Raw genomic sequence first — 57,671 nt, forward strand, 5'->3', positions numbered from 1 at the left:
CGGATGTTGAACTTCGCCCCCAGTGCGTCCTGCGCCTTCTTGCGCGCCGCCTGGAACGCCATCTGCCCCATATAATAGGACAGCGCCTGACCCGGCCACGCGATGTAGCGATCCACCTCGGTCTCGATCTCATGATCCGACAGCGCGGTGTTGTCGTGCAGATAATTCTGCGCTTGTTTCCGGCTCCAGCCCTTGGCGTGGATGCCGGTATCGACCACCAGCCGCGCCGCGCGCCACGCCTGGTAGCTCAGCATCCCGAACAGGTCGTACGGCGTCTCGTACATCCCCATGTCCTCGCCCAGCGTCTCGCAATACAGCGCCCAGCCCTCGCCATAGACCGACAGGTAGGTGTCGCGCCGGAACGCCGGCAGCGTCTTGTTCTCGGCAGCCAGCGGCATCTGGAACGCGTGGCCCGGCGCGCTTTCGTGCAGCGTCAGCGCGACCTGCGAGTAAAATGGCCGCGACGGCAGCGCATAGGTGTTGACCAGGTAGATCCCCGGCCCGCCGCGCCCCCCGGTGTAGAACGGCGCGATATCGGCCGGCACCGGCTTGATCGCGAACCGGCTGCGCGGCAGGTGGCCGAACCACTGCGACGCCTTGCCGTCGAACGTCTTGGCAATCCACGCCGCGCGGTACAGCAGCTCGTTCGGCGTCTTGGGGTAGAATATCGGATCGGTGCGCAGGTGGTTGAAGAACGCCTGCAGATCGCCCTGGAACTTCACGCTCCGCATCACGCCGTCCATCCGCGCGCGGATCTTGGCGACCTCGGCAAGCCCCAGCGCGTGAACCTGGTCGGGCGTCAGGTCCTCCGTCGTATATTCGCGGATCTTCGACTGATAATAGGCCTTCCCGTCGGGCAGGTCGTACGCGGCCAGCGTCTGGCGCGCATGCGGGATATAGTCGGTGCGCAGGAACGCGAGCAGCGCCGTATAGGCCGGGACGACAGCCTGCGAAATCGCCGCCGTCCCCTCCGCCCTGAGCGCCGCCTGATCCGCCGCGGAGATGGTCGATGGGAACGTCTTGAACGGTTCGTAGAACGGCGAATCCTGCGGCGTCTTCGCCTCCGCCACCTGCGCGACGCCCGTGTCGCGCCCGGTCAACGTCACGCGCGCCGGCGTGAAGCCCCGCGCCAGCCCGGCGCGCATGTTCCCGGTTTGCTGCGCGAAGTAACGCGGGATCTGGCGCATCACGGCGATATAGTCGCGATACTCCTTTACCGACTTGAAGTTGCCGCGCGCGCCCTCCGCCACGTCGCCCCAGAAACTCGTGTCCGCGGTCAGCGGCTTTTCATAGTCGCGGTAACGTTGCTCGGCGAGCAGCGCATCGATCTGCTGCGCATAGACCGCATAGTTGACGCGGTTCGCAGGCGACAGGCTGGCCGGCGCGATCGCCGCCAGTTGCCGCGAAACGTCCGTCCAGCGCGCAAGCCGCTCCGCCTGTGCCGCCGGCCCGACATCGGGCAGCTGCGGCGGCGCGTTCGGCGTGTCCTCGCCTTGCGCCATCTGGCGTTGCCGCCACGCATATTCCGCGGTGTAGAGCGCCTCGAACCGCGCATCGGCGGACGTCGCCGCCGCCGCTCGTGGCGGTGCAGCAGCCACCGCACCGACCGCGGCCGAACCCAGCGCCAGCGACAGGATCAGGGCCTTCATCATACTTCTCCCGGTATCAGCGCCAGAATCTCGCGGTGCAGCGCGCCCGGTACGACCACGCCCTCGGCCAGACTCCGCTCCCGCGCCGCGTAACGCCGCTGCGACGGCAGCCGCGCGCCCTGCGCCTCGATCGCCGCGAACATCGCCTCGGCGCGTCCCAGATGCTCGGCCGCCGCATCGCCCAGGAACCCGGCCGGATCGATCGCGATGATCAGCTCACCGCCGATCGGCGATCCGCCGCGACCCGCATCGGCGTCGATCGACTCCCGGCTGGTCATGTCGCCGATCAACGGCCCGGCGAGCAGTTCGACCATCGCCGCCAGCGCGGAGCCCTTGTGCCCGCCGAACGTCCGCATCGCGCCGTCCAGCACCGCCGCCGCATCGGTCGTCGGTTGCCCTTCGGCGTCGTACCCCCAGTCGTCCGGCACCGGCTTGCCCGCCCGCCGGTGCAGCTCGATCTCACCGCGCGCCACCGCACTCGTCGCGAAGTCGAACACGAACGGATGACCGCCCGGCCGCGGCCAGCCGAACGCGATCGGGTTGGTCCCGAACACCGGCTGCGTGCCCCCGGCCGGCGCGACCCAGGCATGGCTCGGCGTCACCGCGATCGCGACCAGCCCGTCCTCCGCCAGCGCCTCCACCTCGGGCCACAACGCCGCGAAATGGACCACGTTGTTCAGCGCCAGTGCCGCGATCCCATACTCCCGCGCCTTCCGCGCCAGCACCGGCCGCCCGCGTTCGAACGCCAGCTGCGCGAACCCGCCGCCGCCCTCGACGCGGACCAGCGCGCGCGCCGGCTCGCTCAACACCGGCTTCGCATCGACCACAACGACACCCCTGGCGATGCTGTTCGCCGCAACGAGCAGCCGGTAGACGCCGTGGCTCCTGCACCCGTCGCGCTCGCCCGCGACCATCGTCTCGGCCACCGCATCGGCATGGTCGGGCGCCAGACCCGCCCCGCGCAGCACCGTCCGCGCCAGCGTCCGCACGTCGTCGAGCGTCATCCGTACGTCGTCGCTCACGCCGTCGCGCCCGGCTTGACGGTGATCATCCGCGCACCGAACACCGGCCCGGCGGACGACCGGTCATGCGGCACGAACCGCACCTTCACGCTCGCCTTCCCCTTCGTCAGCCCGATCGGCAGCGGGTAGTCGACGTCGAAGAACTTGCCTGGCCGGTCCGCCTCCAGATGCTGCGTCGCCACCTTCACATTGTCGACCAGGATATCGAAATCCCGCGCCCGCTCGTCGCCCCAATAGGTCGCCTGCAACGCCAGCGGACCGGGCCGCGTCTTCATCGTGAATTCGAAGAAACCACCCGACCGCGCATCGCGCCCGTTCCGCCCGCGATAGCTGACCGGGTAGGAGATTTCAGACGTCAGCGCATGGTCGCGCTCCGGCTGCATCTCGCCTAGATGCATCACGTCGACCGACCGCGCGGCAATGTCCTTCAAACGCGCCTGCTCGGTCCGGAACGCCGCCTCCTCGGTCTTCCACGCCGCCTCGCTGAACCGCTTGAAATACACCGCGCTGCGCCGCTCATACTGGCTGTAGAACGGCACGAAGTTCAGGTCCCCCGGCCGGATGATCCCGCGCGTGGCGTAGGTCGCGCGATCGGCCGCGGTGGGCGTAAAGGCCGCAAGCAGGTCCGCCCCCACCATCGCCGGGTCCGCCTGCTCCCATTTCGCTTCGTTCGGGCCAAGGTCCGCCGCCAGCACCATCGGCCCGCGCAGCACCGCGACCGTGTCCGCATCGCCCGGCGCACTTTCCAGCCGCAGGTCGAGCGGCACGGTCAGCGCCACGACATCGCCCGCCTTCCACCGCCGATCGACGATCGCATAGCCCTTCGCCATCGTCGGCTCGACCGCCGCACCGTTGACCGTCACCGTCGCGCCATCCCCCGCCCAGCCCGGCACGCGCAGCGCGATCGCGAAACGCCCCGGCTTGCCCAGCTTCGTCAGCGTCAGCCGCGACTCCGGCTCGAACGGATAGCGCGTCTCCAGCGTCAGCACTGCGGCCCGCGCCTTCCACCGCGCTTCGGCGGGAATGTACAGGTTGACCAGCAACGTCGTGCCGCCCTCCCAGAAGATCGCCTCGCCATGCTTGGCGTGGCTCTCCATCCCCGATCCGACGCAGCACCAGAAGACGTCGTCCGCCGGCGTCGAATAGCTGCGCGGCGCCCCGGTCATCAGCGGGGTCATATAGCTGAAACCGGCATTCTTCGGATCCTGCGCGGCCATCACATGGTTCAGGTGCGCGCGTTCGTAATAGTCGAACAGCGCACCGTCCGGCTCCCAACCATACAGATGCTGCGTCAGCTTCAGCATGTTGTACGTGTTGCAATGCTCGCACGTCTGCTCGGTGATGTGCGTGGCGATGCTGTCCGGTTCGGTGAAATATTCCCGGTCGGCATTGCCGCCGATGACGTAGCTGTGATGCTGCGTCACCGTCTTCCAGAAGAACCGCGCGGCGTCGGCTGGCGGCTGCTTTCCGTTCAGTTCGTGGATCCGCGCCAGCCCGACCACCTTCGGCACCTGCGTATTGGCGTGGAAATTGGCCAGCTTGTCCTGCCCCGCCACCATCGGATCGAGCATCTTCCGGTCGTACAGCCGCTCCGCCACGACGAGCCACCGCCGGTCGCCGGTGCGCGCCGACAGTTCGGCATAGCTCTCGTTCAAACCGCCATATTCGCAACCCAGCAACGTCTGCATCTGCGCATCGTCAAGCGCCGCGAACACCTTCTCGAAATACGTTGCCAGCCCCGTCGCGACGGTCAGCGCCTGCGTGTTCCCCCACGCGCCGTGGACGTCGAGCAACCCGGCGAACACCTTGTGGACGGTATAGAGCGGCGACCAGGAGCCGTTCAGATCGAACCCGCCCCACTTGATCTCGCCGCGCATCACTTCGGGGAAGATCTCCTCCCCGTCGACGATCGTCCCGTCCTTTCGCTTGCGGCCGAGCGCCCCGACATAACCGGTGCCGCGCTTGGCCTGCGCCCGCGCCAGTTCGGCGACGATATAGTCGGCACGCCGGCGGCACTCCTGATCGCCGGTCTGCGCATGCATCAGCACCAGCGCGGTCAGGTAATGGCCCAGCGTATGTCCGGCGATCGTGTCGCTTTCCCACCCGCCATAGATCGGTGCCTTGGCCGGCAGCCCGGCATAGACCATGAAGTTGTGCAGCAACCGATCCGCACTCAGCCGCAGCAGGTAGGTCCGGTTGACCTCCACCGCCGTCGCGTAGGGGGACGGCCGCAACCGCACCGCCGACAGCGGCAGCGGCGTCGGCCGCGCGGGCAACGCCGTCGCCGGCGCGCGTCCGATCGCCTGTTCGCTTGCCGACAACAGCGCCACCGCCGTCGTCCCCATCAATACGTCCCGGCGGTTTGCGAACATCTTCCCCTCCATTCGGATATCGTATACTATACTTTGAGAAGAGTGGCGCAAGTGTCATCTCGCATCCCCCGTCGAGCCGAGCGAGCCCCATCATGAACGCATGCCGCCCCCTCCTCGTCCTCCTCCTGCTCGGTACTGCGACGCTCCAGATTCATGCCCAACCGCCGGTCGCCAAGCCAATCTACCGCCCGATTGCCCGGACGACGATCGCCACGCCGACGTTTCGCCTGGCACTCCGCACCGACACCCAGACATTGGCACGGCTGTCCCCCATCAGCGACCCGGCGTTCGATTTCGTCCCTGGTGCCCGCGAAGCCGAGCGCGCCGGCGACGGCTACGTCCATATCGGCGACATCCACCTCCGCCTCCGCAAGCCCGGCGGCCCCTGGACGGACTTTGCGTCCGCCCAGCACCGCGCTGCAATCCGCCGGCTGCCAACGAACGGCGCGACGATCGCCGCCGCCGACATCACCGCCTCACTCGGCACCGCTAGCCCACTTCGCGTCGAACGCCGCTGGGTCGACGACCGCGGCGTCCTCGCGCTGCGCTTCACGTTGACCAACATCACCGACGTGCCCGTCGAAGTGGGCGGGCTGGGCCTGCCGATGGTGTTCGACAACATCATCACCGATCGCACCCTCGAACAGGCGCACGCGCAGGCCAGCTTCGTCGACCCCTATATCGGCCGCGACGCCGGCTATCTCCAGGTGACGCGGCTCAACGGCGCGGGCCCCGCCCTGCTCGTCCTGCCCGAGAAAGGCACGCCGCTCGAGGCGTATCGCCCGATCCTGGAAGCCGCCAAGGCCCCCACCGGCGACATCTTCACCGACCGCAGCAAGCGTGGCCAGACCTCGGAGGGGTTCTACGACTGGACCATCGCCAGCAAGGGGTTCGCTGAGCGCGAATGGGCGAAGGCCGGCGAACAATGGAACGTCCCGACCAGTTTCACGCTCGCCCCCGGCGCGACCCGCACGATCGGCGTCCGCTTCGTCACCGCACCCTCGATCGCCGCGATCGAAGATACGCTCATCGCCAACCACCGCCCCGTCGCGGTCGGCATCCCCGGCTACGTCGTCCCGACCGATCAGGACGCGTCGCTGTTCCTGAAGACCCCGCAACCGATCACCAGGGTCGAGAGCTTCCCCGCCGGCGCGCTCACCGCCACCCCGACGACAAGCGCCAAAGGCTGGGCACGCTACACCGTCCGCAGCAAGGGCTGGGGCCGCGCCACGCTCGCCATCACCTACGCCGACGGCAGCGTCCAGACGGTCAGCTATTTCATCACCAAGCCGCTCGACCAGACCATGGCCGACCTCGGCCATTTCTCGACCACGCAGCAATGGTATGAGGACAAGGCCGACCCATTCGGCCGCAACCCCGCGATCCTGACCTACGACCGCGAGGCCGGGAAGGTCGTCACGCAGGACCCGCGCGTCTGGATCTCGGGCATGAGCGACGAAGGCGGCGCCGGCAGCTGGGTCGCGGCGATCGCCAAGCAGCTCGACAACCCCGATCCGGTCGAGATCGCCAAGCTGCAACGCCTCGTCGACGAAACCATTCAGGGCGGGCTGCAAATCCCCGACGGCCCGCACGCCGGCGCCGTCCGCAAGAGCCTGTTCTACTACGATCCCGCCGCACATCCCGGCTATTACGACCCGACCGTCGACTGGACGACCTGGACGTCCTGGTCGAAAAAGGCCGCCGGCGACCTCGGCCGCGCATACAATTACCCCCATGTCGCGGTCGGCCACTGGGTCCTGTACCGCGTCGCGCGCAACCACCCTGGCCTCGTCACCGCGCATCCCTGGCGCTGGTATCTCGATCACGCCTACCAGACGACCACCGCGATGATGCGCGACGCGCCGCACTACACGCAGTTCGGACTGATGGAGGGCGACGTCTTCGTCGACATCCTGAAGGACCTGAAGCGCGAGGGCCTGACCGCCGAGGCGACCGAAATGGAGCGCCTCATGAAGACCCGCGCCGACCACTGGCGCACGCTCGCTTTTCCGTTCGGCAGCGAAATGGCCTGGGACTCCACGGGCCAGCCCGAAGTCTATGCCTGGATGCGCTATTTCGGTTACCAGCCGCAGGCCGACGTCACGCGCCGCGTGGTCCTCGCCTATGATCCGACGATCCCGAGCTGGGGCTACAACGGCAACGCGCGACGCTATTGGGACTTCCTCTACGGCGGCAAATATCCGCGGATCGAACGGCAGATCCACCATTACGGCTCCACCCTGAACGCCGTCCCGCTGTTCGACGCCTACCGCGCCGACCCGAGCGACCTGCGGATGCTGCGGATCGCTTACGGCGGCATGATGGGCGGCATCACCAACATCGACCGCGACGGCTTTTCGTCCGCGGCGTTCCATTCCGCACCCGACATGATGAAGTGGGACCCGTATAGCGGTGACTACGGCATGGGCTTCTACGGCCACGCGATCACCGCCGCGACCTATCTGGTCAACGACCCGACCTTCGGCTGGCTCGGTTTCGGCGGCAATCTGAACCAGGCGGCGGGGACTATCGGCATCGCCCCGAAGGACGGCGCGCGCACCCGCCTGTTCATCGCACCCGCCGGGCTGTGGATCACGCTGGAGGCCGGCAGGATCGCACGGGCAAGCTATGCGCCCACAACAGGCGCGGTCACCCTGACGCTCGATCCGGCAACGGCGATCAGTCCGAGCGCCCGTGTCTTTCTGGAGACGACGACCAAAGCGGGTCGAGTCTATATCCCGGCGGGCGGATCGTTCGAACGCGGCGGCTATACCGTCCCGCTCAAGTCGACACCGACCCACCTGACCCTGTCACCGCGTTAGCCCGAATTCACCGGACGGCGTTCGCGTCCGGCACCGCCTCCCCCGCCAGGTTCCGGACGAAGAACCCGAACTGCCGCTGCGCGACATAATCGATCGGCCCGGTCGATCGCCCGACGCTATGCTCGCCGCCGGGCACGACCAGCAGGTCGAAATCCTTGCCCGCACGGATCAGCGCGTCGGCGACCTGCATCGTCGATGCCGGGTCGACATTGCTGTCCTGCTCGCCGACGATCATCAGCAGCTTGCCCGTCAGCCGTGCGGCATGATCGACGCCCGACGCGGCGGCATAGCTCGCATCGACCGGCCAACCGAGCCACTGTTCGTTCCAGCTGATCTTGTCCATCCGATTGTCGTAGCACCCGGCATAGGCGACCCCGACCTTGTAGAAATCGCCGTGGAACAGCAGCGCGTTGAGCGTGCTCTGCCCGCCCGCCGACGCGCCGTAGATGCCGACCCGGCCGATATCGTAGGACGGGTCCCGCGCCGCCAGCGCGCGGTGCCACGCGATCCGATCCGGGAAGCCGGAGTCCGCCAGGTTCTTCCACGCGACGTCCTGGAACGCCTTTGACCGGTTGGCCGTGCCCATCCCGTCGATCTGCACGACGATGAAGCCGAGATCGGCCTGCGCCTGCATCCCGATCACCTTGTCGCCGCCGGAATGATAGCCGAACGGCCAATATTGCTTGGGCACGAAGCTGTCGTGCGGCCCGGCATAGATGTTCTCGATCACCGGATAGCGTTTCCGCGGATCATAGTCGCGCGGCCGGACGACGACGCCCCAGATGTCGGTCTTCCCGTCGCGCCCCTTAGCCACGAACACCTCTGGCGGCCGGAACCCCGCAGCGCGCAATGCACTGTCGTCGCCCTTGGTGATCGTCGCCACCAGGGCACCGTCGCTCGACCGGTGTAGCTCGCTCACCGTCGGCAGGTCGACCCGTGAATAGGTATCGACATATAGCGATCCATCCGGCGAGAACCGCACGTCATGATCCGCCTTCGCCGGCGTCAACGCGGTCAGGCGCCGCCCGTCGAACCCGATCCGGTAGACGTGCCGGAAATACGGGTCCTCCCCCGCATTCATCCCGCTCGCCGAAAACACGATCTGGCGCTTCACATCGTCGACCGCGATCACGTCGCGCACCACCCAATCCCCGCTCGTGATCCGCGTCTTCACCCTCCCCGTCCGGCCGTCGACCAGGTAGAGATGGTTCCAGCCATCGCGCTCGGATGCCCAGATGATCTCGTCCCCGCGCCCGTCGACCTCATGCTGGTAACGCCGATCGGCGAACACGAAAGTCTTGGCATCCTCGGTCACCGCGGCATGCGCGACGCCAGTCTCCGCATCGACCGCGACGATCCGCGCCTGCCCGAACCCGCGCCGGACATAGTCGAACGCCACGCTCCGCCCGTCGCTCCGCCAGCGCGGCGCGGAGAGCTGATACGGATTGGGAAACAGCGCGTCGTCGATCACCGTCTGCCGCCGCGTCGCGACATCGAACAGCACCGGCCGCTCCTGATCGATCGCATCCCCGGGCTTCGGATAAAGCTGGCTCTGCAACTTCGGCTGAACCTGGTCGCGCGGCGACGATTCCACGCGCAGCACGCGCCGCTGATAGCCCGGCCGAACCCGGTAGATCATGATGTGCCGACTGTCCGGCGACCAGCGCAGCGTCTCCGGATCGTAGAAATCGCCCGCCGTCCCGTCGACGCTCAGCGGCACGATCGCCGCATCGCCGGCCTTCCGCACGACGAGATTGTCGCCCTGCACGAACGCGGTCCACGTCCCGTCCGGCGAAACCTTCGGCGCGTTGTCCGCCAGCACCGACAGATTGCGCACCACGCCGAACCCCCGCGGTCGGCTGTTGTCGACGATCGCCTCGCACCGATAGACGACGATCCCGCAGCGCCACCGCGTCTCGTCCAGCCCGAACGTGATCGCCTTGCCATCGTCGGCATAGTCGAACTCGGCGAACGGCAGATGCAGCGCATCGACCGCTTCGTGCCGCGCTTCGCCCAACGCGGCCGCCAGCCTGGCCGTATCGAACGCGGCCGACTTGGCGAGCGTCTCGGCATCCACCGTCTCGAACGCGAACCCGCCCGCCACCGTCTTACGATATGAAAAGCGCCGCCCGTCCGGCGTCCACTGCACCGGCCACGCCACCTCGCGCGTCAGGTCCTGCCACGCCCTGCGCAACCCGATCGACCGCCGGAACGCCGCCTCGTCGGGCGCAGCCTGCCCAGCCGCCGAGGCACCCAGCAACAGGATCGCCAGGACCCGCGACGAACGACGTAAGATCATCAGCTGTCCTTGCCCAGACCGATCAACGGCAACATCGCGGGCGCCAAGCCGTCCCCCCGCGCTTCCAGCCGGATCGGCCCGCCCCGCTCGCCCGCCTGGACCAGCGCCATGCACAACCCGTTGAACGCGGACCGCGCCGTCGCATGGTCCGGCTCCAGGCTCCGCGGATCGCCATTGCCGACCCCCAGCAGCTTCGCGTCACCCGACAGGCTAAACGACACCCGATCCGACGCGGTCGGCACCTCGCGGCGTTTCGCGTCGAGGATCGCAACGCGCACCACCGCCACCTCTCCCGCCGCCAACCGCCGCCGATCGCTCGACATCCCGATCCGCGCCGCCGCCCCCGTCGTCTCGCGCACCGCGTGCATCACCCGCTTGCCGCCGCGATAGCCGTGTGCCTCGATCCGCCCCGGCGCATAGGGCACCTGCCACTCCAAATGCTCGTTGCGCACCACCGCCTGCCGCCCGACGCTCCGCCCGTTCACGAACAGCTCGACCGCCTCGGCATTGCTGTGAACCCACACCGAAACCGGCTGCCCCTCGCGCCCCGCCCAGTTCCAGTGCGGAAACAGGTGCAGCACCGGCTCCCCGCTCCACCAGGCGCGGTAGTAATGATAATTGTCCTTCGGAAACCCGCACAGGTCCATCTGGCCGAAGTTCGAGACGTTCTCCGGCCAGCGTTCGAACGGCGTCGGCTCCCCGCGATAATCGAACCCCGTCCACACGAACCCACCGCTCAGAAACGGCCGCGCGTCGTAGAAACTCCACCAGGTCTCCGCGGTCGTCGCCCATTTCGGGAAATCGCGATCATAGGCCGGGACGAAACCCTGTTTGTCGTCGCGCGCATATTCGCCGCGCGTCATCACCGTGCTGCCCGTCTCGGTCCCGATCATCGGCATGTCAGGATGCGCGGCGTGATACGGGTCGATCGCGTCGAGGTAATAATTGCACCCCATCACGTCGAGCACGCGCGACGCCCCCTCACCGAACTTGCCGTTGAACGCCTCCGTCACCGGCCGCGTCCCGTCGAGTTCGTAGACCCTGCGCTTCATCGTCTCGGCGATCCGCGCGCCGGTTTCGGTGCCGCGGTGGATCTCCTCGTTGCCGATGCTCCACAGGATGATGCTCGGATGGTTGCGCCCTTGCCGCACCATCCGTTCCAGCTGCCCCAGCCCCTCGGCATTGCTCGACATCTGCCGCGTCTCGTCGATCATCAGGATGCCCATCCGGTCGCACGCATCCAGGATCGCGGGCGCCGGCGAATGATGCGTTGACCGATAGGCGTTGCTCCCCATCGCCTTCAGCTGCTCCAGCCGCCAGACATGCAGGCTGTCCGGCACCGCAAAGCCGACCCCGGCATGGTCCTGATGGTTGCAGGTGCCCTTGATCTTGACGGGCTTGCCGTTGAGGAAAAACCCGCGCGCCGCGTCGAACCGGATCGTCCGGATCCCGAACCGACACGTCTCGCGATCGACCACGACACCGTCGACCAGTATCTCGCTCACCAGCGTATAGAGCTGCGGCGTCTCAAGCGACCACAGCGCCGGCGCCGCGACACGGGTCTCCTGCGTCGCGGTCGTCCCGCCCCAGGCCGCCAGGCTCAGCGGGTCCGCGAACAACACCGCAACCGGCTTCCCGTCCGGCCCGATCACCGTCGATCGTACCCGCGCCGCACAGGCGGGCCCATCATTGTCGATCTCGGTCGCGACCCGAACCGTCGCCCCACCGGCATCGACCGAGCACCGCACCGTCGCGCCCCATCGCCGGACATGCGCCGGCGCTACCTTCACCAGCCGCACGTCGCGGTACAGCCCCGCCCCCTCGTACGACCACGCCCCGCCCAGGCTCACGTCGCACCGGATGACGAGCACATTGTCCTCGCCCGGCCGGACGAAGTCGGTCACGTCGATTTCGAACGGCGCATAGGCGCTCTCGTTCGATCCCACGACGAAGCCGTTCAGGATCACGATGCAGTCGCGCGCCACCCCGTCGAACTGCAGCAGCAACCGCCGCCCCGCGTCGCCCTTCGCCAGCGGGATCACCCGCCGATACCAGCCGACACTCGTCGCCGGCCACATCCGCCCGACCGGCTTGAACCCCTGATACGCGCCCGTCCGGTCGGCATCGCTGCCCGCCGGCCCGAACTGCCTGAACGGCAGGTCCACCGCCCAGTCGTGCGGCAGCGTCACCGCCTCCCAGGCACCGTCATCGAACGCGCGCTCGGCAACCGGCGTCCCGACATCTCCCGACTTCGCATAGGTGTCGTGCGAACGCCCGAAGCCGAAATCCTTCGCCGGATCGCTCGCATGTCCCAGATGAAACCGCCACCCGCCCGCGAGCGGCACGACCTCGCGCGGCCCCGGCGAGACCGCTCCCGCCGCCGCGAGCGGCAACTCGGGCACGACCGCGGCAAGCGCCGTCAGGCCACCGGTCTGCAAGATGTGGCGGCGGCCATATCCAGTCATGCTGTCACCCCCCACCGCGTCAGAGTTTCACGGTCGCCCCGACGAACAGGATCCGCCCCAGCGTATCATACACCCCGGGATAGGTGTTGCCGTTCCCGAACGACGACAGGATCCCGGCGGCGATCGCGGGCGGGTCCTTGTCGAACAGGTTGTTGATGCCCGCGCGCAGCTGGAGTCCCTCACCGAACGCCACGGTGCCCGCCAGATCGATATAGTTATACGCCGGAATCTTGCGGTTGATGACGCTCGGCGTGCCGGCCAGGAACGCATTGTCGGACAGCGACGACAGGCTGACCGAGTCCGTGTGGCGCCACGAAACCGACAGCGACCGGCCCTGCGGCATCATCCACGTCGTCCGCATCACGTGCCGCCACGTCGGGTTCGGCTGCCCGCAGGTATAGCCGTACAGCCCCTTGCAGTCATAGCTGCCCAGCCCCGCCAGCGGTTCGGCCGCCTGCTTGATCAGCCGCGTGCCGACCAGATTGAGGTTCAGCTTGCCGAGCGCGCCCAGGCCCAACGTATAGTCGGTGGTGACGTCGATCCCCGACGTCGTCAGCGATCCGGTGTTGTACGTCGTCGACACGAGATAACCGTTGGTCCCGAACAGCGCGCCCGACCGCGGATCGCGCGTAAACAGGCCGCAGTAGAACGGATCGCCCCCCGTTACGCACTGGCTGATCGCCAGCGAGGGATCGACCGAGCTGATATAGTCCTTCACCTTGATGTGAAAATAATCGACCGACAGTGTGAAGTTCCGCATCATCCGCGGCGTCAGGACCAGGCCGATGGTGTAGGTATCGGCCTTCTCGGGCTTCAGGTCGGAATTACCGCCGAACTGCGCCGAACAGGTATCGGACGGGCATTCGATGATGCTGCCATATTGCGCCTGCGTCACGCCGGTCAGCTGGCAGACATCGAACGAGGCGGCCGGCGTCTCCCCCGAACACGGGTCCTGCGCGGCGACGTTGCCGATCGATCGCGACCCGAACAGCTCGGCGATATTGGGCGCCCGGATCGCGCGGTTGTAGCTGAAGCGCAGCCGCGCATCCTGCGACGGCGCCCAGCTCGCCTCGCCCTTGTATGTCCAGACATTGTACTTCGATTTCAGCCCGGTCGACTGCTGCTCGTTGCGATAGGCGGAGTAGCGCAGACCGCCGTTGATGGTCAGCGCGTGCGCGAACGGCAGGTTCTGCAGGATCGGAATCTCCAGCTCGCCATACGCCTCGTTCACCGTGATGCGCCCGTCGGTATCGGTCGCGCCGCCCTGCTCGGCCACCGCATCGGCGGTGTAGTTCAGCGTCTCGCGGCGCCGCTCGGCACCCAGCGCGATGTTCACGCCGCGCTCCGCCCAGGGGCTGGCGATGCCGAACGTGCCCAGATCGCCGTTGATGTTCGCCGAAAACACCGTCAGCGCGTTGCGCGACGCGGTGTTGCTCTCCGAATAGAGATAGGCCGCCTGCGTGTCGGTGATCGCGTTGGCCTGGAACACGTTGACCGGCACACAGCTCGGATCGCTGCCGTCGATGACCGATCGGCACGTCGGCACCCCATTCACGCTGACCACGTCGAGCGCGCGCTGCGCCTTCACATTGTCGACGTTGTTTAGATACGTCTCGTTGAACTTCACCAGCGAATGAAGATAGCTGACGTCGTATTGGAACCCGTGGCCCAGGTCACCGCGGACGCCGGCGTTGTAACGGTAATCCTCGTGCCGCAAATCGTCGCGACGCGACTGCGCGTCACCCAGCCGGTATCCGATCAGCGTGTCCTGCGTCGCCCCCGTCCCGGCGGCCGCCCCGCACAGCGACTGCTGTTGCGCGGCACTCATCAGCGGATTGTTGCACGGCACGGTAAAGCTCGTCCCCAGGAACAGTGCGGAGGGCGCCACCTGAGAAAATGTATGGTCGTTCATGTACATGAAACTGCCATAGACTTCGGCCACCGGCGCGATCTCGAACTTGGCGAACGCGCCGCCGATGTAGCGATTGTCCGATCGCTGCAGGTAATTGGTCGGCGAATAGTTGTAGGCGTAGGCCGACGTGTAGGGGACCCAGGTCTGCGTTCCGTTGATGTTGTTGGTCAGCGTCTTGCCGGCATTGGGCCCGCCGAGCGGCGCGAACGTGCCGTATGGCGAGTTGCTCGATCCGCCGCAGATCAGGTTGCTGCCCGCATCGTCCACCTGGTTCAGCGCGCACGCCGATACGTCGCGGTTCGCCTGCAACACCGGATCGGTATGGCGATACCCGCCATAGACGGTGATGTTGCCGCGCCCGTCGGCGAAGTTCTTGCCGTAGGCAGCGTTGATGTCCTGCTTGCCACCGTCGGCGACGTTGCGCGGCGCGTTGGCATAGCCCTGCGCCGTCACGAGATCGCGCACCGCGCCATTGTCGTTGGTGTGGATGCCGAGCGAGGACTGCCCGTCGATCCGCAACCCGTCGAGATGGTCCTTCAGCACGAAGTTGACGACGCCCGCAACCGCGTCCGACCCATAAACCGCGGACGCCCCGCCCGTCGCCACGTCGACCCGGTCGATCAGGCTGGACGGCACGAAATTGAGGTCCATCGCCTGCTGCGGTAGCAATCGCTGGCCGTTGAGCAGGATCAGCGTCCGGTTGGACCCGAGGTTGCGCAGGTTGATGTTGGCCGTGCCGTCCGAACCGTTCGAAACATTCTCGTTCGCGTCGGCGGTGAACTGCGGCAGGCGGTTCAGCACGCTCTCGACGTTCACCGCCCCCTGGTACCGGATCTCCTGATCGGTCACCGACGTGACCGGGCTGTTGCTCGCCAGGTCGGACCGCCGGATGCGCGTGCCCGTCACGACGATCGCCTCGTCACCGGCGGCGGACGACGCCGCATCCGCCCCCTCCGGACCAGGCACCACCTGCGCATGCGCGCCTGAGGCGAGAAGCATCGCCAGCACCGTGACGGTGCTCGCGCGAAGACGATGTGTGCCGACCAGATTTCCCATGATGACCCCGCCCAGAGTGTGTCCGGGCAATCCATCACGTCATCAAACTGAAGTCAAATATAATATACGATATCCGGTATATCTGCGTTACATGTGTCTTTACGGCCGGTATGAAATGAACCGCGCCTCTCGAAACGCCTGTATTCCGGCAACGGCCGGCCTATGACGACCGCCACGGCGTTGCGTGGACCGCAGCGCGAACCACGAGGCGGAAGCAGAGTCATGAGCAAGAGCAAGGGCCGCACAGGCGCCGCCGGTCGGGCCAACATCGCACCGCCCCCTACCGATGCGCAGATCGCCGCGGCGCAGTCGGAGATCGTCAAATGTCAGTCGTGGCTCGACGAGCTGGCGACCGGCCACCCCTCGACAAAGGTCTGGCGGACGCGGCTGAAGGCGGCGCAGGCCATCGTGGCACGCGCACCGCGCGCGCCCTGAGCGCGGCTCAGTCCGCCACGCCCAGATACAACAGCCACAGGAAGAACAACGTCGACGTCACCGTCACCACCCCGAGCAGCACCACCGTCCGCCAGGCGGCACTGAGCCGTGACAGCAGATACCCATAGCGCAACTGCTTATACATATGGACGGGCGGGATCAGCAGCAGCGCGAACCACATGATCGCCGGCTTGCCAAGCCAAGCCGCTGCCAACGTCGAAACAACGACCAGCAGCGACATGAACGCGATCGAATAGGTCGCGAACACCGCATGATCGTACAGCCCGAACCGCCGGCGCCACGCGAACATGACCCACAGGAACGGCAAGGACAGCGGGATCAGCGCCCAGCTATACTTATACCCCGCGGTCTTCATCTTGTAGAATGCCAGCTTCGGGTTCTCGCGGAAATGCTCGACCCGCTGCTCGAACCATCCTTTGATCTCCGCCTGCGACGGTTTCGGTCGCCCGGCCGCCGCCGCCTCAACCTTCGGGCTGCCCTCGCCCGGGATGGCCGCCGCCGCGATGCTCAGACCGCGAAGATCCTCGCGCAGCTTCGCCAGGCGCTGGTCGGCCGCCGCCACGTCCTGCCCCGCCGCCACCCGCCGCGCCCGTGCGGCTTCCAGTTCGGCGATCTCCGTCCGCGTCCGAACCGTCTCGTCCACCACTTGCCGGCGCGCGGTCGCCAGATCCTTCGTCACCCCGGCCAGCGCGCCGGACTTGCCCCCGACGCCGCTCATGAAACCGATGTTCGAAACGATCGCGAACATCAGGAACACGGAGAACAGGAACATCGCCATCGGCGTCACGAACTTCTGCCGCTCGCCGTCGATGTAACGCCGGGTCAACTGTCCCGGCCGAAGCGCGAGCATCGGCAGCGTCGTCCAGAACTTCCCGTCGAAATGGAACACGCCGTGGACCACGTCATGCGCGAACCCCATCATGTCGCGGTGAATATGCGCCGCCTGCCCGCAATTCTGGCAGAACGCGCCGGCCCGCGTCGCCCCGCAGTTCGGGCACGTCCCGCCCGCCCCGTGATCGCCATGTCCATGCTGCCCGACGGACGAAGCGGCGTGTCGCGCCCCGTGTCCATCCACCGCCTGCGCCGCCAGCCCCCCGGTCACCACCGCGCCCGCGTCGTCCAGTCCGTCCATCGCCGCCGCCCCCGCCGCCATTTCCCCCGACTGCTATCCCCCATCCCGCACGGTCCGTCGAGATGACTTCGCATCCCCCCGCCTTCGCGGCTTCGGCTACGCCCGCCCGTGAAAGGTCCGAACGAAGTCACGTCGACAACAGGCCGATGTACGATGGCGCGAGGATCGCAGGCCGTCCCAATGTCGATTTTGACGGCCTAGCTTCATAATCCGCTGCGAAGCTGCGATACCGCATTTGAGCGACACAGAGCGCATAACGACAGGACAGGATCGCCCCCGTGACCCCACCCCGCCTGACCATCGGTGATCCCGCGCCGTGGTTCACCGCGTCCATGCTGGGGCAGGCGACGGAGGCCGATTTCGACAAGGCCGGCGGGCGGCATGTGCTGCTGCTGTTCTTCGGCACCGCGGGCCACCCCGCCTGCCAGGCGGCGTTGCGGCAGATGGAGGCGAACGCCGCGCTGCTGGCCGACGGGCGCGCCGCGTTCCTCGGCGTCACGGCCGATCCGCGCGACGTCACCGACGGGCGGCTGTCGGCGCTGCAGCGCATCGGCGTGCACATCATCGTCGACGACGATCGGCGGGTCAGCACGCTCTACGGCGCCGTCCGGCCCGGTGCGCAGGGCGACAGCTTCACGCCCTACTGGCTGCTGCTCGATCCGCTGCTGCGCGTCGCGGGCGTGTTCGCGTTGCAGGACGGTGAGGCGGCGATCGACGCGCTGCGCGGCCTGCTGTCCACCCCGCCGGTCGATGTCGCCGCCCCGGCGCTCATCCTCGAAAACATCCTCGATCCGGACTTCGCCGCCGAACTGATCGCGCTCCACACCCGTCACGGTGGCACGGAATCCGGCACCATGCGGCGGATCGGCGACCGGACGGTCGAGGTCCACAACCACGCCGTCAAGCGCCGCCGCGACCATATCGTCCAGGATCCCGCGGTCCAGGCGCAGCTCCACGACGCCGTCATGCTGCGCCTCGTGCCGATGATCGCGCGCTGCTTCCAGTATCGCCCGGCCGAGATCGAGCGCTACATCGTCTCCTGCTACGACAGCCGCGACGGCGCACACTTCGCCCCGCACCGCGACAACACCACCCCCGCCACGGCGCATCGCCGGTTCGCCGTCACGATCAACCTCAACGACGACTATGACGGCGGCGACCTGCGCTTCCCGGAATTCGGCACGCGCTGCTACCGCGCGCCACGCGGGGGCGCGATCGTCTTCTCCTGCTCGCTGCTGCACGAGGTGACGCGCATGACCGCCGGGCGACGCTACGCCACCCTGCCGTTCCTCCACGGCGGCGCGCCCGCCTGAGGCCGCGCCCCGCCCGCCAAATCGGTCGCAAGGGGCGGTGCCATGCGGTATGCCGACGCGATGAGCCAGTCCCCGCCCGCATCGCGCATGCGCTCCGCCTCGTCCACGATCGGCACCGAGCAGGCGCCGCTCCTGCTGGTCGACAACATGCTCTCGAACCCGGAAGATCTGCTGCGGATCGCCCACGACGCTCCGTTCACGCCGGCCTTCACCCCGGCCGGCGGTTATCCCGGACTGCGCGCCGCGGCACCGCGTGCCTACACCGACGCGATGATCCGGACGCTGATCGGTCCCGTGCGGGAGGCATTCGGCCTCGGCCCGGTCGCAGTCACCAAGGCGGAATGCGCCTTCTCGATCGTCACGCTCCCGCCGGACCGGCTCACCCCGCCGCAACGCGCGCCGCACGTCGATTCCACCGACGGGCACCAGTTCGCGATCCTGCATTATCTGTCGCGGGCGGACCACGGCGGCACCGCCTTCTACCGCCACCGCGCGACCGGCTTCGAAACGATCACCGACGACCGCAAGGATGCCTTCCTGGCAATCCGCGCGCAGGAAGGCTGGGCGGCGGGCTACGTCGCGGACGGCGAACCCTGGTTCGAACAGACCGCCGAGATCGACGCCGCGTTCAACCGCGTCATCGTCTACCGCAGCAACGTGCTCCATTCCGGACGCATCCTGGCACCGCAGCGCCTTTCGCCCGATCCGCGGCTCGGCCGGCTGACCGCCAACATCTTCGTGACGTTCAGCCCCGTCGGTGACCCGGCCTGAATCGGCCGTCACACGGTTTAACCGTCGCCTGTAAAACTTCCCGGAGCCCCGCATGACGTTCAGGCGATCCACGCCGTCGGCCGTGTCGCTGTTCGTCTTCACGACCGGGGATTTCGCGTTCAACCTCTATTGGCAGGGTGTGACGCTCTACCTGCTGTACTTCTACATCGACGTCCTCGCCCTTCCGCCCGCCATCGCCGGGACGGTGTTCATGGTCGGCGCGCTCTGGGATGGGGTGGCCGATCTTGCGGTCGCGGCGATCATCGAACGGACGCGGGTCTCGTATCGGCGGATGATCGGCTGGGGCGCGGTTCCGCTGGGCGGTGCGTTCGTCCTGATGTTCGCGCACACCGCGCGGTCGGCGGTCGCGCTGCTGCTGTTGCAGATCGTCTTCCGCACGCTCTACGCCGCCACCAACACGCCCTATGCCGCCTGGACGGCGCGGTTGAGCGACCGCAGTTCGGTCCGCACGATGCTGACCGGCATCCGGATGATGTTCGGTGCGGCCGCCGCGATGCTCGTCGCCCTCGGCCTGCCCTGGCTCGCGGAACGCAGCGCGTCGCCGGCTGCCGTAGGCTGGTCCCACGCCGCGGCCCTGTTCGTCCTGGCGGCAACGCCGTTGCTGCTGATCGTCGTCTGGATCGTGCCAGAGCCGGTCCGGCCCGCGACCCTGCAGCAGACCGCCCTGCGTCCGCAATTCGCCGCGCTCGTCCGCAATCGCGCCTTCGTCCTGCTCAACGTCGCGGCCGCGGCGGGCAGCGCGGCGACGATGCTGCTCAGCCAGTCGATCCCCTATTATTTCCGCTACGTGGTGCAAGACACCGCGCGCGGCCCGCAGGTTCTGGCCGCGATGGCCGTTGCCGGCGCCGTCGCGTTGCCCGCCTGGACCGTGCTCGCACAGCGGACCGGAGCACGCACCGCATGGCTCTGCGCGATCCTGCTCGCGATCCTGTGCCTCGGCGCGGTCGCCGTGTCGGGACGCGACGGTGCGCTGCCGATCACGGCGCTTGCGGTCGCTTTCGCATGCTTCGGCCTGGCCGGTTGGTCACTGGTGCCGGACAGCGTCGACTGGGGCGAGGCGCATGACGGCATCCGGGCCGAAACGCTGGCGTTCGGCGCCTTTGCCTTCGTGCAGAAGGCGGCGCTTGCAGGCACCGGCTTGCTTATCGGTGCCACCTACCAGGCGAACGGCTTCGTGGCGGGCGCCGCGCAGACCGCGGCGACGATCCACGCGATCCACTGGCTGATGCTTGGCGGCCCGGCGCTGTTGATCGCGGTCTGCGCGCTCGCCGTTCTCCGGCTTCCGCTTCGCCGCGGCACGATCGCCGCCCTGCGCGGTCGGCGGGAACCGCCCGCGCCGATCAAGCGAGCATGAACTCGCCTGCCACCCCCTCCGCCTGAGCCGACGGCGCGATCCACAGCCGGAACCGCCCGGGCTCCACCGTCGGCTTCAGGTCGCCCCCGACGAACAGCAGGTCCGTCCGCCGGATCGGGAACGACACCACCCGCGACTCGCCGGGCTTCAACGTCACGCGCCGAAACGCCTTCAGCTCGCGCACCGGCCGCGTGATGCTCGCCGTCACGTCCTGCACATAGAGCTGCACGACCTCGTCCGCCGCGCGCGTCCCGCTGTTCGTCACCGTCGCCGACACGGTCAGCGTGCTGCCCGCCGACAACCGCCCGCCGCCCAGATCCAGCCCCGCATAACCGATCCGCCCGTAGGTCAGCCCATGCCCGAACGGGAACGCCGCATCGTTCGCATACTCGCGGTAATGCGCCTTGTACGGCGCCAGCGGCCCCGGCCCGTTCGGCCGCCCGGTGCTCTTGTGCCCATAATGATAGGGCTCCTGCCCCGTCGCATGCGGGAAACTGACCGGCAGCCGCGCCGACGGCCCGACGATCCCGAACAGCACGTCGGCGATCGACCGCCCCGCCTCCGACCCCAGGAACCACGTCACCAGCACCGCCGGCGCAGTCAGCACCCCGCCCGACAACGCCAGCCCGCGCCCGGTGGACAGCAGCACAACAACCGGCTTGCCCACCGCGATCACCGCCTCGGCCAGCGCCATCTGGGCGGCGGGCACCACGATGTCGGTCCGGCTCTGCGCCTCGCCCGACATCGCCTGGCTCTCGCCGATCGCCAGCACCACCACGTCGGCCGCACGCGCCGCCGCCACCGCGGCATCGATCCCGCCTGCGATCGGCGCGTCGATCCCGCTGCCGTCCGCCACGGTCACGCTGCCGGCGTCGGCCACCGCCTCGCGCACGCCGGTCGCCAGGTCGATCGCCTCGGCATCCGTTCCGTACACGTTCCACGGCCCGATCAGGTCGTGCTTCCCTTGCGCGAACGGCCCGATCAGCGCGATCCGCTTGCCCGCACGCGGCAACGGCAGGATCTCCCCCTCGTTGCGCAGCATCACGATCGACTTCGCGCCCGCCTCGCGGGCCAGCGCCAGTGTCGCCTTGGTCCGCACGCGCGTCTTCTCGCGCCGCGGATCGATCCGCCGGAACGGATCGTCGAACAGCCCCAGCGCGACCTTCAGCGCTAGCACCCGCCGCACCGCCTCGTCCAGCCGCGCCATCGGCACCTCGCCGTTCGCGACCAGATCGGGCAAATGCAGCCGGTAAAAGGCCGACTGCATGCTCATGTCGACACCCGCCATGAACGCCAGCTTCGTCGCCTCCCGCGCGTCCGCGGCGAACCCATGCGCGATCAGCTCCTCGTCGCCGGTATAGTCGGACACGACCAGCCCACCGAACCCCCATTCGCGACGCAGCACCTGCGTCAGCAGCCAGGGATTGGCGGTCGCCGGCACCCCCGAAATTTCGTTGAACGACGCCATCACGGTCGGCGCACCCGCCGCCAGCGCCGCCTGGAACGGCGGGAAATACACGTCGCGCAGCGTCCGTTCAGAGATATCGACGCTGTTGTAGTCCAGCCCCGCCTCGCCCGCGCCATAAGCCGCGAAATGCTTGGCACAGGACGCGACCGCATCAGGCGCGGCCAGCCCACGCTCGCCCTGGAACCCGCGGACCCGCGCGTCCGCCATCATCCGGCCGAGCAGCACATCCTCACCCGCGCCTTCGACGCCGCGACCCCAGCGCTGGTCGCGCGCGATGTCCACCATCGGCGCGAACGTCCAGTCGATGCCCGATGCGGCCGCCTCCGCTCCCGCCGCCCGCGCGGTCCGGCGGGCCAGCTCCGGATCGAAACTGCCCGCCTCGGCCAGCGGCACCGGGAACACCGTGCGGAACCCGTGAATGATATCCGCTGCGAACAGCAACGGGATCTTGAGCCGCGCCTCGCGCATCGCGACGCCCTGCATCCGCCGCGCCATCGTCGCGCCATTGCCGTTGAACACGCCGCCCAGGCTGCCGGCGCGCACCTCGCCCAGCTGCGTCTCGAACGTCGACGTGCCCGCTGCCGGATTGAGCGCCGTCGCCGCACCGCCCGCCCAGGTCGCGGCCATCAGCGTCAGCTGCCCCGCCTTCTCCGCCACCGTCATCTGCGCGACCAGCGCCTCGACCTTCGCGGGCAGCGCACGCCCCCCGGCCTCCGCCAGCATCGCGCGCACCGGGGACGCCGCCCAGGCCGCCGTCGCCGCCGCGCCGATCATCAATCCGCGCCGTGAAACCTGCCGTTCGTTCATCGGATCCCCCTCCCGACCACCGTATCGGTGGAAAGTATTGAAACCCTCTCTAAGTTTCTGTAACCGGTTACAGCAAGCCTTATGATCCGGCATCGACCGGTTTCGGCGACAAAGATCGCGGGCGAGGGGAGCGAACGAAACTGATGCCGCATGCCACGATCCGTGATGTCGCCCGCGAAGCCGATGTGTCGGTCGCGTCGGTGTCGCGCGTCCTGAACGGTCACACCAATGTCCGCCCCGCCGTCCGGCTGCGCGTGGAACAGGCGGCCGCGCTGCTCGGCTACGTCCCCCACGCGGGCGCACGCAATCTCAGCCTCGCCCGCGCCGGGGCGATCGGCATCGTCCTGCCTGATCTGCACGGCGAATATTATTCCGAACTGCTGCGCGGGATGGACCGCGAAGCCTCGTCGCGCGACCTCCAGCTCCTGCTGACCGTCATGCACGACCGCCCCGGCCGCCACATCACCGCGCTCCAGACGATGCGCGGGCGCGTCGACGGACTCTGCGTGATGGCGCCGCACATTCCCGCGGACGAACTGGCCGCCAACCTGCCCGCCGGGGTGCCCGCCGTCCTGATCAACTGCACGGTCGGGGGGAGCCCACACCTCACGCTCCATGTCGACAATGTCGCCGGTGCCGCCGCGATGACCGATCACCTGATCGCCACCGGCCGCCGCCGCATCGTCCACATCGCCGGTCCCGCGACCAACCTCGACGCGGTCGAGCGTCGCCGCGGGGTCGAGCAGGCCGCCGCGCGCGCCGGCCTGTCCGTCCTCGTCCTGCCTGGCGACTTCCACCAGGAAGCCGGCATCGCCGCCGCCACGACATTGCTCCAGGACCTGGATCAGGTCGACGCGATCTTCGCGGCAAACGACATGATGGCGGTCGGCGCGCTCATGACGCTGAAACGCGCCGGCGTTGCGGTGCCGGACCGTGTCGCGGTGGCCGGGTTCGACGACATCCCGCTCGCCCGGCTGCTCACGCCGGCGCTCAGCACGGTCCGCATCGACATCGCCGGCATGGGCGCCCGCGCCGTCGCCGGCCTCGCCGCGCTGATCGACGGCGACTCGGACGGGTCCGACGGCATCCAACCCATCCTCCCGACGCTCGTCGTCCGGGAAAGCACAGATCAACCAGGCCTCGAAACGGGGCATTCAAAAGGGGAGCGCAGACCATGAGCAGGAACTTCAGACTGGCACTCGCCGGGGCCACCATGCTGGCCAGCGGCGGCATCGCATTCGTGCCGGCCGCGGCGCAGACGTCGACCGCGTCGATCCGCGGTCAGGTCAGCGGTAGCACCGGCACGCCCGTCGTCGGCGCCACCGTCGCGGCGGTCAGTACCGCGACCAACCAGACCTATCGCGCGGTCAGCGATCCGTCCGGCCGCTACATCCTGAACGGCCTGCGCCCCGGCGAATACCGCATCACGATCACGGGTCAGGGCGCCGCCACGTTCGAACGGCTGATCGTCGTCGCGATCGGCCAGTCCGCGTCGCTTGACGCCACGCTTGCCGCGCCCGCCGCGGCCGCCGCACCCGGCACCCCGGACACCCCCGGTGCCGCCGCCCCCGCATCCGGCGACGGGGCGGAGATCGTCGTCACCGGCACCCGCCTGAGCGAAACGCGCACCAGCGAGATCGCGACGAACATCACGCAGGAACAGATCCGCACGCTGCCGCAGACCGATCGCAACTTCCTGTCGTTCGCCGCCCTCGCGCCCGGCGTCCGCTACAACGACAGCGAAACGGACAAGAGCTTCACGTCCGGCGCGTCCACCGCCAGCCAGGTCAACGTCTTCATCGACGGCGTCAGTCTGAAGAACAAGATCCGCGAAGGCGGCGTCGCGGGGCAGCAGAACAGCCGCGGCAACCCGTTCGGCCAGCTCGCCGTCCAGGAATTCCGCGTCCTGACGCAGAACTACAAGGCCGAATATGAACAGGCCGGCGCCGCGATCATCACCGCCGTCACCAAATCGGGCACCAACGAATTCCACGGCGAAGCATTCGGCCAGTACACCGACCGCAGCCTCAGCTCGACCAGCTTCCTCGATAAGCGCGACGGCAACGCCAAGCCCGCGTTCGAACGCAAGCAGTACGGCGTCTCGCTCGGCGGCCCGATCATCAAGGACAAGCTGTTCTTCTTCCTCACCTACGAAGGCAATGACCAGAACCGCGCGTTCAACGTCAACTCGACCGGTTCGGCCGCCGCCGTCGCGCAGTTCGAACAATTCTCTGGCCGCCGCCTCGCGGACTTCGAAGGCGCCTATGTCAGCCCGTTCCGCGGCGACTTCTACTTCGGCAAGCTGACCATGACGCCCGACGACCGCCAGGTCTTCGACTTTTCGTTCAGCCGCCGCACCGAAACCGACATCCAGGGGTTCGGCGGCAACGTCTCGTATGAAAATGCCGAGAACAAGCGCAACAAGGTTGATACCTACCTGCTGAAATGGACCTATTCGGGCGACAATTTCGTCAACGAGGTCAACCTTAACTATCTGAACTACTCGTTCCGCCCGACGTCGATCAATCCGGATTTGGCGACCTTCGACTATGACTCCGTCCTGGTCTTCGGCGGTAAGGACTCGACGCGGCGCGAGGTGCAACAGGGTTACACGATCCGCGACGACTTCACCTATACCGGGATCGACAACCACGCGATCAAGTTCGGCCTGCGTGCCGAGGTGACCGACATCGAATTCAACAACAACGCGTATGTCCAGCCGCGCTACACCTACCGCATCGATCAGGCGGGCACGCCGGACAACACCGCCGACGATACCAGCTTCGCCTTCCCGGCAGAGGCGCGGCTGGGCCTCGGCAACGGCCGCATCTACGGATCGAACACCCAGTACGGCGTCTATCTGCAGGACGACTGGGACGTCACCGGCCGGCTCCAGCTCAACCTCGGCGTGCGCTGGGATTACGAAACCAACGGCAACAACAACCAGTATATCACGTCGCCCGCCGCCGCCGCGACGCTGCGCGCACTGCCGCAAACCTATTACTTCAACGCCGAAGACTATATCTCCACCGGCAAGAACCGCGATCCGTACGAAAAGGCGATCGCCCCGCGCGTCGGCTTCTCGTGGGACGTCAACGACAACCAGTCGACCGTCATTTTCGGCGGGTTCGGGCGTTATTACGATCGCAACAACTTCAACAACACGGTCGATGAACAGTCGCGCACGATCAACCCGGTCGGCGTCTTCCGCTTCTCGTCGGACGGCGCACCGCGGTCCGGTCTGCCGACCATCAGGTGGGACGCGTCCTACCTGACGCGGGAGGGGCTGCTGGCGCTGGCCGCCAGCTCGACGCAGGGCCTGCCCGAACTCTATGCGGTCAAGAACGACACTCGCCCGCCCGTCAACGACCAGGCCAGCTTCGGCGTGCGTCAGAAGATCGGCATCTTCCAGGCGTCGGTCACCGGCTCCTACCAGCGCGGCCGCCACGGCTACACGAACATCTACGCGACGCGTCAGAATAACGGCCTCGGCAACTGCTGCGACACCGCGGTCGCGGTCGCCAACGGCTATTCGAACGTCATCATCGGCCTCGACGGGCTCGATACGCGGTACAAGGCGGTCTACTTCACGCTCGACAAGAACTATTCGAAATCGTCGGGCTGGGGCTTCAACATCGCCTACACGCTGTCCGAATCCGAACAGAATGGCGGCGATCTGTTCAGCCTCGATGCGGTGACGCCCGATGCCTACGGTTGGCGGCGCCGCTCGGGCGACGAACGTCACCGGCTCGTCCTGTCCGGCATCGTCGATCTGCCCTACAATTTCCAGCTGTCGACGCTCACCACGCTGGGCAGCGGACAGGCCTATCAAGTCACCGATGCGCGCAACGGATCGGACACCGGGCAACTGGTGTACACCGCGGCCTACCCGGAAAAGAACTGCATCGGCGGCGTGTTCGCCTTCTGCGAAGTCAACGTGACGCTGGCGAACAAATTCAACCTGTTCGGGTCGAAGGACCAGGTCGAACTCGCGGTCGACGTGCTGAACGCGTTCAACACCAAGAACCCGAGCGGCTTCGACGGGTTCTTCAGCAACACCGACCCACTCGAAGCGGCGAACGCCCGCACCGGGTCCAGCGCACTCACCCTGCCGCGGCGCATCCAGTTCCGGATGGGCTACCGCTTTTGATCCGCTTGGGCCGGGGCGGCGGTGTCGCCCCGGCATAGTCCGGGAACCTCATCTTGATCGATCGCCGTCAGTTCATCGGGTCCGCCGGCCTCGCGGCCGCGGGCCTCGCGCTTCCTGCCCACGCCGCTCCGCTCACGCCCGAACGGCTCATCGACGATATCCAGCACCGCACCTTCCGCTTCTTCTGGGACACCACCGATCCGCGCACCGGCCTTGCGCCAGATCGCTGGCCGACACCCTCCTTCGCCTCGATCGCCGCGGTCGGCTTCGCGCTCACCGCCTACCCGATCGGTGTCGCCCGCGGCTGGATCAGCCGCGCCGCCGCGCGCAAGCGCACGCTCGCCACGCTCCGCTTCTTCGCCGCCGCGCCGCAAGGTCCCGACCCGCACAGCAATGCCGGCTACAAGGGCTTCTTCTACCACTTCCTCGACAGCCAGACCGGCCTCCGCTTCGGCCGCACCGAACTGTCCACCGTGGACACCGCGCTATTGATGGGCGGCGTGCTGTTCGCCGCCGGCTGGTACGACGGCGACCATCCGGACGAGGTCGCGATCCGCACGCTCGCCGACCAGCTCTACGGCGCGGTCGACTGGGCCTGGGCGGTCCGCAACGCGCCATTCCTCTCGATGGGCTGGCACCCCGAAACCGGGTTCATCAAGAGCGACTGGGACATCTACAACGAGGGCATGCTGCTCTACGTGCTGGCGATGGGCTCGCCGACGCACCCGCTGCCCGACGGCACGTGGGAGGGTTGGTCCGCGCGCTTCGAACCGAGCTGGACGACCGGATCGGACAACCCGCACCTCCACTTCCCACCGCTGTTCGGCCACCAGTACAGCCATCTCTGGATCGATTTCCGCGGGATCCGTGACGGCTATATCGCCGGCAAGGGCATCGATTATTTCGAGAACAGCCGCCGCGCCACCTACGGCCAACAGACCTACGCCATCAGGAACACCGGCCGTTGGACCGGATACGGCCCGGATTGCTGGGGCCTCACCGCCTGCGACGGACCCGGCGACTTCCTCGTCACCACCGGCGACCGCCAGCGTGCCTATTTCTCCTACTCCGCCCGCGGCCCCGCGGACCGCGACGACGGCACCATCGCCCCCACCGCCGCGCTCGGCTCGATCGCGTTCGCGCCGGAGATCGTGCTGCCCACCGTCACCGCCATGCACGCGCGCTACGGCCGCGGCATCTACGGCCGCTACGGCTTCCTCGACTCGTTCAACCCGACGCTGACTGACACGTCCGCGCCGCTCTATCACGGCCGCATCGTCCCCGGCATCGGCTGGGTCGACGGTGACTATCTCGGCATCGATCAGGGGCCGATCGTCGGCATGATCGAAAACCACCGCTCCGGCCTCGTCTGGCAAACGATGCGCCGCAGCCCCGCCATCCGCCGCGGCCTGACCCGCGCGGGCTTCACCGGTGGCTGGCTGGCATGATGCTGCCCATCCTCCTCGCCGCGCTCGCGGCCCAGCCCGCCCCGCGCGACCTGATCCGGGGCGGTGCCGCCTGGACGTCCGCCGCCTCGGACGGCGTCTCGTCGCAGGTCGGCATCACCGGCGGCGCGCTCGACCTCGACTACGACTTCGCAAAGGTCTCCGGCTACGCGGTCGCCCGCCGCGCACTCCCGCTCGACTGGCCCGCGAACTTCGCGCTGCGCCTCCGCATCCACGGCACCGGCGGCGTCAACGATCTCCAGATCAAGTTCAGCGATGCCGCCGGGACGAACGTCTGGTGGGTCCAGCGCCGCAATTTCCGCCCGTCCCCCGACGGCCAGACCATCACCATCCGCCCGCGCGACCTGGAATTCGCCTGGGGTCCTACCACCGACAAGACGCTCCGCAAGACCGCGTCGCTGGAGATCGTCGTCGTCCGCGGCCGCGACGGTGGAGCCGGCCGCATCACGATCGACGAACTCACCTTCGAACCGCTTCCGCCCCCCGTCCCGCTCCCCCCACCGCGCGCCAGCGACCCACGCGCGATCGACGGCCGCCGCGACACGCTCGCTCCTTTAAGCCGCCCGCTCACGATCGACTTCGGCGGCCGCAAGGAACTCGGCGGCCTCACCCTCCACTGGAGCCGCAACCCCGCCACCAGCTACCGGATCGACGCCTCCGACGACGGCCGCCGCTGGCACGCCCTGCGCACCGTCACGAACGGCGACGGCGGCACCGATCCCGTCCGCCTCCCCGACACCGAGACACGCTGGCTGCGCATCACCGCCCCCGGCGCCCCCGACCTCGCCGAACTGGACGTCATGACCCCCGCCTGGGGCGCCACCCCCAACGCCATGATTGCCGCCCTCGCCAAGGCCGCCCCGCGCGGCACCTACCCGCGCGGCTTCACCGAACAATTCTACTGGACGCTCGTCGCGACCGACGGCGGCGGCGGGTCCGGCCTGATCGGGGAGGACGGCACGATCGAGGTCGCGCGCGGCGGCTTTTCGCTCGAACCCGCCGTCCTTGCCGACGGCAAGCGCTTCGGTTGGGCCGACGTTACCGCGACGCAGCGCCTGCGCGACGGCTCGCTCCCGATGCCCGCGGTCGACTGGCGCGCCGACGGCTGGTCGCTCACCACCACCCTCGTCGCCGACCAGGCCACCGCGCGGCTGCTCGCCCGCTGGCGCCTGACCAACACCGCCAACCGCCCGCGCACGCTCCGCCTGCGCATCGCCGTCCGCCCGTTCCAGGTGAACCCGCCCGCCCAGTTCCTCAGCCAGCAGGGCGGCGTCAGCCCGATTTCGCACATCGCCTGGGCCGCCGGCCACCTCGCCGTCACGACCCCCGCCGCGATCACCGGCGACCCCGTCCCCGTCCGGACGCTCTACCCGCTCGCCAAACCCAACTCGGTCGGGCTCCGCCCCTTCACCCAGGGCGCACTCACCGACGACGCAACCGTGTCGACAGCAACGACGGTCGAGGACCCAGACCAGCTCGCCTCGGCCACCCTTGACTGGGAACGCACGCTCGCCCCCGGCGAAACGCTCGACATCCCCCTCGCGATCGGCGGCGACACCACACCGACCCCCACCGCCTTCGATTCCGCCGAAACCGCCACCGCAGACTACTGGCGCCGCACGCTCGGCACCGTCACGATCACCGTCCCCACGTCCAAGCAGGCCGTTGCCGACACCGTCCGCACCGCGCTCGCCCACATCCTGATGAGCCGCGACGGCCCCGCGCTCAAACCCGGCACGCGCTCCTACGACCGCAGCTGGATCCGCGACGGCGCAATGATGGGCGACACCTTGCTCCGCCTCGGCCACCCCGCCCCCGTCCGCGCCTTCGCCGACTGGTACGGGACGAAGCTGTTCGCCAACGGCAAGGTCCCCTGCTGCGTCGATGCGCGCGGCCCCGATCCGGTGCCCGAAAACGACAGCCAGGGCGAATATATCCACCTCCTGACGCAACTCTACCGCTACACCGGCGACCGCCCCGCGCTCGCCCGCGACTGGCCGAAACTCGACGCCGCCCGCCGCTACATGGAGGGCCAGCGTCAATCCGAACGCACCCCCGCCAACCTGACCCCCGACCGTCGCCACCACTACGGCCTGATGCCTCCATCGATCAGCCACGAAGGTTATTCGGCTGAGGCCCAATACAGCCTCTGGGACGATTTCTGGGCGCTCACCGGCTACAAGGACGCCACCTTCGCCGCGACCGTCCTCGGCCGTCCCGAAGCCGCCATTATCGCCATCCAGCGCGACCAGTTCGGCCGCGACATCCGCGCCGCCATCACCGCCTCCACCCGCCGGTTCGGCATCGATTTCATCCCCGGTGCCACCAGCCTTGGCGATTTCGACGCGACCTCGACCACGATGGCGCTCGATCCCGCGGGCGAGGAAGCACGGCTCGACCCCCGCCTGCTCGCCAACACGTTCGACCGCCAATATGCCCGCGTCATGGCCCGCACCCGCCCGGACGCGACCTGGGCGGACTACACGCCCTACGAACTGCGCAACGTCTCCGCCCTCGTCCGGCTGGGCCAGCGCGACCGCGCCAACGACCTGCTCGCCGCCTACATGGCCGATCGCCGCCCGGCGGCGTGGAACGGCTGGGCGGAGGTCGTCGGGCGCGACCCGCGCGAGATCCGCTTCATCGGCGACATGCCGCACGCCTGGGTCGCGTCCGACTTCATCCGCGCCGCACTCGATCTCTTCGCCTATGTCCGCACCGACGATGGCGCGGTCGTCGTCGCGGCTGGTCTCGACAACGCATGGCTCTCGGGCACCGGATCGTCGATCAAGGGACTGCGCACGCCTTACGGCACGCTCGATCTCTCCGCCCGCGAGGCAGGCGGCACGCTGCTGATGACCATCGCTGGCGACATCGCCGCGCCCGGCGGGTTCATGATCCCCTGGCCATTGTCCGGCAAACCCGGCCCGGCCCGGATCAACGGCAAAGTCGTCCAGCCTCGTGACGGGAAACTTCACGTGATGAAATCAACCTCGCTTCAAATCGAATGGAGCCCCCTCCGCTAGACCATCGCGACGCTATCCCCCTGCCGCCAAACGCCTTTCGCTTCCTGCCCGGCCATGCCACACATGCATGGAAGCCGGCCGAAGACGCCGACGTGACGGGGGACGGACGTGGCAGGACGAACAAGACGTTTCGCGATCGCAGCGATCATGCTGCTGGCCGGTTCCGCCAATGCCCAGCCAGTCGCGCAGCCGGCAGCAAAGCCCGCCCCCGCGACCAACGGATGGGGCGAGCAGGTCCACACCAACGCCCCGCTCGGCCGGATCAAGCGGTTCCCGGGTGACGGCACCGGCGCCTTCGCCACCGGCCGCTACCGCAACCTGTTCGCGGAACAGCTCGGCAAGACCCGGCAGGAAACGCATGCCAAGATCGAGCAGGCGTTCCAGCGCTTCTTCCACGGCGACGGTCAGGAGGAGACGGTCTATTTCGAGACCGGTGCCAACGCCAACGGCACGCTCGCCTATATCACCGACTGGGCGAACAACGATGCGCGGTCGGAAGGCATGAGCTACGGCATGATGATCGCCGTCCAGCTCGGCAAGAAGCGTGAATTCGACGCGCTCTGGAACTGGTCCAAGACGCATATGCAGGTGACGGACCCGCAGAACCCGTCCCTCGGCTACTTCGCCTGGTCGATGAGCACCGACGGCTCGCCGCGATCGGTCGGCGCCGCGCCGGACGGCGAGGAATATTATGTCATGGCGCTCTACTTCGCCGCCAACCGCTGGGGGAACGGCACCGGCATCTACGACTACAAGGCGGAGGCGGACAAGATCCTGTCGAACATGCGCCACCGCGCCGTCATGACCGGTACGGGACCGTTCCGGATCCACCCGGACGGACCGCCCTTCGTCCAGCCCACCACGCCGTGGCCCAGCCCCAACAACCGCACCGCCGCCGCCGAAGCCGCGAAAAAGGGCGAGCCCTGGCCGCCTGCGATGTTCGGGACGACGCGACCGAACCGGCCCGTGACGGTCGGCCCGATGGTGGAGGAAAGCCACGCCATGATCCGGTTCGTGCCGGAAGCGAGCAACAACACCACCGACGCCTCCTACCACCTCCCGCATTTCTACGAGCTGTGGTCGCGCTGGGGGCCGGAGGCGGATCGTGCCTTCTGGGCCAAGGCGGCGGACGTCAGCCGCGACCTGATCGTGAAGGTCGTCGGACCCAAAACCGCGCTGTCGCCCGAACGCAGCAATTTCGACGGATCCCGCCTGATCGGCCGCGACGGCAAGCCGGTCGAGTTCGGCTACGACAGCTGGCGGACGGTCAGCAACTGGTCGGTCGACTGGGCCTGGTTCGGCAAGGACGCGCGCCAGCGGACGCTGAGTGATCGCAACCAGGCGTTCCTGTTCGGGGAGGGCATCGACAAATTCGCCGACCGCTACACGCTCGACGGCCAGCCGCTATCGGACCGCCACTCGTCCGGCATGGTCGCCGCGGCTGCGGTCGGCGGGTTCGCGGCCACGCCCGGCCCGGTGTCGAAGGCGTTCCTCCAGGCCGTATGGGACATGCCCCTCCCGACCGGGGAGCAGCGTTATTTCGACGGCATGCTCTACCTGATGAGCCTAATGCACCTGAGCGGCGAGTTCCGTATCGTCGCCCCAAACACTGCGCCGCAACCCACGCCCTGAGCGCGTAACGACAGTTACGGCGCGGGGCTGGCCAGCGGCGCAACCCGGACCAAAAGCAACCCGCCGAGCAGGGCAAGTCCGCCAAGCGCCGCGCAGAACCACAGCACGCCGGGCCAGTTGCCCCACGTCCACGCAAGCCCCCCCGCCGATCCGAGCACGCTCGACCCGAGATAGTAGCAGAACAGATACCAGGCCGCCGCCTGCCCGCGCCGTGCGCCGCCACGCCGTCCCACCCAGGCGCTGGCGATCGAATGCGCCCCGAAGAATCCGACCGTCACCACGCCGATCCCCGCAATCACCAGCCAGAGCGGCGGGGCCCCGGACATCGCGATGCCGGCGATCAGGATCACGGTCGGCACCCAGAACACCCGCCGCCGGCCCAGGCGTCCCGCCAGACCGCCGAACCACGCGGAACTCGCCGAACCGAGGATGTAGAGCAGGAACACCGCGCCGACCGCCGCCTGACCCAATCCGTAGGGCGGCGCCATCAAGTGGAACCCCGCATAATTGTAGATCGAGACGAACACGCCCATCAACAGGAACGCCTCGGCATAGAGCAGCCGCAGCCCGGGATCGCGGAACAGCGGTCCGGCGTCCCGCACCGTGTCCAGCCACCCTCCCCCGCTGGGCGTGAACCGCCGGGACGGCGGCGCAAGCCGGCGGAACGCCTCCGCCATGGCAAGCCCCGCGACACCCACCGCGGCCAGGGCCCAGCGCCAGCCGGCGACATCGGCGACCAGTCCCGCGATCAACCGCCCGCCCATCCCGCCCAGCGCGCTGCCGGCGATATACAGCCCCATCGCCAACCCGACCGCGCCGGCATCCACCTCCTCGGCGACATACGCCATGGCCACGGCCGGAACACCCGCCAGCGCAAGCCCGGCGAGCAGCCGCAGCGCCAACAGCGCATACCAATCCGGCGCCAGCGCCGCTGCGATGGTCAGGACGCCCGCCGCCAGCATCGCCGCGACCATCAGCGGCCGCCGCCCGACCCGATCCGACATCGCACCGGCAACCAGGATCCCGATCGCCAGCGGCCCCGTCGCCATCGACACCGCCAGCGACGCCCCCTCCGCCCGCAACGCGAACCGTTCGGCCAGCAATGGCAGCAACGGCTGCACGGAATACAGCGTCGAAAACGTCGCGAACCCGGCGAACAGCATCGCCAGCGTCAATCGCCTGTAGCCGATCGTGCCCAGCGCATACGGTTCGGGCATCAAGACGCGTCGCCGGTCGGCGCTACCAACCCCTCGGGCACGACGGCACGCCTGTCACCCGATCGGATGGCGCGGTTCCGGCGCTGGATCGCATCGGCTTCGTCGGCAGGAACCCTGGTCATGCGCCGCACATAGGCACGCCGCGAGACGCACCCTAGGCCTTCGTTCGAAACTAGCCGGCGTAGGGTCAGGCCTTCGCCGGCTCGGCGTCGGTCTTCGCCGCGATGCCGTAGGCACCCACGACGAACACCAGCCCGCCGACGACGTTGCCCAGCGTCACCCAGACCAGATTATGGACCGCACTCGCCAGCGTGATCGTCTCGCCCGGCGCGAACAGCCCAAGTGTCAGCGCGGTCATGTTCGCTACCGAATGCTCGAACCCCGCCGCCACGAACGCCAGCAGGATCCACGCCATGACGATGCACTTCGCCGCATCGCCGGTGACCCGCGCCGACGTCCAGATCGCCAGGCACACCAGCCAGTTGCACAGCACCGCACGGGCCATCAGTGTCATGGCATCGGCCTCCACCTTGTGCGCGGCATAGGCGTCGAACATCGTGCCGGCATTGGCGAACACCTGCCCGCCGCCGCCTGCGATGAAGATGCCCGACAGGATCAGCGCACCGATCAGGTTGCCGACCCAGACCACGACCATCAGCATCGCGGCGTCGGCCGGCCGCACCGTCCGGCGCATCAGCCCGAACCCCAGATACATGACGTACCCGGTAAACAGCTCGCCGCCCGCGAACACCGACAGCAGCAGGCCGAGCCCGAAGGTCGCGCCCATCACCAGCGGCCGCACGCCAGCCGGCAGCCCGGCGGCGGCGCTGATCGCCAGGATCATCGCGATGCCGATATAGGCCCCGGCCAGCATAGCACCGACGAAGAAGCCCATGGGCGACCGCCGGATCGCAACCGCTTCCGCGGCTGCACGACCGGCGAAACCGGTGATGGTGGGTGCATACATCGGCTCAGACTTTCGCAGTGACGGGACGACCGGCAACACCGGCACGTTCGACGATCAATTCGGCGCCGTCATCGGCACCTGCGGCGTGGATCTGGACCGGCACCGACTTGTAGGACGGCGTGAAGCTTTGCTTGTCATGGTCCTCCAGCGCGATCAGGGGCTGCGTCTCCGGATAATAGGACGCGCAGCAGCCATCGGGCAGGTCATGCTCGACCAGCGTCAGCCCCTGCACGATCCGGTCGGCGCGCTTGAACTGCAGCGCGGTGGTGACGTCGATCACGTCGCCCTCCGCAAACCCCAGCCGCGCGATCTCCTTGCCGTTCATGAACAGGATGTCGCGCCGCCCGAAGACACCGCGATACCGGTCGTCGAGCGCGTAGATCGTCGTGTTGTACTGGTCGTGCGACCGCAGCGTCGTCAGCCGCATGACGCTCGGGTCGCCGATCGTCTCGTCCTCCTCGACACCCGGCGACACGATGAAGTTCGCCTTCTTCGATTCGGTCAGCCACACCCGCTCCGCCGCCGCGTTGGGCAGGTGGAACCCGCCCGGTTCGCGGATGCGGATGTTATAGTCCTTGAACGCCGGGAACACCGCCTCGATGCTGTCGCGGATCGTGTCGTAGTTCGCGACATAACCGTCCCAGTCGATCCCACCCTTGGCGCCCAGCGTCGCCTTGGCGATCCCGGCGACGATCCACGGTTCGGACCGGACATTCTCGCCCGGCGGCATCAGGAACCCCCGCGAGGCGTGGACCATCGACATCGAATCCTCGACCGTCACAGACTGCGGCCCGCCCGCCTGCATGTCGCGCTCCGTCCGGCCCAGGCACGGCAGGATGTACGTCGCGCCCTTCGCCATCAGCAGCTGCGTGCGGTTCAGCTTGGTCGTGATGTGGACGGCCAGCTCCATGTTGCGGAAGCCCGCCACGCACGCCTGCGGATCGGACGCGGCGATCGCCAGGTTCCCGCCCAGGCAAACGATCGCCTTGGCTTTCCCGTCGCGCATCGCGGCGATGCTTTCGACCACCGAATGACCATGCTCGCGCGGCGGTTCGAACCCGAACACCTCCTTCATCTTGTCGAGCAGCATCGGCATCGGCCGTTCGGTGATGCCGACGGTCCGGTCGCCCTGCACGTTGCTGTGCCCGCGCAGCGGACAGATGCCCGCCCCCGGCCGGCCGATATTGCCGCGCAGCAGCAGCAGGTTCGCGATCTGCTGCACGTTGCTCGTGCCGGTCCGGTGCTGCGTGATCCCCATGCCGTAGCAGGCGATGGTCGCCTTCGACTGCGAATACAGCCGCGCGACCTCCTCCAGGTCGCTCTGCCCCAACCCGCTCGCCGCGACGATGTCGTCCCACTCAGCGGCTTCCAGATCGGCGATCAGCGCGTCGATCCCGGTCGTATGTTCGGCGATGAACGCATGGTCCAGCACCGGCGGCTCGCCCGCGGCGGTCGCCGCCTTGTCCATCGCGACCAGCGCCTTGGAAATCCCCTTCAGCGCCGCGGCATCGCCACCGACCTTCACCTGCAGGTAGCTGCTCGCGATCGGCGTCGCGGAGAACGTCGCCATCTCGACCACCGACTGCGGCGATTCGAACCGTTCGAGCGAGCGCTCCTTCAGAGGGTTGAACGCGATGATCTTGCCGCCGCGGCGCGACACCTCGCGCAGCGTCGCCATCATGCGCGGATGGTTGGTGCCGGGATTGTGACCGATCGACAGGATCAGGTCGGCGTGATCGAAATCCTCCAGGCTGACCGTACCCTTGCCGATGCCGATCGACTTGGGCAGCCCGACCGAGGTCGCCTCGTGGCACATGTTCGAACAGTCCGGGAAATTGTTGGTCCCGTACAGCCGCACGAACAGCTGCAACAGGAACGCCGCCTCGTTCGAACACCGCCCGGAGGTGTAGAATTCCGCCTGGTTCGGGTCGTCCAGCCTGGCCAGCCCCGCACCGATCTCGGCCAGCGCCTCATCCCATCCGACGACCTCATAATGGTCGGTCGCCTTGTTGTAGCGCAGCGGTTCCGTCACGCGGCCCTCGCCTTCCAGCCAGTGGTCGGTTTTCGCCCACAGATCCGACACGGAATGTTCGGCGAAGAACTCCGCACCGATCTTCTTGGCGGTCGACTCCCACGCCACGGCCTTCGCGCCGTTCTCGCAGAATTCGAACGAGGAACTGTGCTTCGGGTCCGGCCAGGCGCAGCTCGGACAATCGAAGCCGTCCGGCTGGTTCGACTTCAACAGGGTCTGCGCGCCGCGCTGGACGATCTGCTGCGCCTTGAGGCTCAGGGCCACCGCCTTCAGCGCGCCCCAGCCGCCGGCCGGGCCGGTATAGTCCTTGATCCCGTCGGGACGCTTGCTCCGCATACTCGAATCTCCAGGCGGCCAGCCGTTTACGGATGGCCGATCACTGGTCGCTCCAGAAACCTCGCGCAAGGAAAACGCAAGTTTCGTCGCAGCTTGCATCGATAGTCCGTGGTCCGGCCGTGCCGGATGCGCCGTTCGGATAAGGACGACCTGCCCGGTGGCAGGTCGTCCACACCCTCAGAACCGCGCCTTGAACCCCATGTAGAAAGACCGGCCCAGCACATCGTAGGTTCCGGGCAGCGTGTTGCCTGGCGTACCGGCGATCACCAACGGCGCCTTGTCGAACAGGTTGGTCACGCCCGCGCGCAACTGGAACCGCTCGTTCACCGCGATGCGCCCGGTCAGGTCGAACAGGTCGTAGGACGGCACCCCCGCCGCCGGGCTGGCCGGGCGAATGACGCTCGTCACGTCGCGCATCGCATTCAGGTGGCGCCAGCGCACGCCGATGTCAGCCTTGCCGAGTGTCAGGTTGCCCGTCGTCGTGTACCGCCAGCGCGGCAGCGGCAGCGAATTGGTCGCGTCGATCGTGCCTGCAAACTCCTGGAACGCATCGGTCGGGAAGTTCTTGACCTGATAGCTGTCGAGATAGCTCACCAGCGTATTGAGCGAGAAGCGCACGTCCCCGCCGTTCGCCAGCGACGCGATATCCAGGCTCCAGTCGAGCTGGACGTCGATCCCCTTCGTCTTCAACCCACCCAGGTTGAGGTAGGGCAGCGCGACGTTGGTGATCCCGCCCGTCTGGTCGCGCGTGATCAGCCCGCAGAATGTGTTGGCCGCATCATAGGTCGGGTTGCTCCCGTCCTGGTTGTAGCATTTCGCCAGCGCAGTATTCCCGGCCACGGTCGAGATGACGTCCGTGATTGAGATGTCGTAATAATCCACCGACAGCGACAGGCCGCGCAGCAGCGGCGACTGGAAACGCGGGCGCAGCACGATGCCGGCCGTCTTGGTCGTCGCCTTTTCCGGGCTGAGCGCGAGGTTGCCCGAGTTGGTGACCGGGATCGCCACCGTCGTGAAGTTGTAGTTGTCGACCAGCGCGGTCGGCACGCCGGTGGCGATGCACAGCGTCCGCAACTGCGCCGCTCCGCTGCCCGTCCGCGACACGCTGCGCACGTCGCAGGGGTCGCCCGATGCCGGCGGATTGCCGATCTGGACCTGCGCACCCGTCGCCGAACTGAACAGTTCGCCGATGTTCGGGGCGCGGATCGCGCGCTGATACCCGCCGCGCAACAGCACCATCTTGACCGGCGACCATTCGACTTCCGCCTTGTACGTCGTGGCCCCGCCCGTGACGTTATAGTCCGAATAGCGCGCACCCAGGCTCAGGTTCAGCGTCTGGAAGAACGGCGTTTCGCGCAGGATCGGTACGAACAGTTCTCCGGCAATCTCCTTCACGTTCGTCTTGCCGCTGGTCGGGTTGGTCTGGTTCGTCGCGAACACGTCGCCCGCGATCAGCTCCGCGCCGGGCTCGAAACTATATTTGTTCTCGCGGTACGTACCGACCACCGACAGCTTCAGGTCACCCGCCGGCAGCGTCAGCAGCGTGCCCTGCACCGCCCCCTCGACCGTGTTCTGGCGGATATCCTCGTCGCGGCTGACGCGGCGCGTGATGAACGCGGCGCAGGCCGGTGAGATCGTCCCGGCATTGGCGAGCCCGAACGGGTTGTATCCACCCGCGCACAGCGACTGCCCGCCGTCGCTCGCCCCCAGCAGGCGGTTGAGCTGGCTGCCCAGCACGCCCGGCGCGATGTCGTCATGGATGACGTTGCGGTCGCGCGATCCGTAGATGTCGTAGGTCCAGTCGCCGAAGCCCAGCTTGCCGCGTGCGCCGACGATGAACTGGCTGGTTTCGAACGTCGTATCGAACACGCGCGACGGCAGTTCGGTGAACCGCCGGTTGATCGCGAACGGCGCATTGGGGTCGGGCCGCGATGCCAGGACGGCGCGCAGGCTGGCCGGGATGAACGGGTTGGCGGCGGACACGTTGACGTTGATGAACTGGGTCAGCGAATTGCCGACATTGGTCTGCGCTTCGGAACGGGTGAACAGCCCCTGCGCGTACAGCGTCAGCGCGTCCGACACCTCATACTCGGCTTTGCCGAACGCGTTGAACCGCTCCAGCGGCCGCTCGATCGACTGCTGGCGCGCCACCGGCTGACGCACGACATTGCCGAACGTGACATAGTCCCCGGTCGTCGGGCCGGCATAGTTGGTCGCACCGACCTGGCTGAACAAAGATCCGTCGTCGTTGAACCCCAGCGAGTTGGTCCGCGCCACCGTACCGGGCGCACGGTTGCCGAACGCCGCATTCACCGCGGCCTGCGTCGGCAGGTTGGTGGCGGACGGCACGAACGTCCCCTGCCCGATGAACGACGACAGGATGCCCAGGTCGAAGAACGACCGCTCGGATCCCTTCAGCTCGTCGCGCTTGGTATAGCCCGCTGCCCCTACGATGCTGAACCGGTCGTCGCCGGATGTCCATCCGCCGACGGCCGACAGGTCGGTCGCCAGCCGATCCGCGCGGAACGTGTTGCCGATCTGCCCGTCGATCTCGATCCCGTTGATGTTGCGCCGCGTGCGGAAATTGACGACGCCGGAAATCGCGTCCGACCCATAGACCGCCGACGCACCGCCGGTGATCGTCTCCACGCTTTCGATCAGTGATTGCGGGATGATGTTGACGTCGGTGACGTTGAAGACGGTCGACGGCGGCAACCGCCGCCCGTCGAGCAGCACCAGGTTGCGCCGGTCGCCCAGGCCACGCAGGTTGAGCGTCGCGCGTCCCGCGCTGGCCGCCGCCGATGCGCCGCCGCCCTGCGATCCCGACCCCGGAATGAACTGCGGCAACTGGTTCAGCGACTGTTCGACGTTGACCGCACCGGTGGCCTTCAGCGCTTCCTGGCTGGTCGTCACGATCGGGCTGGCGGAGGTATAGTCGCTGCGCGTGATGCGCGATCCGGTCACGACGATCTCGCCGTCGCCGGTTTCCGCGGGCGCGGCCTGAACCTCGGCCGGCGTCGCGGCACCCTGGCTGGGCAGCAGCGCGGGCGACGTCTGGTCCGCGGCCGGCGGCAACGAGCTCGCGTCCGGCGCCGGGGTGGCCGTCTGCGCGACGCCCGCCGACGTCCAGAGCAAGGCTACCGCGGACACACCGATCCTGTACCTCTTCATGACTGATCCTCCCTGATTTGTTTTTTTGGTATCGACACACTGCTGATCCGCAGCGATTTCTAGGTGACCGTGGGTAGCTCGATCCGGCTGACGTCGGTCAGGATGACGATGTACGAAAGCGCCCCGAGCAGGGCGACGACCCCGATGAACCCCAGCGCGTAGGCGAAGCTGCCGGTGACCGCGACGATCCCGCCGATCACCAGCGGCGTGATGATGCCCGCCAGGTTCGCGGCCAGGTTGAAGATGCCGCCGGTCACGCCGAGCATCCCTTCCGGCGCGATATCGGACACCAGCGTCCAGCCCAGCGCCGCCATCCCCTGCGCGAAGAACGCCAGCGACAGGATCGCGATCACCACCCGATCGTCGGTCACGAAATTCGCCGCGACGATCGTCGATGCCAGCAGCAGGCCGAGGATGATCGGCAATTTGCGGGCGACCGTGGCCGACACACCCCGCCGCAGCATCGTGTCCGACCACCACCCGCCGAACAGCACGCCGACCGATGCGGCGATGAACGGCAGGATCGCGAAGAAACCGATCTTCAGCCAGTCCATGTGACGCTCGACCGCCAGGTAGGTCGGGAACCACGTCAGGAAGAAGACGAGCGTCGAATTGCCCGCGAACTGACCGAGGCAGATGCCCCACATCTTGCGTTCGCGCAGCAGCAGCGCCGCCTTCGACCAGTCGAGCTTCGGCGCGGCGGCGTGTGCGGCCAGACCGCCGCCGGCGACGATGTGCGCGATCTCCGCCGGGTTGGCATCGCTGTCGGCGGGCTCACGGTAGCCGCGCCACCAGATCAGCGCGAACACCAGCCCGACGACGCCCGCCCCCACGAACAACGACCGCCAGCCCCAATGCGCCAGCATCGCGAACAGCAGCGGACTGAGAAATGCCAGCCCGATATATTCACCGACCGTATAGACCCCGGTCGCCAGCGCGCGTTCTTGTCGCGGGAACCACGTCGCCACCACCCGCCCGTTCGCCGGGAAACAGGGCGACTCCGCGATGCCGAGTAGCAACCTCAGCCCGAGCAGCGAGGCGATCCCGCCGACCAGCGCATGGAACAGCGTGAACAGCGACCAGAACCCGACCGACAGGCAATAGGTCAGCCGCGTCCCGAACCGGTCGAGAAACGCCCCGCCCGGAATCTGCGACGCGGCGTAGGTCCACGAAAATGCGGAAAACACGACGCCCATCAGCGCGGGGCTGATCGACAATTCCTTGGTCAGCGCCGGCGCGGCGATGCCCAGGATGGTGCGGTCCAGATAGTTGATCAGCGTGCCGGTCGCGATCAGCGCCAGCATGCTGAACCGGACGCGCGACCGCCGATCACCCGACGTCGCGGCCGCCACCGCGGTCATGCCCCCGCTCCGGTCAGCGCGGCGAAATGGCGCATCATCCGGTCGCCGTCCGCCTTGCGCCCGGTGAAGATCTCGAACGCGCCGACCGCCTGAAACACCGCCATGTTGCCACCGTGCGACGTCCGGCACCCGGTCACCCGCGCGGCCTTCAGCAACGCGGTCTCCAGCGGGAAATAGACGATCTCCGCCACCCACAGGTCGGGCCGCAGCAGACCTGCATCGAGCGGCAGGCCCGGATGCGCCGCCATGCCCGTCGGCGTGGCGTGGACCAGCCCCTGCGCATCGGCCAGCGCCGCGGCGATGTCGGTCGATGCGGTGGCCGCGTCGGCGCCGAAGCGCGCGCACAAGGTCGCGGCCAGCCGTTCCGCCCGGCCCACGTCGGTATCGACGACCGCGACATGCGTGGCACCCATCGACAGCACCGCGGCCGCCGTCGCCGCCCCCGCCCCGCCCGCGCCCAGCTGCGCGACGCGGTGTCCGCGGATGGCGCCGATGTCGCGCTCGATCCCGACCCGGAAACCGGAGACGTCGGTGTTGTAGCCGCGCGTCCGACCGTCCACGATCCGCACCGTATTGACCGCGCCGATTGCCAGCGCATCGTCGTCGACTTCGTCCAGCAACGGCAGGATCGCCTGCTTGCACGGATGCGTGATGTTCAGCCCGTCGAAGCCCAGCATGATCGCCCCGTCCAGCAGCGCGGGCAGATCGTCGACCGACCGGCCGAGCGCGACGAGGTCGATGATGCGGTAGATGTAGCGGCAACCCTGCGCATCGCCCTCGGCCATGTGCATCGCGGGCGACAGTGACCCGCCGATCCCCTCGCCGATCAGTCCAATCAGCCAACCGGTGCGCGGCGATGGCGTCCGTGGCGCGGCCGAAGCCGGCTCGTCGCGAGCAAGACGTATGTCGCCCATCAGTTCCCGTCCCTTCTTGCGCCAGCTTTTCCGCCGGTCTGCGATCTTTGTGTACGAACTAGTACGTTCATGTCAACTGCCCCTTGCGGTACTTGCCTAACGAGGGTGCCCCAGCCGATAGAGCATCGATGGCCAAGCCCCCTCCTCCCCCGGTCGACCAGCGCCGTTCCGCCGAGCGGACGCGCGCCGACATCGTCGAAATCGCCCTGAACGAATTTGCCGACAAGGGTTTCGCCGGCGCCCGGATCGACGAGATCGCCGACCGCACCGATGCGTCGAAGCGGATGATCTATTATTATTTCGGCAGCAAGGAAGGCCTGTACCAGGCGGTGCTCGAACATGCCTATGCGTCGATCCGCACGACGGAGGCGGTCGCCGAACTGACCTCGCTGGCCCCCACCGCGGCGCTCGCGCGGCTGGTCGAGATCACGTTCGACTATCACCTCCAGCATCCCGAATTCGTCCGGCTGGTGATGAACGAGAACATCCAGCGCGGCACCGCGATCGGCGCGCTCGACAGTACGCGGACCCGCAACGACTCCGTGCTCCACATGATCGGCACTTTGCTCGATCGCGGCGTTGCGGACGGCGTGTTCCGGACCGGTCTCGATCCGATCCAGCTCCACATGACGATCAGCGCACTCGCCTTCTACAACGTGTCCAACCGTTACACGTTCGAACGCATCTTCGCCTTCGACATGACGTCGGACGAGGCCAATGCACAACGCCGCGCGATCGTCGTCGATACCGTCCTGCGCGCCTGCCAGGCCTGACTCGCCCGCCCTAGATCGCCGCGTAGGACGCCACGAGCAGCGCTGCGGCAACCGATGCGATGAACCGCTCGCTCAGCCGCCATTCGTCCGGCACGAGCCCCTCGAACCGCCAGGTCCAGAGCAGCGCGGCGGCCAGATAGGTGCCCATCATCCCGAAGACGAAGGGCCGTCGATCGGGTCCCACCATCACGATCGCCAACGCGACCAGAGCCAGCAACACCAGCCCCCCGCCGATCGCCCATACCACCGATCGCGACCGAAGCCGCCAGTTCCAGACGGCGAACAACCCCATCCCCTCGACAAGATAGCCGAGCGTGACCAGACCGAAGCTCACGTCGCGTCGCCCCGTGCCGCAAGACGCACCAAAACTCCGAAGAATGACATATCGCAAACCGCCCACGCGCCGATGGGCAGGACAGCCCTCCGCTTCAGGCCCGAGGTCGGTCCCCCGCATATCGATACGAGTACGATTGTCCTATTCCGCATAGTGCCGGCATAGTATTAAACGGTTTGTGCGATGTTCTTCCGTGATTACGTCGCCCAAGTTTGCAACCTTCCGTCCGAGTATACGCAAACCATATTCGAACAGGCGCAATCGATCTCGATTCACTATTTCACATTCCGTACATTGACAGCCTTTCCACGGATTTGGAACGGCTCCCCGATGACCATGCTACGACCGAAACAATGGTGAGCGTACGGAACGCAACCGAGATGCTGGTTCTCGGCAAAGATCGCGACGGAAGCTGGACCGTTCGGGAGGGTGAAGGGCTGCTCCTCGGCCGGTTCACCTCCTCAATGGCGGCGCACCACTTCGCGCAGGCCGAGCGGCGTTCACGCCCGTCGGCGGTCATCGCGTCCTCGAACGGATCGCGGCCACGCATTGCCGGTCGCCTGACGCTGTCCCGCGGCGTCCGGCCCAGGCCGGCGGACATGTCGGATGCATAGGATCGCGCCCCGCCTCGCCGGCCTCGCACTCGTCGCCGCATCGTGCGGGACGACATGGGTCCACCGTTCGATCTGGGACGCCGCGCACAACGGACCGGCGCAAGCCGCCGAACTCGGGATCGGCCTGCTCACCTTCATGCTCGCCAGTGCCGGCGTGCTGCTCCTGATCCACGGTGTCGCGCTGTTCGGCCGGACGATCAACGAAGCCCCGCCGGCGACGCCGGATCTGATCGGACGGCTGCTCGACCCGATCACGCCTGCCGGCCGCGCCTACGACACCAGACGGGGTGTCGCGATGATGCAGACGCGCCGCACCCGCATGGCCGGTCTCTCGCCCACCCGTCCCGAACTGCGCTGATCCGCTGCGGCGAACCGAACGCATCCCTACGAGCGCACTATGCGATCGCCCGGAATCGATCTCGATACCCTACGCCGCGCTGCGTACTTCGGATCGGCGGGCAACAGGCTCGTGATACGAAAGGCAACAAGGCGACATGTCGTCTGCACCCACCCCGACGCCCGACATAAGCGGGCTCGTCCTCTACGTCGGTCAGGATCGCGCCGGCCACTGGCTGGTCCAGGACAATAACAGCCGGATCGAAGGACGCTTCACCTGCTACGCATCCGCGCTGAGCTTTGCCGAGGCGGAGCGCGACATCTACCACGCGACGGTCAAGATCACGAACCGCCCGCTCGTCCCGCTCATCTCGTTCGGACCGGCCGGCCCCGGCGAGTATGCCCTGCCGCGCGCCGCATGACGGTGGCAGCAATGACAAACGTCCACGCCCTGGCAACCCGTCCGCATGTCGCAACGGCCCCACGCGCAAAGCTGGCCGTCCCGGGATCGAAAGCCGCGATCCACGACCCGCGCTGGCCGCGTGTCGCCGCGCAGCTCGCCAGCCTGCGCGGTGCCGGCCGCCATGCCGTCCGCATCGTCGATGCCGATTGCGGCGCGGGCTCGCTCCTCCTCCACGCCGCCCGCCATGCCCGTGCGCTGGGCTTCACCGCGATCGAGTGCCGCGGGATCGACGGATCGCCCGCGCTGATCGGTCGCGCCCGCGCCGCCGCCGCCCGCTGCGTCGATCCGGCGATCGGCCTGTCGTTCGACTTGACCGACATGATCGCGGCACTTGAGGCGGAACAGGACTTTCCGGCCGACCTCGTCCTCTGGCACGGCAGTCCCGCCGACCATCAACGACCCGAGGCACTCGCCGCAGTCCGCGCCGCCGGACAGGTCACGATCGCCGATCACGAGCCGGCCGCGGAACAGGTCGCGACATGACCCGGCGGGACATGCTCTGGCGCGGCGCAGGGCTCGTCCTCGCCGCCGCCGCCTGTACCGGCGCCGTCCTGCTCGACGACTCCCCGCTCGTCATTCCGCTGTTCGTGGTCGCACTGATCGGCCTGACGCTGATCATCAACGGCAAGCGGGCCGCCACCGCGCTGCATGCCGAGCGGCGCGGCCACGGACACACTGCGGAGGCGATCCACGCGGAACGGGTCCGCCGTCACCGCCCCGACCGATCCCGGTCCTGACGCGCGCTACTGCATCCCCGCTTCCAGCCGGCACGTTGCCGGATCGGGCGCGGAAGTGCTGTTCCGCCGCGCCGCGATCTCCCGCCGCGCCGCGTCCATTTCGTTCCGGAATGCCGCCACCGAATGCAGCGCCGCGACCTTCACCGCTCCAGCCAGATAGCCCGCTTCGACCGCGCTGCGGTTGTGCGAACCGCAGATGTAGCGGCTTTCGCCATATTGCCGCCCGCGACGCAGGATCGCGGTCGCCCGGTCCGGCATCAGCTCCGCCAGGATCAGCGCGGTCGACCAGCCCGCGGTCGTATGGCCCGACGGATAGTCGCCGTTCGCCGCCAGATGCGCGGTCTTCGGTTCGCAGATCGGCGCGTCGTGATCCAGATAGGGCCGCCGCACCGCCAGCGTGTCCTTCGCACGCCCGACCATGTTCTCGTCGCCGTCCCGCGCCATGACCCGCGCCAGCGCCGGCAGGCCGGGATCGTCCAACCGCAACCCGGCGGCGCAGCTGAACACCACCAGCCGATTGGTGGTCACGTCGCTCGTCGCGATCCGCCCGCGGTCCGTGCCGAGCAACGGCCGCGTCGCGCGGAACGTCGCGGCATCGTCCACCGCCTGCGGCGATCCCTTGGCCGGCGGGGCGGGCAGGATGCGAACCAGATCGGGCATCGGGGCACCCGCCAGATAGGCGGGCTGCGCGACCGGCGCGGCAGCGGCAAGCAGGACCAGCGAGACGATCGGAACCATCACTTTCCCTTCCCCTCCAGGTCGCCACAGGCCGGGCGCCGCAAGGGATTGCACCGCGCCACGATACCGCCGGGCAACGCGACATGATAGCCGCCCGGCAGGCGCGGGTCCGGCCAGAGATAATCCGTCGACACATATTGCGCCCCGCCGGCCAGCGCCGCGTCGCGCGGCTTGGTGTCGTTCGCACGGGCCTCCCGCGTGTTGGCATCGGCGCGCGTCCGCACGATGAACCCCGCCGCCACCGCCCGGCGAATGCGGTCCGCGTCGCGCACCGGATCGTTCAGCGTCAGGTACGCGGCGGCCGGCGACGCCTCGTCGGTGTTGATGAAGAACACCCGCCCCTCCAGCGACCGCCTCGCCCCGCGATACACCGCGACCTTCGCCGGCGGTTCGTCCAGCGCGAACAGGAACTTGCCGCGCGCCGCGTCCAGCGTCGGCCACGCATTCGCCAGCACCGCCTCGCGCAGCGTGGGATACCGCCCCTGCACGTCGTCCGGCACGATCAGGTGCGCCGGGTCCATGACGGACCGGATCTCGGCGTCCAGCGCGTCATAGGCCTTGCTGTCGAACGGCAGCGCGTCGATCCCGCCGCGCGCCGCATTCTGTTCGTCCTTGGCGTTGAACATCAGCAGGATCGGCACGTGCCGCGGATGCGCATCGGACCAGCGTCGGATCGTGCGCAGGCATTCGACCAGCAGGACGCAGGACGATCCGTTGTCGATCCCCGGGATATGCAACACCTTGAACCCCGGCCGACGCAGCGCCGGATCGGTCGACCCCGCCGCATAATGCCCCCCGACAGGATCGTAGTTCACGTCCAGTTCCAGCTGCCGCGCCCCGGCGTCCAGCTGTTCGGTCAACGGCCGATGCCCGTAGTCCAGCGCATCGGCCATGGCCGGCGACACCGCCCGCACCCGCGCCATCGTCGCTGTGGGCATCGGCAGCTTGTAGCTGTTGTGCGTCCCGATCACCGCGATGTCGTTCATCCTGAGCGGCGGCGCCGCATCCGCACCCGCCGCCGCGAACGCCAGCCCCGCCGCCGCCATCGTCCGAATGATCGACATCGCGCTTTCTCCCATCAGAATTTGAACAGCAACGACCCGGACACCGTCCGCCCGAAGATCGGACGCGCCAGGATGATCGCGCCCGCCGCCACCCCCGGCACCGCCTGCGCCCCGCCGCCCTGGCCCAGGCCCAGGCTGTTCGACAGGTTCGTTCCCTTCACCTGCACCGTCACCTGGTCGGTCAAGTCCAGTTCCGCGCTGGCGTTGAACACCGAAAACGCCGGCAGCCTGACGATGTTGGCGTCGTCGTTGAATTTGTTGCCCTCGTACCGCCATTCGCCCAGCACACGCAGGCGACCGTTCGCCAGCGTCAGCCGCGGGCGGACGCTCGCCATCACCTTCGGCATGCTCGACGGCCGGTTATCGTCGAACGATGTCGTCGTCGTGACCCCGCTCGCGATGGTGTTGTAGCTGTAGTTCTTGAACTTCGGATCCTGGTAGGTCGCCGTCGCCGCCACGTCGAACCAGTCGGTCGGGCGCAGGCTCCCCTCCAGCTCGACACCGATCGTGCGGACGTCGCCATAGTTAATTTCCTGCACGATCAGCAGCGACGTCGGGTCGATGAACGTGTTGGTGAACTGTACGTCCTGGAACGAATTGTAGAAGACCGTCGCGAACAGGCTGCCCCACGGCTGCTGGAACTTCACGCCCGCCTCGGCCTGGTCGATCGACTGGCTGCGCACGTCGGTGGGCAGGACATTGTCGCGATACTGCCCGATCTGCGGCAGGCGGTAGCTGCTGGTGTACCGCGCGAACACGCCGGCATTCGGCATGAACTGCCAGTTGGCACCGATCGTATAGCTCTTGTCGTCGAACGCCGGGTCGAACCGCGTCAGCACGCCCGATCCGTACAGGACATTGTCGTCCGCTAGCGTGGTCGCATCGCCCAGGTTGAAACTGCGCACCCCTTCGCTGAACCCGCGGATCCAGATCTTCTCGTACCGGAACCCGCCGTCGATGCGCAGCTTGGGCGTCACCTGCCATTCGTCGGACAGGTAGACCGCGGCATCCTCGTATCCGCCGAACGAATGGGCGAACCGCGACTCGTATCGCGCGATGCCCCCGTCGGTGACGCGCCCGACCACCTGCCCCGCGGCATTCACGGCGACCACGTCGAGCAGCCGCGCATTGTCGCGCACTTCGGTGATGCCCACGCCGTCGTTGCGATCATGCGCCCAGTCCGCGGTCGTGCCGTAGAAGCCCAGCTTCACGTCGTGCCGGCCGATCCCGGTTTCGAACACATGGCCCAGCTCGACCAGCCCGATCATTTCCTTGATCGGGTTCTGGATCGACTGGAACGTGTTGACGCCGACCAGCCCGTTGCCGTTCGCATCCGCCGGATACGCGCTGCCGTCGCCGGAATAGACGAACCTCACGTCGGTCGCCCCCTGCGCCGCGAACGCGCGCAATGCGTTGGCGCGGTTCGTCGTCAGGTACGCGGCCTGCGTCGACAGGTTGTTCAGGCCGCGCGCATTGCGGTTGGTCTTGCTGTCGCGGTACCGGAACCCCGCGTTGATCGTCGTCCCGTCGTCGAACCGCATGTCGCCCTTGGCGGTGAACTGCAGGTCGCTCGTCTGGTTGAACAGGTTGAACGCCGCATCGCGGATGCCGACCGGCGTCTTGATCACGACATTGCCGTCCTCGGGGCCGGTCAGCGTATCGTCATTGCCGTTGAACGGCGTCAGCGGCCGGATTTTGCCCGACGCGGTCCGCACCAGCGGGATCGCGTCGAAAAAGAAGTTGTTGTCTTCCAGATACTTCACGCCGAACGACAGGTTGCCGCGCGCGAACGCCTTCGACACGATGACCCGCCCCTGCCCGCCTTCGTTCGCGGTCGGGCCGGGATCGCGCACGCCCTGGTCCTTGTTGTAATATCCGCCGATCGAAAAGCGCCAGTCGTCCGCGATCGGCCCGCCGATCCAAACGTCCGCCCGCGCTTGGCCGTAGTCGGCGGTGGTCAGCTTCAACAGACCGCTCAGTTCCGGCGTCCCGCGCCGCGGGATGAAGTTGATCAGCCCGCCCGGCGCATTGGCCGCGAAGATCGACGACGGGCCGCCGCGCACCGCCTCGATGCTGCTATAGCTTTCGTCGATGCGCAGAAACTGGTCGACGTTGATCCAGTTGATGCCCGGATCATGCTGGATCGGCAGGCCGTCCTCATACACCGCCAGCGATTCATAGCCGCCGCGCGGGATGCCGCGAACCCGCGTGTTGTTCGCCCCGACACCGGCGGACGAATCCGCCCATACGCCCGGAATCTGCTGCAACGCCTCGGCAAGGTTGCCGATCGCGCGCTGGCGCAGTTCCTGGTCGCTGATCGTGGTGATCGAATAGCTCGCCTCGACCTTGCGTTGGTTCACAGTGCCCAGCCGCCCGGTGACCACGATGTCCTCGCCATTGCCGGCCGAGTTCGTCCGCGCCGCGTCACGCGGCGCGGCGTCCTCTGCCGCGACGGGTGCCGTCGCAACGTCCTGCGCGCCGGCGGCACTGCCGATCATGGTCACGCCGATGCATGCCGCGGTCGCCCGCAGTCGATTGATGGTCCGCAATGTCTTACCCCCCGGTGATCGCGGCCGTTACCCGGCTCGCTTGCGCCGCGGCTATGCGGACCCGCCATGACCGAACGGAGACGTGAACGTTACGAACGCGATACATGCGGCCGACGGTTCAGCCGGTCGCCCGGTCCGCCTCAGTTGGCCAGAACCGGCACCGTCGCGGCCACGGCTTCAGACGACGATCGCTCGATCGACCACAGCACACGCTGCGCGCCATGTTCCCAGGCGACCGCCTGCCCGCCCGTCGTCAGACCGATCGTCGCGACGTGCTCCAGCGTCGATCCCGCCGCCGGCAGGCGCAGCGCATAGAGTTCGGGCCGGTCATGCCCCGTCACATAGAGCAGCCCGTCCTTCCCCCAGACCCCGCCGGACGAGCTATAGGGTGCGAAGCGCGCCAGCACGTCCGCCGGGAACAGCCACGCCCCCTGTTCCGCGAATTGCGGGGAATAGCGGACGAGCGTCGTCAGCCGGTGGTCGCGTCCCGGCTCGCCACCCTTGTTGTCGTAATGCGCGAAACACGCCCACCAGCTGCCGTCATGCCAGTCCAGCCACGTCAGCGAACCGCGCCCCGGCCCCAGGCTGCGCGTCCGGACATGCGTCATCTTCACGGTGTCGAACCACTCGATCGAACTGGTCATCGGCACGTCGGGATAGTTGGACGCCGCACAGACCAGGTCATGACCTTCGAGGATGCAGCTGTTCATATGGCGGAACAGCTTCGGATCACCTTGCCAGCGGCCGATGCGCTGCTTCGTGCGGCGATCATATTTGCCGATCTGCGCGTTGGAGATCGCATAGACGTGCCGCCGATCGGCCACCACGCCCTGCCGCGCCTCGGGCGCACGGAACCGCTCGATCTCGGTCACGACCGGCTGGCCGGCAGGCGCGACGACCGCCAGGAGGAATGCGAGGACCAGCATCAGAACTTGGCGGATATGCCCGCATAGAACGTCCGGCCATAGCGTTCATTCTGGATCAGCCAGTTCTTGTTCCCCGCCTGATATTGGCGGGTCGGCTCATCCGTCAGGTTCTGCGCCTCCGCGAACAGCCGGACATTCTCCAGCAAGGCAAAGCTCGCCTTGGCGTCCAGCCGGCGCAGGTCGTCGTTATACTGGTCGTTATACGCCGGGCTGCCGATCGCGAGCAGCGAGTAACCGGTGTTGTGATAGGCGACCGACGCCTCCAGCCGACCCTTCTGGTAGAACAGCTCCGCCCCATAGAGATATTTGGACTGGCTCGGGAAACTCGACAGCCGCCCGTCCGGCAGGCGCAGGCTGGAGTCCGTCAGCGTCCCGTTCAACGTGATGCCGAAGCCCGACAGCAGGCCCGGCAGGAAACTGAACTGCTGCTGATACTGCGCCTCGATCCCGACGATGTCGCCCTTGTCCGCGTTCAACGGCTGCGTGACGTTCAGCACCGGATAGGTGACGCCGTCGAACACCGTGTTGCGCAGGACGGTGACCTGGCTGAAGATCGGGTTGCGGATGAACTTCGCGAACGCCCCGACGCTCAGGATCCCGCCGCGCGCGAAATACCATTCCGCCGTCGCATCCAGATTGTCCGCACGATACGGTTTCAGCTCCGAATTGCCGAGCGACGCGGCATTGTTCGCGCTGTCGATCGATCCGCCGGGGCTCAGCGTCGAATATTCCGGCCGGCCCAGGCTCTTGGAATAAGCGAAGCGAAAGACCGTGTCGTCGCTCGGCTTAATCCGCATGATCAGCGACGGCAGCCAGTCGTCATAGCTGTTCCCCGCCGCGACCGCCGACACCGCCCCGCCCGCCAGGCGGAACCCGTTGATGTCGAGCGTGGTATGTTCGTAGCGCACCCCCGGCGTCAGCGTCACCGCGCCGAACACCAGATTGGCCATCGCATAGCCCGCGGCCACCTTCTCCTTCAGCGCGAAGTCCGAGATCGTGTTGTTGGTCAGCGTCGTCGCCGCATCGAGCGGCATCAGCGCGCCGCCGCGATTCTGCTCGGTGAACGCCTGCAACGCCGCAATATCGAACACCGGCGCGTTGAAATAGCATTGCTTCGGATGCGCGCTGTCCGGGTTCACGCACTCGCCGGGTGCGTCGAGCCCGTACTGGCCGAGCGTCCAGCGGTTGCCCGTCGCGGATGCCCGGACCCAGGTCGGGTTGTCCTGATCGAACGTGCGATCCGTATCGCGATACTTGCCGCCGAACTTCAGGAAGCTGCCCCCGTCGCCGATGCCGTCCAGCGTGTAGGTCGCGTCGACCTTGCCCTGCCAGATCTTCTCGACATTGACCTGGTCGAACTCCTGATACTGGCGGAACTGCAACTGGTTGCCCGTGCATTCCGTCACCGGCGCCGCTTCGTACACCTTCTCGGTGAAGTCGAAATTGACCGTGCCGGGGTTGCAGCGGAACTGCCAGAGCGGATAGCGGTCGACCGTCCGGTTGCGGCTGTACGCCGCGTCGTAGTTCAGCGTCAGCCGGTTGAGTTCGGTCGATCCGCCGACGCTGCCCGTCGCGAGATATTTGGATTTATAGTCGAGCCGCAGGTCCTCGCGCCGCTCCGGGCCCGAACCCGCCGCGCCCGTCGCCGAACTCGGCACGCCCACCGTCTGCCCGGTCAGCCCGTCCGGGTTCAGCGTGAACGGCGTCGTGGTGAAATCCAGCCGGTACCGCGGCCGCACCTCGTCTTCGGTGAACTTGCTGTAGACGCCGCGGACATAGAATGTCTGCGTGTCGCTGGGGTGCCAGTCGAATGATCCGGTCCCGCTGATCCGTTCGCGCTTCAGCGAATATTGCGTGTATTTGATGTTGTCCGGCACGCCGCCGCGCGCCGCGGTGGCAAGCGGTTTCCAGTTGTCGGGATAGAAACCCTCGCTGTCGAAATCGCGGAACGAATAACTGCCGCCCAGCACGATGCCGAACTGGTCGTCGGATCCGAACCGCGTGCCGACGCTGGCATCGGCCTGATACGGCACCTTCTCGTTCAGCGTCTGGTATCCGGCCTTGGCACTGATCGCCAGGTTGCTACGCGCCTTGAAATCGAATGCGGTCTGCGTGACCAGGTTGATCGTTCCGCCGATCCCCTGCCCGTCCATGTCCGCCGTCTTGACCTTCACGACCTCGACCCGGTTGAGCAGCTGCCCCGAAATGATGTCGAGCGGCAGCGCGCGCGTCGTGCCGTCCGGGTTGCCGATCTCCAGCCCGTTCAGCGTATAGTTGTTCAGGTTCGACGGCACGCCGCGGATCGCGACATAGCGGCCCTCGCCCTGATCGTAGCTTACGCCGACCCCGGGCAGGTGCTCGATCACCTCCGCCACGTTGCGATCGGGAAGCCGGCCGATCTCGTCGGCGGCGGCCACATCGACCACGCCGATCGCGTCGCGCTTCACCTGGATCGAACGCTCCTGCTGCGCCCGCTGGCCGGTGACGACGATCGCGTCCTCCGTCGCACCGGTCGCCACGGTCTGCGCCGCGGCGGCATCGGAAAATGCCAGCACGCCGAGCGCGCTGGTCGCAATCAAGATCGTCTTCATGGTCTTCCCATCCCCGGTACGATCGGCGGGATAGGCGGATCAGACTATGGTTCGATGACGGACAGGTGACCGTTTGGTGTCAAAGTGGTATGCATACCCACGCCAGAGATTCACGTCCGGAACCGCAGTCAGAGATACCGCATCCACCACGCATTGCTCGCGCGCTTGACCGCGGCGAAGCGCTGGCAGGCGAACCAACACGGCACCCCGACGCATGCCGCCACCGCCCAGATCCCGCCGACCGTTGGCACGCTCACCAGCCCCTCCGCGCCGCCGACCGCCCCCACGACGCGGTTCAACCCGTGCAGCAGGTAGAGGTGCAGGATGTAGAAGAACAACGGCACCGATCCGAACACCACCAGCATCCCCGCCATCCGCGTCGGCAACCGCTCGAACAGCAGCAGCAGCCACGCCCCGATCGCGAGGGTCAGCAGCAGGAAATCGGCCGACGGCGGATATTTGGTGAGGTTGAGGAAGCTCATCAGCGTTTCCAGCCCGCCCGAACCAGCCGTCCACGGCACCGGCTCGCCATACCCGTTCAGCACGCGCAGCACGCCGAACGCCGCGAGCGCAACCGACCCGACAACCGCCAACGCCCGCCGCCGCCACTCCGGCGACACACCCCTCGCGAACCACGGCCCCATGGCATAACCCAGCGCGATAACGCCGATCCACGGCAGCACCGGATAGGATGTCCGCGCCTGCCCGCGCCATGGCAGGTCGATGAAGCCGCGGTCGTGCAGCACCGCCCACAGCGCATGCCCCGCATCACCCGGCCCGACCGCGATTGGATCGAGCAAGTTATGCCCCAGCACGATCGCGAACCCGACCGCCGCGATCGCCGGCCGGGGCAGATGGACGAGCGCGGCCAGCGCCACCATCGACACCCCGATCGCCCAGATCACCTGAAGATAGACCGTCGCCGGCGTCACATCGAACGTCCAGGCGAAGTTCACCACCGTCCATTCCAGCACGATCAGGAACAGCCCGCGCTTGAACAGGAACCCCGACGCCGCCTGCGCCCCGCCGCGCGGGGCACCGTATAACCACGCCGCAAGCCCGGTCAGCGCGACGAACACCGGCGCGCACAGATGCGCCGCCAGCCGCGTAACCACCAGCGCGGGCGCGGTCCTGCCCAGGTCCATCGGGTCGCTGACCTGCGCATGCAGGAAAAAGAATTCGCGCGTATGATCGACCAGCATCAGCAGGATGACGAACCCGCGCAACGCGTCGATCGCCGCGATCCGCTGTACCCGGACCGCCGGCGCCGGGACGCCGGCTCCGTCCTGAAAGTTGTTCGATACGGTTGACACCAGATACTCCCTTCCGCCAATTGCGATGATACATCATCACCAGGAAGGCAACCTCCCTTGTCGAAACGATCGTCCGCGGCAAGCCTGTTGCCGCTGCTCTGCTGCGCCCTGCCCGCCTTCGCCGAAGTGCCCGACGCGGCACCGGTGATTGCGGAGGAGCGCGTTCGCGAGGAGGAGATCGTCGTGCTTGGTACGCGCCGCACCCGCGCGGACGCAACCCTCTCGTCCGACCTCGCGACCGAAACGATGTCGCAATCCAGCCGGTCGATCGAACGCGACCTGCTGTCCGCCGCCGGCACCTACCGCCTGTCCGACGCGCTCGAACTGGTCAGCGGGATCAGCAACCAGAACAACCGTGGCGGCGTGATGGACAATTTCGCGATCCGCGGCTTTCTCGGTACGCCCGACGGCGGCGCCGAATATTATGTCGACGGCTTCCTCGCCAATCGCGGCATGGGCCCCCCGCGCGATCCCGCCACGACCGAGCGGATCGAGGTCCTGAAGGGCCCGGCCGGCGCGCTGTTCGGCGACATCGATCCCGCCGGCCGCGTCAACATCGTCAGCAAGACGCCCGGCTTCGACCCCGCCGTCGTCGCGACCTACAGCTATGGCTCGTTCGACACGCGCCGCGTCGAACTGGACGCGAACCTGCCGCTGACGCAGACGCTGGCCGCGCGGCTCGTGGTCGCGACCGAGAGTTCGGACGGCTGGCGCGATCATGTCGGCCTCGACCGCTCGGTCGTCGCCCCGTCGCTCACCTGGCGGCCGAGCGACACCGTCCGGCTGACCTATGTCGGCGAGATCACGCGGTTCGACACGCTGTTCGATCGCGGCATTCCCGCCATCGCGGGCGACGCCAACGCGCTGCCCCGCTCAAGCTACTACGGCGAGCCGAACGACGGCCCGACCCGCTTCCGCAATCAGCGCCATCAACTGACCGCGCTCGCCGAACTGGGCGACGGCTGGTCGCTCAACGGCGGCGTCGCCTGGCGGACGGGCACGCTGAAGGGCTTTTCCTCGGATCAGTCGCGTCTGGTCGACGACCGCACCCTGTGGCGCCAGCGCCGCTCGCGCGACTTCAAGGTCGACGATCTGTCGGCGCGCATCGAACTCGCCGGCACGATCGGCAACCACCGCACCAGCATCGGTCTGAAAGGCTATGTCCTCGACTATGCCGAACGCTGGATGCGCCGCAATCCGACCGCCGCTGCCCCCTATGCGATCGACGTCTACGCTCCGGTCTATGGCCAGGCCCCGCCGACGCTGCTCCCGTTCACCAACAACCGCGAAAAACGCCGCTCCGGTACCCTCTACGTGCAGGACATGTGGGACGTCACCGACCGGTTGACCCTGTCCGGCGGTGCGCGCTTCGACGCGTATCGTCAGCGCATCCGCAACAACAACACCGGTGTCGTCGGCCAGACCGCCGATCACCCGCTGAACTTCCGTCTCGGCGCCAAGTACCAGGCGACCCAGGCCATCTCGCTGCACGGCAACTGGGGCAAGAATTTCGTCCTGAACTCGGGCACCGACCGGCTCGGCGCGGGCTTCGCACCCGAAACGGGCAAGGGCTACGAAGCGGGCATCGCCGGCCGCTGGCCCGGGCTCGATCTCGCCGTCACCTGGTTCGACATCCGCAAGCGCGGCATCCTGACCAACGATCCGGTCGACAGCAACTTCCTCGCCCCCGTCGGCGACCTCAAGAGCCGCGGGATCGAGGCGGATGCCGCGCTGAAACTCGGCCGCCATTGGCAGCTCGTCGCGAACTACGCCTGGACCCACGCCCGCGTCGACGATCGCAGCTTCCCGACCGACGAGGTGCTGAACGTCCCCGAACATGCCGCGACGCTGTTCGCGCTCGGCCACTTCCTCGACGCCGCCGGCCGCGGCCTGTCGGTCAGTGGCGGCGTGAGCTACGTCGGCAACCGCGCCGGCTCGCTCGAAACCGATGTCGTCCTGTTGCCCGACTATCTGAAGGCGAAGGCCGCGGTCGAATACACCTTCTCCCCGCGCCTCACGCTCCGCCTCGAAGCCGACAATCTCTT

The 57,671-nt window shown here is 67.6% G+C and carries 39 protein-coding genes (2 of these 39 only partly in view); 17 read left to right on the forward strand and 22 right to left on the reverse strand.

What is annotated here, in order from left to right; translation table 11 throughout:
• The 3 genes in view from ACFSGX_RS15445 to ACFSGX_RS15455 are tightly spaced (at most 14 nt apart) and all read right to left on the reverse strand, a layout consistent with a single transcriptional unit that may run on beyond the window.
• Positions 1–1,652, reverse strand: the 5' portion of a protein-coding gene (locus ACFSGX_RS15445) for a DUF885 domain-containing protein (protein ID WP_380931215.1). The gene continues 115 nt to the left of window position 1, outside the view; only the first 1,652 of its 1,767 coding nucleotides appear in the window; the start codon lies at positions 1,650–1,652; the stop codon falls past the left edge of the window.
• The gene (locus ACFSGX_RS15450) at positions 1,649–2,653 is read right to left on the reverse strand and encodes an Ldh family oxidoreductase (protein ID WP_380931619.1); all 1,005 of its coding nucleotides are present in this window, start codon (positions 2,651–2,653) and stop codon (positions 1,649–1,651) included. The genes ACFSGX_RS15445 and ACFSGX_RS15450 overlap by 4 nt, the downstream gene beginning before the upstream one ends.
• A gap of 14 nt (positions 2,654–2,667) precedes the next feature.
• Positions 2,668–5,043 (reverse strand): beta-L-arabinofuranosidase domain-containing protein, encoded by a 2,376-nt coding sequence (locus tag ACFSGX_RS15455; protein ID WP_380931216.1) that lies wholly within the window; start codon positions 5,041–5,043, stop codon positions 2,668–2,670.
• A 92-nt stretch (positions 5,044–5,135) separates the two neighbouring features.
• Between ACFSGX_RS15455 and ACFSGX_RS15460 the strand changes: the two genes are divergently transcribed.
• Complete coding sequence (locus tag ACFSGX_RS15460; protein ID WP_380931217.1) at positions 5,136–7,865, forward strand: DUF5695 domain-containing protein; 2,730 nt, start codon at positions 5,136–5,138, stop codon at positions 7,863–7,865.
• Positions 7,866–7,872: 7 nt separating this feature from the next.
• Here ACFSGX_RS15460 and ACFSGX_RS15465 read toward each other — a convergent pair whose 3' ends face one another.
• The 3 genes from ACFSGX_RS15465 to ACFSGX_RS15475 are packed head-to-tail and all read right to left on the reverse strand — an operon-like array spanning position 7,873 to position 15,597.
• Complete coding sequence (locus ACFSGX_RS15465; RefSeq protein ID WP_380931218.1) at positions 7,873–10,164, reverse strand: DPP IV N-terminal domain-containing protein; 2,292 nt, start codon at positions 10,162–10,164, stop codon at positions 7,873–7,875.
• Positions 10,164–12,629, reverse strand: a complete 2,466-nt coding sequence (gene galA, locus ACFSGX_RS15470; protein ID WP_380931219.1) for a beta-galactosidase GalA — start codon at positions 12,627–12,629, stop codon at positions 10,164–10,166. Before galA ends, ACFSGX_RS15465 begins: the two co-directional genes overlap by 1 nt.
• 19 nt (positions 12,630–12,648) lie before the next feature.
• Positions 12,649–15,597, reverse strand: coding sequence for a TonB-dependent receptor (locus ACFSGX_RS15475; RefSeq protein ID WP_380931220.1), 2,949 nt, complete (start codon positions 15,595–15,597; stop codon positions 12,649–12,651).
• Between the two features lie 222 nt (positions 15,598–15,819).
• On the opposite strand from ACFSGX_RS15475, the gene ACFSGX_RS15480 reads away from it, so the two are divergent.
• Positions 15,820–16,032, forward strand: a complete 213-nt coding sequence (locus ACFSGX_RS15480; protein WP_380931221.1) for a hypothetical protein — start codon at positions 15,820–15,822, stop codon at positions 16,030–16,032.
• Between the two features lie 7 nt (positions 16,033–16,039).
• Here the strand turns inward: ACFSGX_RS15480 and ACFSGX_RS15485 are convergent, their stop codons facing one another.
• Positions 16,040–17,185, reverse strand: coding sequence for a DUF3667 domain-containing protein (locus tag ACFSGX_RS15485; protein WP_380931222.1), 1,146 nt, complete (start codon positions 17,183–17,185; stop codon positions 16,040–16,042).
• Positions 17,186–17,463: 278 nt separating this feature from the next.
• Here ACFSGX_RS15485 and ACFSGX_RS15490 point away from each other — a divergent pair, with 278 nt between their 5' ends.
• The 3 genes from ACFSGX_RS15490 to ACFSGX_RS15500 are packed head-to-tail and all read left to right on the forward strand — an operon-like array spanning position 17,464 to position 20,644.
• Positions 17,464–18,498 (forward strand): 2OG-Fe(II) oxygenase, encoded by a 1,035-nt coding sequence (locus tag ACFSGX_RS15490; RefSeq protein WP_380931223.1) that lies wholly within the window; start codon positions 17,464–17,466, stop codon positions 18,496–18,498.
• 42 nt (positions 18,499–18,540) lie between these two features.
• Positions 18,541–19,269 carry a DUF6445 family protein gene (locus tag ACFSGX_RS15495; RefSeq protein WP_380931224.1) on the forward strand — a complete coding sequence of 243 codons (729 nt, stop codon included), beginning with the start codon at positions 18,541–18,543 and terminating at the stop codon, positions 19,267–19,269.
• A 52-nt stretch (positions 19,270–19,321) separates the two neighbouring features.
• Positions 19,322–20,644: an MFS transporter gene (locus tag ACFSGX_RS15500; protein WP_380931225.1), complete on the forward strand. Its 1,323-nt coding sequence runs from the start codon at positions 19,322–19,324 to the stop codon at positions 20,642–20,644.
• Here ACFSGX_RS15500 and bglX read toward each other — a convergent pair.
• Positions 20,631–22,919 carry a beta-glucosidase BglX gene (gene bglX / locus ACFSGX_RS15505; protein ID WP_380931226.1) on the reverse strand — a complete coding sequence of 763 codons (2,289 nt, stop codon included), beginning with the start codon at positions 22,917–22,919 and terminating at the stop codon, positions 20,631–20,633. The two genes, ACFSGX_RS15500 and bglX, sit on opposite strands and share 14 nt — an antisense overlap.
• A 143-nt stretch (positions 22,920–23,062) precedes the next feature.
• On the opposite strand from bglX, the gene ACFSGX_RS15510 reads away from it, so the two are divergent.
• The 5 genes from ACFSGX_RS15510 (at position 23,063) to ACFSGX_RS15530 (ending at position 33,190) form a co-directional block, all read left to right on the forward strand.
• A complete protein-coding gene (locus tag ACFSGX_RS15510; protein ID WP_380931227.1) occupies positions 23,063–24,097 on the forward strand; it encodes a LacI family DNA-binding transcriptional regulator in 1,035 nt (344 codons plus the stop codon).
• Positions 24,094–27,069 (forward strand): TonB-dependent receptor, encoded by a 2,976-nt coding sequence (locus ACFSGX_RS15515; protein WP_380931228.1) that lies wholly within the window; start codon positions 24,094–24,096, stop codon positions 27,067–27,069. The genes ACFSGX_RS15510 and ACFSGX_RS15515 overlap by 4 nt, the downstream gene beginning before the upstream one ends.
• Positions 27,070–27,122: 53 nt before the next feature.
• A complete protein-coding gene (locus tag ACFSGX_RS15520) occupies positions 27,123–28,517 on the forward strand; it encodes a glucoamylase family protein (protein WP_380931229.1) in 1,395 nt (464 codons plus the stop codon).
• A complete protein-coding gene (locus tag ACFSGX_RS15525; RefSeq protein WP_380931230.1) occupies positions 28,514–31,558 on the forward strand; it encodes a discoidin domain-containing protein in 3,045 nt (1,014 codons plus the stop codon). Before ACFSGX_RS15520 ends, ACFSGX_RS15525 begins: the two co-directional genes overlap by 4 nt.
• Before the next feature lie 147 nt (positions 31,559–31,705).
• Complete coding sequence (locus tag ACFSGX_RS15530) at positions 31,706–33,190, forward strand: family 8 glycosyl hydrolase (RefSeq protein ID WP_380931231.1); 1,485 nt, start codon at positions 31,706–31,708, stop codon at positions 33,188–33,190.
• Between the two features lie 14 nt (positions 33,191–33,204).
• On the opposite strand, the gene ACFSGX_RS15535 is transcribed toward ACFSGX_RS15530, so the two are convergent.
• The 7 genes from ACFSGX_RS15535 to ACFSGX_RS15565 form a co-directional block, all read right to left on the reverse strand.
• The gene (locus ACFSGX_RS15535) at positions 33,205–34,407 is read right to left on the reverse strand and encodes an MFS transporter (RefSeq protein ID WP_380931232.1); all 1,203 of its coding nucleotides are present in this window, start codon (positions 34,405–34,407) and stop codon (positions 33,205–33,207) included.
• Positions 34,407–34,529, reverse strand: coding sequence for a hypothetical protein (locus ACFSGX_RS15540; RefSeq protein ID WP_380931233.1), 123 nt, complete (start codon positions 34,527–34,529; stop codon positions 34,407–34,409). The genes ACFSGX_RS15535 and ACFSGX_RS15540 overlap by 1 nt, the downstream gene beginning before the upstream one ends.
• Before the next feature lie 65 nt (positions 34,530–34,594).
• The gene (locus ACFSGX_RS15545) at positions 34,595–35,374 is read right to left on the reverse strand and encodes a formate/nitrite transporter family protein (RefSeq protein WP_380931234.1); all 780 of its coding nucleotides are present in this window, start codon (positions 35,372–35,374) and stop codon (positions 34,595–34,597) included.
• A 4-nt stretch (positions 35,375–35,378) separates the two neighbouring features.
• Complete coding sequence (locus ACFSGX_RS15550; protein ID WP_380931235.1) at positions 35,379–37,742, reverse strand: FdhF/YdeP family oxidoreductase; 2,364 nt, start codon at positions 37,740–37,742, stop codon at positions 35,379–35,381.
• 177 nt (positions 37,743–37,919) lie between these two features.
• Complete coding sequence (locus ACFSGX_RS15555) at positions 37,920–40,913, reverse strand: TonB-dependent receptor plug domain-containing protein (protein WP_380931236.1); 2,994 nt, start codon at positions 40,911–40,913, stop codon at positions 37,920–37,922.
• A 59-nt stretch (positions 40,914–40,972) separates the two neighbouring features.
• Positions 40,973–42,274 (reverse strand): MFS transporter, encoded by a 1,302-nt coding sequence (locus tag ACFSGX_RS15560; RefSeq protein WP_380931237.1) that lies wholly within the window; start codon positions 42,272–42,274, stop codon positions 40,973–40,975.
• Complete coding sequence (locus ACFSGX_RS15565; protein WP_380931238.1) at positions 42,271–43,188, reverse strand: shikimate dehydrogenase; 918 nt, start codon at positions 43,186–43,188, stop codon at positions 42,271–42,273. Before ACFSGX_RS15565 ends, ACFSGX_RS15560 begins: the two co-directional genes overlap by 4 nt.
• Before the next feature lie 128 nt (positions 43,189–43,316).
• Here ACFSGX_RS15565 and ACFSGX_RS15570 point away from each other — a divergent pair, with 128 nt between their 5' ends.
• Positions 43,317–43,961 (forward strand): TetR/AcrR family transcriptional regulator, encoded by a 645-nt coding sequence (locus ACFSGX_RS15570; protein WP_157176987.1) that lies wholly within the window; start codon positions 43,317–43,319, stop codon positions 43,959–43,961.
• A 10-nt stretch (positions 43,962–43,971) separates the two neighbouring features.
• On the opposite strand, the gene ACFSGX_RS15575 is transcribed toward ACFSGX_RS15570, so the two are convergent.
• Complete coding sequence (locus ACFSGX_RS15575) at positions 43,972–44,295, reverse strand: hypothetical protein (protein WP_380931239.1); 324 nt, start codon at positions 44,293–44,295, stop codon at positions 43,972–43,974.
• 356 nt (positions 44,296–44,651) lie between these two features.
• On the opposite strand from ACFSGX_RS15575, the gene ACFSGX_RS15580 reads away from it, so the two are divergent.
• From ACFSGX_RS15580 to ACFSGX_RS15600, 5 genes are all read left to right on the forward strand, one after another.
• Entirely contained in the window at positions 44,652–44,909 is a 258-nt protein-coding gene (locus tag ACFSGX_RS15580; protein ID WP_380931240.1) for a hypothetical protein, read from the forward strand.
• Positions 44,902–45,267, forward strand: a complete 366-nt coding sequence (locus ACFSGX_RS15585; protein WP_380931241.1) for a hypothetical protein — start codon at positions 44,902–44,904, stop codon at positions 45,265–45,267. Before ACFSGX_RS15580 ends, ACFSGX_RS15585 begins: the two co-directional genes overlap by 8 nt.
• Positions 45,268–45,403: 136 nt before the next feature.
• Positions 45,404–45,667: a hypothetical protein gene (locus tag ACFSGX_RS15590; protein WP_380931242.1), complete on the forward strand. Its 264-nt coding sequence runs from the start codon at positions 45,404–45,406 to the stop codon at positions 45,665–45,667.
• Entirely contained in the window at positions 45,664–46,191 is a 528-nt protein-coding gene (locus tag ACFSGX_RS15595) for an SAM-dependent methyltransferase (protein WP_380931243.1), read from the forward strand. Before ACFSGX_RS15590 ends, ACFSGX_RS15595 begins: the two co-directional genes overlap by 4 nt.
• Entirely contained in the window at positions 46,188–46,445 is a 258-nt protein-coding gene (locus ACFSGX_RS15600) for a hypothetical protein (protein WP_380931244.1), read from the forward strand. Before ACFSGX_RS15595 ends, ACFSGX_RS15600 begins: the two co-directional genes overlap by 4 nt.
• Before the next feature lie 6 nt (positions 46,446–46,451).
• Here ACFSGX_RS15600 and ACFSGX_RS15605 read toward each other — a convergent pair whose 3' ends face one another.
• The 6 genes from ACFSGX_RS15605 to ACFSGX_RS15630 form a co-directional block, all read right to left on the reverse strand.
• The gene (locus tag ACFSGX_RS15605; RefSeq protein ID WP_380931245.1) at positions 46,452–47,183 is read right to left on the reverse strand and encodes an acid phosphatase; all 732 of its coding nucleotides are present in this window, start codon (positions 47,181–47,183) and stop codon (positions 46,452–46,454) included.
• Positions 47,183–48,247 (reverse strand): phosphatidylinositol-specific phospholipase C1-like protein, encoded by a 1,065-nt coding sequence (locus ACFSGX_RS15610; RefSeq protein ID WP_380931246.1) that lies wholly within the window; start codon positions 48,245–48,247, stop codon positions 47,183–47,185. The genes ACFSGX_RS15605 and ACFSGX_RS15610 overlap by 1 nt, the downstream gene beginning before the upstream one ends.
• Before the next feature lie 14 nt (positions 48,248–48,261).
• Positions 48,262–50,745: a TonB-dependent receptor gene (locus ACFSGX_RS15615; protein WP_380931620.1), complete on the reverse strand. Its 2,484-nt coding sequence runs from the start codon at positions 50,743–50,745 to the stop codon at positions 48,262–48,264.
• Positions 50,746–50,936: 191 nt separating this feature from the next.
• Positions 50,937–51,722, reverse strand: coding sequence for a hypothetical protein (locus ACFSGX_RS15620; RefSeq protein ID WP_380931247.1), 786 nt, complete (start codon positions 51,720–51,722; stop codon positions 50,937–50,939).
• A complete protein-coding gene (locus tag ACFSGX_RS15625; RefSeq protein WP_380931248.1) occupies positions 51,722–54,313 on the reverse strand; it encodes a TonB-dependent receptor in 2,592 nt (863 codons plus the stop codon). The genes ACFSGX_RS15620 and ACFSGX_RS15625 overlap by 1 nt, the downstream gene beginning before the upstream one ends.
• A 128-nt stretch (positions 54,314–54,441) precedes the next feature.
• The gene (locus ACFSGX_RS15630; RefSeq protein ID WP_380931249.1) at positions 54,442–55,626 is read right to left on the reverse strand and encodes an acetyltransferase domain-containing protein; all 1,185 of its coding nucleotides are present in this window, start codon (positions 55,624–55,626) and stop codon (positions 54,442–54,444) included.
• Positions 55,627–55,683: 57 nt separating this feature from the next.
• On the opposite strand from ACFSGX_RS15630, the gene ACFSGX_RS15635 reads away from it, so the two are divergent.
• Positions 55,684–57,671, forward strand: the 5' portion of a protein-coding gene (locus tag ACFSGX_RS15635; protein WP_380931250.1) for a TonB-dependent siderophore receptor. 94 nt of this gene lie beyond the right edge of the window; only the first 1,988 of its 2,082 coding nucleotides appear in the window; its start codon is at positions 55,684–55,686; its stop codon lies beyond the right edge, outside the window.

The organism is Sphingomonas arantia (assembly GCF_042682045.1).
Lineage (GTDB): Bacteria > Pseudomonadota > Alphaproteobacteria > Sphingomonadales > Sphingomonadaceae > Sphingomonas_R > Sphingomonas_R arantia.

Excerpts from the sequence above, each read along its gene's own strand:
- ACFSGX_RS15545 (WP_380931234.1), bottom strand. The coding sequence starts at position 35,374 with ATGTATGCACCCACCATCACCGGTTTCGCCGGTCGTGCAGCCGCGGAA.
- ACFSGX_RS15605 (WP_380931245.1), bottom strand. The coding sequence starts at position 47,183 with ATGGTTCCGATCGTCTCGCTGGTCCTGCTTGCCGCTGCCGCGCCGGTC.
- ACFSGX_RS15525 (WP_380931230.1), top strand. The coding sequence starts at position 28,514 with ATGATGCTGCCCATCCTCCTCGCCGCGCTCGCGGCCCAGCCCGCCCCG.
- bglX (WP_380931226.1), bottom strand. The coding sequence starts at position 22,919 with ATGAACGAACGGCAGGTTTCACGGCGCGGATTGATGATCGGCGCGGCG.
- ACFSGX_RS15610 (WP_380931246.1), bottom strand. The coding sequence starts at position 48,247 with ATGTCGATCATTCGGACGATGGCGGCGGCGGGGCTGGCGTTCGCGGCG.
- ACFSGX_RS15590 (WP_380931242.1), top strand. The coding sequence starts at position 45,404 with ATGTCGTCTGCACCCACCCCGACGCCCGACATAAGCGGGCTCGTCCTC.
- ACFSGX_RS15510 (WP_380931227.1), top strand. The coding sequence starts at position 23,063 with ATGCCGCATGCCACGATCCGTGATGTCGCCCGCGAAGCCGATGTGTCG.
- ACFSGX_RS15540 (WP_380931233.1), bottom strand. The coding sequence starts at position 34,529 with ATGACCAGGGTTCCTGCCGACGAAGCCGATGCGATCCAGCGCCGGAAC.
- ACFSGX_RS15625 (WP_380931248.1), bottom strand. The coding sequence starts at position 54,313 with ATGAAGACGATCTTGATTGCGACCAGCGCGCTCGGCGTGCTGGCATTT.
- ACFSGX_RS15515 (WP_380931228.1), top strand. The coding sequence starts at position 24,094 with ATGAGCAGGAACTTCAGACTGGCACTCGCCGGGGCCACCATGCTGGCC.
- ACFSGX_RS15550 (WP_380931235.1), bottom strand. The coding sequence starts at position 37,742 with ATGCGGAGCAAGCGTCCCGACGGGATCAAGGACTATACCGGCCCGGCC.
- ACFSGX_RS15600 (WP_380931244.1), top strand. The coding sequence starts at position 46,188 with ATGACCCGGCGGGACATGCTCTGGCGCGGCGCAGGGCTCGTCCTCGCC.
- ACFSGX_RS15475 (WP_380931220.1), bottom strand. The coding sequence starts at position 15,597 with ATGGGAAATCTGGTCGGCACACATCGTCTTCGCGCGAGCACCGTCACG.
- ACFSGX_RS15585 (WP_380931241.1), top strand. The coding sequence starts at position 44,902 with ATGCATAGGATCGCGCCCCGCCTCGCCGGCCTCGCACTCGTCGCCGCA.
- ACFSGX_RS15620 (WP_380931247.1), bottom strand. The coding sequence starts at position 51,722 with ATGCTGGTCCTCGCATTCCTCCTGGCGGTCGTCGCGCCTGCCGGCCAG.
- ACFSGX_RS15555 (WP_380931236.1), bottom strand. The coding sequence starts at position 40,913 with ATGAAGAGGTACAGGATCGGTGTGTCCGCGGTAGCCTTGCTCTGGACG.
- ACFSGX_RS15495 (WP_380931224.1), top strand. The coding sequence starts at position 18,541 with ATGCGGTATGCCGACGCGATGAGCCAGTCCCCGCCCGCATCGCGCATG.
- ACFSGX_RS15595 (WP_380931243.1), top strand. The coding sequence starts at position 45,664 with ATGACGGTGGCAGCAATGACAAACGTCCACGCCCTGGCAACCCGTCCG.
- ACFSGX_RS15465 (WP_380931218.1), bottom strand. The coding sequence starts at position 10,164 with ATGATCTTACGTCGTTCGTCGCGGGTCCTGGCGATCCTGTTGCTGGGT.
- ACFSGX_RS15530 (WP_380931231.1), top strand. The coding sequence starts at position 31,706 with ATGCTGCTGGCCGGTTCCGCCAATGCCCAGCCAGTCGCGCAGCCGGCA.
- ACFSGX_RS15450 (WP_380931619.1), bottom strand. The coding sequence starts at position 2,653 with ATGACGCTCGACGACGTGCGGACGCTGGCGCGGACGGTGCTGCGCGGG.
- ACFSGX_RS15560 (WP_380931237.1), bottom strand. The coding sequence starts at position 42,274 with ATGACCGCGGTGGCGGCCGCGACGTCGGGTGATCGGCGGTCGCGCGTC.
- ACFSGX_RS15565 (WP_380931238.1), bottom strand. The coding sequence starts at position 43,188 with ATGGGCGACATACGTCTTGCTCGCGACGAGCCGGCTTCGGCCGCGCCA.
- ACFSGX_RS15500 (WP_380931225.1), top strand. The coding sequence starts at position 19,322 with ATGACGTTCAGGCGATCCACGCCGTCGGCCGTGTCGCTGTTCGTCTTC.
- galA (WP_380931219.1), bottom strand. The coding sequence starts at position 12,629 with ATGACTGGATATGGCCGCCGCCACATCTTGCAGACCGGTGGCCTGACG.
- ACFSGX_RS15455 (WP_380931216.1), bottom strand. The coding sequence starts at position 5,043 with ATGTTCGCAAACCGCCGGGACGTATTGATGGGGACGACGGCGGTGGCG.
- ACFSGX_RS15615 (WP_380931620.1), bottom strand. The coding sequence starts at position 50,745 with ATGATCGGCAGTGCCGCCGGCGCGCAGGACGTTGCGACGGCACCCGTC.
- ACFSGX_RS15535 (WP_380931232.1), bottom strand. The coding sequence starts at position 34,407 with ATGCCCGAACCGTATGCGCTGGGCACGATCGGCTACAGGCGATTGACG.
- ACFSGX_RS15480 (WP_380931221.1), top strand. The coding sequence starts at position 15,820 with ATGAGCAAGAGCAAGGGCCGCACAGGCGCCGCCGGTCGGGCCAACATC.
- ACFSGX_RS15460 (WP_380931217.1), top strand. The coding sequence starts at position 5,136 with ATGAACGCATGCCGCCCCCTCCTCGTCCTCCTCCTGCTCGGTACTGCG.
- ACFSGX_RS15570 (WP_157176987.1), top strand. The coding sequence starts at position 43,317 with ATGGCCAAGCCCCCTCCTCCCCCGGTCGACCAGCGCCGTTCCGCCGAG.
- ACFSGX_RS15485 (WP_380931222.1), bottom strand. The coding sequence starts at position 17,185 with ATGGACGGACTGGACGACGCGGGCGCGGTGGTGACCGGGGGGCTGGCG.